This is a genomic window from Xanthomonas indica (assembly GCF_040529045.1).
Classification (GTDB): Bacteria; Pseudomonadota; Gammaproteobacteria; order Xanthomonadales; family Xanthomonadaceae; genus Xanthomonas_A; species Xanthomonas_A indica.
Genome location: NZ_CP131914.1, coordinates 3,962,088 through 4,019,758, shown reverse-complemented (window position 1 = coordinate 4,019,758; position 57,671 = coordinate 3,962,088). Strand labels below are relative to the sequence as shown.

The following is a 57,671-nucleotide window of genomic DNA, read 5'->3' as shown; positions in this document are numbered from 1 at the left end:
CGCGGCGAGATCGAAGCCTTCGTCGAGGAACCGGCCGACACCGGGCGCATGCGTTTCTGCGCCGGCTACCTGCACCAAGTGCAGGGCACCTTGCGCATGGTCGAGCTGTACGCGCCGGCGATGGTCGCCGAGGAGCTGGAACTGCTGGCCACGGCAGTGCAGAACGGCCAGGCGGCCGACCGCGACGAGGCCTGCGCCACGCTGATGCGCGGCACCGTGCTGCTGCCGGACTACCTGGAGCGCCTGCAGGACGGCCATCGCGACATTCCGATCGTGCTGCTGCCCTTGCTCAACGAGATCCGCGCCGCGCGCGGCGAAGCCGGGCTCAGCGAGGGCGCGCTGTTCGCGCTGGCGCCCGACGCTGCCGCCGCCACCGAGGCCGAGCTGGACCATGCGCGCGGTAGCCTTGCCGGGCGCAATCGCGAACTGCTCGACACCGTCGGCACCGCGATCAAGGAAGAACTGCTGCGGGTCAAGGACGCGCTGGACCTGCACCTGCGCACCGGCGGCGACGTCGCCGCGCTGCAGACCCAGGTCGACGAACTGGGCAGCGTCGCCGATACCCTGGGCGTGATGGGCCTGGGCGTGGCGCGCAGCGTGGTGGTGCAGCAGCGCGATGCGCTGCGCAGCATCGTCGACGGCGCGCGCGAGGCCGACGAAGGCCTGTTGCTGGATATCGCCGGCGCGCTGCTGTACGTGGATGCCTCGCTCGACGACCAGGTCGCCTACCTGGGCGCCGGCGGCGATGTGCACGACGACGCCAGCGCCGCCGAGGCGCGACGGACGGTGGAAGTGCTGGCGCACGAGGCAATCGCCAACTTCGGCAGCGCCCGCGAGCATTTCGTCGCCTTCATCGAGACCAACTGGGACCACGCGCGCCTGGACGAGGTGCCGCGCCTGCTCGGCGAGGTCGCCGGCGCCCTGCGCATGCTGGAACTGCCGCAGCCGGCCGACTACCTGGAAGGCGTGCGCCGCTACGTCGCCACCGAACTGATCGGCAAGCGCCGCGTGCCCAGCGGCCGCCAGCTCGACACCCTGGCCGACGCGATGGCCAGCCTCGAGTACTACCTGGAAGCGCTGCGCGAGCGCCGTCCGGGGCGCGAGGAGATCCTCGACATCACCCGCAGCAGCCTGGAAGCGCTGCGCTACTGGCCGTTGCCCGAGACCGCGCCGGCCGCGCCGGGCGTGTTGCCGAGCGGGAGCGAGGCGGCCGAATCGGTTGCGCCGCCACCGGTGGCCGCCGATCGCATCGTCGAGTCCGCGTCCCCGTCCATCGCCCCGCCGGCCGTGCCGGCCTGGGATCTGGCGCCGGCCGAGGACGCGCCGGAGACCACGCCGCGCACGCAGGACGCCGCGCCGTCCGCACCGCAGGCGCCGCAATGGAGCCTGGCCACGGACGAACCCGACGCTGCGGCCGAACCCGCCTCCGTGGCGGCCGACGATGCTGCCGTGCGCGACGAAGCCGCGCAGGAGTCCACGGCGCCGTCGCAGGGGCTCAGTTTCGATCCGGTCGCGGCCGAACAGGACAGCTGGACCGGCACCGCCGAGCCGCTGCACATCAGCCTCGATTCCCTGGTGCTGGAGCAGGACGCGCTGCGGCCGGAGACGCCGCCCGCGTTCGCGCAGGAAGACGAGGCGGCAGCCGCTTCCGCGGCGTCCGCCTCCGAGGTCGCCGGCTTCGATCCGGTGGCCGCCGAGTACAGCGACGCGGCGCCGGCCGAGACGCCGGCCGCGTTCGCGGGCCTGGGCGAGCACGACGATCCCAACCTGATCATCGTCGACGCGCCGGCCGCTGCAGAAGACACCGACGCTTCCACGCCGCCGCTGGTCATCGAACTGGAGGACGCGCCGGCGTTCGCCGATGTGCCGAGCATGGCGGCCGACGAAGAACCTGCACTCGATTGGCATGCCACTCCGGCCTCGCAGGACGAGGAGCCGGCGTCCATGCTGGCTGACGTCGGCGCCGACATCGCGCACGGCGAGCGTCTCGACGCGGCAGGGGAGGCGGAGCCTTTCGACGCCGCTGTCGAAGACGAAGGTGCCGCGCACGCGAGCCCCACCTGGACGCAGGAAGTCGCCGTCCCCGACGGCGTACACGAGACCGATTCTCCCGCTGCCCTCGATGGCGCGGCGCATGCCGATGCCGACCTCGCCAGCATCGGCGAGGACGCGCACAGCGATGTCGTGGCCGACGCACCATCGGTGCCGGCACAGGCCGAGCCGGAACCCGGGCACCATGCGACGCCGGAGCCGGCGTCGGAACACGCTGCGACTGCGGAGACCGCTGTGCCGGTGTCGGACGCCGAAGCGGCGTTCCTCGCCGACCTGGAAGCGGCCGCGGCGCAATTCGATGTCACCGCTGCCGCGACCGGCGGCGAGCATGCCGCACCCGCCGCCGCGGAGGCGAGCGCCGCGCCCGGCGCCGCGCCTGCTATCGCGACGCCTACCCTCGAGACCGGTTTCATCGACGGCGATGGCGAGATCGACGAGGAAATCCGCGCGGTGTTCCTCGAGGAGTTCGACGAGGAACTGGTCAATCTCGGCACGTTGCTGCCGGCCTGGCGCGCCGCACCCGGCCACATGGAAAGCCTGCGCCCGATCCGCCGCGTGTTCCACACCTTGAAGGGCAGTGGCCGCCTGGTCGGTGCGCGCGTGCTCGGCGAGTTCAGCTGGAAGATCGAGAGCATGCTCAACCGCGTGCTCGACGGCTCGCGCCCCGCCAGCCCGGCGGTCGTGGCCATGGTCGAGCAGGCCTACGCAGTGCTCCCGCAGCTCAATGCCGCGCTGCGCGGCGACGGCGCGGTGCAGGCCGACCTGGATGCGATCCAGGCCGTGGCCGAGCGCATCGCCGCCGGCGAGGACGCCTTCTATTTCGCGACCCCGCAGGCCGCGGCCGTGCCGCGCGCGGGCACGCCGGCGTCGGTGGACAGCGTGCTGCGCGAGATCCTCGAAGCCGAGGTCGGCACCCACCTGGAGACCGTGCACGACTGGCTGCAGCACGCGCCGCAACCGGCGACCGAAGCGCTGCTGCGTGCGATGCACACCATGAGCGGTGCGTTCGCGATGACCGACGTGCCGGAGATCACCGCCGTCACCGGCCCGGCCGAGAGCTACGTCAAGCGCGCGCTGGCGTCGGGCAGCGTGCCGAGCGCCGACGGCGTGCGCGCGCTCGAGGAGTCGGCGCGTGCCATCGCCGCCACCATCGCGGAATTGCAGGCGCCATCCCCGGTGATTCCGCCGTTCACCGAACTGTCGCAGCGCCTGCGTGCGCTGGTGGACACGCTGCCGGAAGTGCAGTGGCCGCCGATCGCGTACGACGAGGACGAGGAAGACCTGTCCGCGTCGGCACCGGCCGACGCCGGCCTGGATGCACAGGCTGTGCAGGCGGTGGAACTCACCGCGGCCGACGACCTGTCGGCGTTCGTGGGCGATGCCGCGCATCTGCACGAGACGCTGCCGGCGGACGACGCGGCCGGGCAGGCCGACGAACGCGCCTCCGACCAGCGTGCTGTCGACGTCTCCGCGGACGCGATAACGGAGTCCACGCAGGCTGAAGCCGGGGCCACGCTCGATGCTGATGCTGATGCTGAGGCGGCCGTGCCGGCATCGGCGAGCGAGCACGCGTCGCCTGCGGCAGAGGCGTCCGCGCAGGACCAGCCACCGAGCCACGACACGGCATCGGTCGACGCGACGACGCACGACGACCGCGAGGCCGACGAACAGGCGGCATTGGCGCAGGAGGGCCAGCTCGACGAGCTGACGGTCGAGGCGCCATTGAGCGCCGAGCAGGTGCCGGCCGAGTCGGCGCCGGAGGCGCTGGACCCGGGCGCGGAGCCGGACGCGACCGCGGATGCGATCGCCGCCGATGCTGCCACCGGCACCCAAGTCGATGCGCAGGAACTGCAAGCGCCGGAACACGATGGCGAGGCGCAGGGTTCCGAGGATCGCGCGACCGATGCGCAAACCGAGGAGACCCAGGACGCAGCCGCGCACGCGCAGGATGCGCAGGTACTCGATCACGCGGCGGCGGACGGTGATGCCCAGGCTCACGCGATCGACGCACAGGCGGAGGACACCCAGGGCGCAGCCGTCCACGCGCAGGATGCGCAGGCGTTCGACCACACGGCAGCAGACCGCGATGGCGAGGACCAGGCAACCGACGCGCAGGCGAACGACAGCCAGGATGCGTCCGCACACGCGGAAGCGACGCAGGGACCGGATCACGACGCCGCGCACCGCGACGCCGATGCGCCCACCGACGACGCCGCCGAAGCGCACGAGCAGCAACTCAATGAGGAGGCTCCCGCAATCGGTCTGCGGCAGCAGCCGTCGGCATCGTCGAGCGGCTGGCGCCACGACGGCACAGCCTCGGCCAACGACGATACCGAGGCCGCCGCCGAGCATGGCGATGCCACGCCGGATGGCGCATCGCATCCGGACGAGGTGACGGACGCGGACGGTGCAGCTTCCCTCGCCGCGGACGCGGCGGGCGCGCACACCGACGCCGAAGCGCAGGCAGAGCACGTCGAGCCGATCGACGGCGCACGCGATGGCGCGCCGCAGGACGCAGCCCTTGCAGCGGACCATGCCACGCACGTACCGCCGTCCGATACTGCAGAGGCGGCGGACACGCATCACGCGGCGTCCGACGAAGCGCACCATGCGCCTCAGGCCGACACCGCTCAGGACGACACGACCACGGCGGCCGATGCCGGCGCGGCAGCGTCTGCCGACGACCTCCACGAAGACACCCATCAGCACGGGTCGGAGGCGGCCGCATCCGCGCCGTCCGAGGTCGACGCCGCGCATGCCGCGGCCGATGGCGCGAGGATCGATCTGTCGGCCGCCGATCTCGGCCCGCTGGACTTCGCCGACCTCGATCGCGAACTGGTCGATATCTTCGTCGACGAAGGCAAGGATCTGCTCGACCACTGCGATCGCCTGATCGCCGAGCTGCGCGCCGCGCCGCAGGACCGCGACGTGCTCGGCGGCCTGCAGCGCGACCTGCACACGCTCAAGGGCGGCGCGCGCATGGCCGGCATCAACGCCATCGGCGACCTCGGCCATGGCATCGAGTCCTTGCTGGAGGCAGTCGCCGCCCATCGCACCGAGCTCGACCGCCAGGACGTGCAACTGCTGGAACGCGGCTTCGATCGCCTGCACCAGTTGTTGACCCTGACCGGCAACCACCGCGCGGTGGCGATGCCGCAGGACCTGATCGGCGCGTTCGATGCACGCACGCACGGGCAGGTGCCTGCCGTCGCTGGCGATGCCGAGGCCGATGCCGCCCCGCCGGTCGCGATGGCCGACGCCGCGCTGACCACGGCGGCACTGGCCGCCGTGGCGGCGCCGCTGTCGGCCCCGCTGCCGGTGGAGGGCGCGCTCGACGACGAGTCGACGATCGCGCGGCCGATGCAGGAACAGGTGCGCGTGCGCGCCGACCTGCTCGACCGCCTGGTCAACCACGCCGGCGAAGTGGCGATCTACCGCTCGCGGCTGGAGCAGCAGTTGGGCGCATTCCGTGGCGCGATGGCCGAACTGGACCGCACCAACGCGCGTCTGCGCGACCAGCTGCGGCGTCTGGACCTGGAAACCGAGGCGCAGATCGTCGCCCGCTACCAGCGCGAGCAGGACCAGGCCGAGCAGAGCTTCGACCCGCTGGAGCTGGACCGCTTCTCCACGCTGCAGCAGCTCAGCCGCGCGCTCAACGAGTCCGCGGCCGACCTGGGCGGCCTGCAGGGCGTGCTCGACGACCTGGCGCGGCAGTACGACGGCCTGCTGCAACAACAGTCGCGCGTCAGTTCGGAGCTGCAGGACGGGCTGATGCGCGCGCGCATGGTGCCGTTCGACGGCCTGGTGCCGCGGCTGCGGCGCGTGGTGCGCCAGGCCGCCAGCGAAACCGGCAAGCAGGTGCACCTGAGCCTGGAAGGCACCCATGGCGAACTCGACCGCAACGTGCTCGATCGCATGGTCGCGCCGCTGGAGCACATGCTGCGCAACTCGGTCGCGCACGGCCTGGAAGCGCCGGAACAGCGCCGCGCCGCGGGCAAGGCGGAGGAGGGCAACATCGCCATCCGCCTGCGCCGCGAGGGTTCGGAAATCGTGCTGGAAGTGGCCGACGACGGCGCCGGGCTCGACCGCGAGGCGATCCGTCGCCGCGCCGAGCAGCGCGGGCTGGTCGCCGCCGACGCGGCGCTGTCCGACGACGAACTGGATGCGCTGATCTTCGCGCCCGGGTTCAGCACCTACGACCAGGTCAGCCAGCTGGCCGGCCGCGGCGTGGGCATGGACGTGGTGCGCAACGAAGTGCGCCAGCTCGGCGGCTCGGTGGACATCCACTCGGTACGCGGCCAGGGCGTGACCTTCACCCTGCGCCTGCCGCAGACCCTGGCGGTGACCCAGGCGGTGTTCGTGCAGATCGGCGACACCACCTTCGCGGTGCCGGTGGCGTCGGTCAGCGGTATCGGCCGCATCGGCCGCGAACGCTTCGAGGCCGGCACCGGCGGCTACCGCTACAGCGGCGAGGAGTACGCGCTATACGACCTCGGCTCGCTGGTCGGGCAGGCGCCGGCGCGCGCTGAAGGCCAGGCGCAGGTGCCGCTGCTGCTGGTGCGCGCGGGCGATCTGCGTGCGGCGGTGGCGATCGACCAGGTGCTCGGCAACCGCGAAATCGTGGTCAAGCCGGTCGGCCTGCAGATCGCCTCGGTGCCCGGCATCTACGGCGCCACCATCACCGGCGACGGCCGCGTGGTGGTGATCCTCGACATCGCCCCGCTGGTGCGCCGCTACCTGGCGCAGCCGCAGCGGCCGGTGGTGGAGGCGGTGCCGACCGAACAGCGCCGCGTGCCGCTGGTGATGGTGGTCGACGACTCGCTGACCATGCGCAAGGTCACCGGCCGCGTGCTGGAACGGCACAACTTCGACGTAGTGTCCGCGCGCGACGGCGTCGAGGCGCTGGAACGCCTGGAAGAGCGCGTGCCCGACCTGATGCTGCTGGACATCGAGATGCCGCGCATGGACGGCTACGAACTGGCGACCGCGATGCGCGCCGACCAGCGCTACACCGCCGTGCCGATCGTGATGATCACCTCGCGCAGCGGCGAAAAGCACCGCCAGCGCGCCTTCGAACTGGGCGTGCAGCGCTACCTCGGCAAGCCTTATCAAGAGTTGGATCTGATGCGCAACGTTTACGACCTGCTGGGGATCGCCCGTGTTCGCGAATGACGGCGACGCCACTGCCACGCCGGTTGCGTTGCTGGCCCGTCCCGGCAAGGCGCGCGAGCGCCTGCGCGAAGCGCTGCATCTGGTCGGCGCCGCGATCGTGCTGGAGGACGACCCCGGTGCGATCGACGCGCAGACCCTGGCCGATGCCGGCCCCAGTGCGGTGCTGATCGCGCTGGAGCCGGCGATCGAGGACGCGCTGGAGCGGCTGGATGCGGCGCTGGCGCTGCCCGGCGTCACCGTGATCTTCGACGAGGCCGAGCTGGCCGCGCGCCGCGAAGGCTGGGAAGCGCAGCGCTGGGCGCGGCACCTGGCGGCCAAGCTGCAAGGCCACCAGGACGTGCTGCCGCCCGGCCGCGAGACCGAAACCGGCCTGCAGCCGGAGCCGGGCCTGCCGGCGACGCCGGCGCAATTGCACGACGACGCGCCGATCGGCCTGCACGTCGACGAAGCCACCAGCTTCGCCGAGGCCGCGCCGCAAGACGGCATGTACACCTGGCAGCCGCCGGCCGACGTCGCCCCCGGTTTCGAGGAACTGCAGTTCGCGCGCGCCGAGGCCGCTGCCAGCGAAGCATCTGCGGTGCCGGCTGCACCGCATGCCGATGCCCCACCGGCTGCACCCGCATCCGCACCCGCGGCTTTGCCGGCCAGTGCCTGGTCGCTGGTCGACGACGACGCCCCCTTGCTTGCCGCCGCGCCGCGTGCGCCGCAACCGGTCCCGCAGTTCTCCACCGAAGGCCTGTCGCTGGTTGCGCTGGAGTCGGAAGAGCCCACGGCCACCAGCGGCGCCGGCACCCGCGCCGACGTCGCGCGTGGGGCGGTGCTGGTGATGGCCGGCATCGGCGGCCCCGACGCGATCCGCCGCCTGCTTGCCGCACTGCCGGAACGCTTCCCGCTGCCGCTGCTGGTGCAGTTGCGCCTGGATGGCGGCCGCTACGGCAACCTGGTCAAGCAGATCGCGCGCGTGTCCGCGCTGCCGGTGCTGCTGGCCGAGGCCGGCGAGCCGGTCGCCCCCGGCAACGTCTACATCCTGCCCGACGACGTCGGCGTACAGGGCACCGCCGGCCTGCGCTTCGTCGCCCAGGACGCCGGCGCCTCCGTGGTCGCCGGCCTGCCGGCCGCACATAGCGCGGTGCTGTTGCTCAGCGGCAGCGACCCGCAGCAGGTGGAGGCCGTGCTGGCGCTGGCCGCGCAGGGCGCCTGGGTAGCCGGGCAATCCGGCGACGGCTGCTACGACCCCGCCGCCGGCGCGCAACTGATCCTGCAGGGCCATCCCGGCGGCGATCCGGCGCAGTTGGCCCAGGCCTTGACCGCGCGGTGGAGCGGCTGAGCGAGGCGGCACACGCCATTCACCGCTGCGCCCGCATCGCGCGTTTTTTCCGCTTTCAGGACGAAGTCACTCCATGAGCAGCTACGCCAGCAACGACGAAATCCGCGGTGTCCTCATCCTGGCCGGCAGCGAGCGCGTGCTGCTGCCCAACGCCACCATCGCCGAAGTGATGTCGCGCGTGCCGGTCGAGCCGCTGCCCGACGCCCCGCACTGGCTGCTCGGCCAGATCGCCTGGTACGGCTGGAAAGTCCCCCTGGTCTCTTTTGCCCGCCTAACCGGGCTGGGCGCCGAGATCGTCGCCGCCAACAACAAGATCGTCGTGCTCAAGGCCCTGGGCGGCAACCCCGACCTGCCGTACGTCGCCCTGCTGACCCAATCCTTCCCGCAGCTGATCTCCGTCCCCCGCGACGGCCTGCTCGCCGACGCCTCCGAAGAAACCCTCCCGCCCGGCGTGCACATGCGCGTGCTGCTGGGCGAGCAGAGCGCGTTGCTGCCGGATCTGGAGGCGATCGAGGGGATGGTGGTGGAGCGGTTTGCGGTGGCAGAGTAGGGTCGATCAGTCTTGCGGCCGTCTTGCTTCTGACTGCACGCTGCAACTTCCATCGCCGATGGTCTGCCTGCTTGAGCAGAGCGCGTTTCAGCCCGTTGCCAGGGTAATTGGCTTCGTCTAGCATCATCGATCGTCATGACAAGGATTGTCGTATGCGCAACGTGTGGTTTCCGTTCGCTGTGCTGCTTCGCTCAGGGATGAGGCGATCTGTCCTATGCCGGGCACCCACCCGTATGACTTCCCCGATGTTCTTCGCCGCCTCTCTGGTTGCCGCCGGCTGCGCTCTGTTGCGTGCCGATCGGCATCTGGCTGGACGCGCAGCCGCCCAATCCTGACTCGGCTGAGTCAATGGACTTACGCAAGGACGCACAATGATCACGCTGCACCGCACTCGCAACTCTTCTGGCGCGCTACGCTTTGCGATGGTTCTGACGCTGCTCGCTTTGTTCGCGAGTTCGGCGTTCGCCGCGACCGAAGGGAAGAAGCAGCAATTCCTGGTGCGCGATGCAACGGGGAATTCATATGGACCCTACGACACGCAATCTCAGGCGGAAGCGGCTATTCGGACCATCCCAGGACCATCTGATGCACCCGATGCGTATCAATACGTGACAGAAATAAAATCGACATTCCTTTCTGAAAAGGGCGAAACTTCTGTAACGTATTGGATGGGTAAAAAAGATCGGAAGCTCCAATACTGGGGGGTTAACGGAATTACTTCGGACAATGAAGATGACTTTATTGTAAAGACAATTAATTTATTGAATGATGGTAATAGCCCTCCGTGCGTCTCCTCAACATTTGTAAGGGCCAGTGATTGGCATGTGTATTCTCAGGAATACAAGTACTTGGAGGTCGCTGATTTTCAATACACATCTTCAAGATTCGATAGTCGTGACGGCACGTGCGAGCCTGATGCTGATTTGCTTGAAATGCAACGAATATCGATCTGTCCAAACCCCTATTTGAACTGGGAGCCAGAGCAAAATGCGTGTGTGAATGAAGTCATTACGGCTACGATTACGACGATTCAGCCGCAGTGTGATGGGGATCAGAGTGGTAGTCCAGGTAGCGGTAACTCTGGCATGGTCGGCAACCCCTGCGACGTCAAGACCGGCGAGAAATTCCAGGCCGAGCGCGACCTCGATCTGGGCTGGATCACCCTGACGCGTTACTACCACTCGGGTATCGCACTGAACACGGGTGGATTCGGCCCTGGCTGGACCTTTTCGCACAGCCTGCGCCTGACGATCCAGGGCGACGCGCTTGGCCTAGTGGAGGGTAGCGGCTATGCCGTGCCGTTCCGCAAGATGGGTTCTGAATATCGCGCAGCCAATGCCTCGGGCGAACGCATCGTCGCCAACGGCGACCAGTGGGTCCTGTATCGCCAGGATGCGATCTACACCTTCGATGCCAAGGGCAAGCTGGTCTCGCGCATGGCCGAGGATGGCAGTGGGTGGGTGTACGGCTACAACGCGCGTGGACGCTTGCAAAGCATTGCGTCGCTGCAGGGGCGCTCCATCGAACTGGTGTATGCCGACGACAACGACGACGCGCTGATCACCGGCATCGTCTCAGGTGGGGTGCAATTGGCCAGCTACGTCTACGACCAGCAGCGCCTGACGAGCGTCACCTATGCCGACGGCAACAGCCGGATCTATCACTACGAGGACACGCGCTTCCCGCGCCATCTGACCGGCGTGACCACGGAAGATGGCCAGCGCTTCAGCACCTTCGCCTACGACGAGATCGGGCGTGCAATCTCCAGCCAGCACGCCGGTGGCATCGACGGCGTCACCCTGGCGTACTCCGACGCCGGCACCCGCGTCACCGATGCGTTGGGCGACATCAGCGACTACACGCTGACCAACGCCGGCGGCGCGTCGCCGAAGGTCGGCGCCGTGGCCCGGAACGACGGCACCTTGCAGTACAGCTACAACGATCAGTCCAGCGACTTCCGCCGCCGGCTCAGCAGCGTCACCGATCGCCGTGGCGTCCAGACCCAGCACACCTACGCCGAAGCGACCGAGAACGGTGTTGCGGTGAATATCCACACCGTGCGCGAGGCGGTCGGGCAACCGCAGGAGCGCACGACGACGACGCGTACCGCGGCTGGCAGCAATCGCCTACTGTCGGTGCAGACGGGCGGGCGCACCGTGTCCTACAGCTACAACGATCGTCTGCAGCCAGTGCAGATGACGAGCAGCGACACGGCTTCAGGCAAGCAGCGCACTATCACCTACAGCTACTGCGAAGCGTCCGACGTAGCCGCGACCGACAGTACCTGTCCGATCCTGGGCCTACCCAAGACGGTCGATGGCGCGCGCACCGACGTCAGCGACACCACTAGCTTCACTTACTACGCAACCGACGACAGCGCCTGCGCCATCTCCCCGACCACCTGCCCGCACCGCAAGGGCGACCTGTGGAAGGTGACCAATGCGCTGGGCCAGGTCACCGAGTACCTGGCCTATGACGGCGCCGGCCGCGTGCTGTCGGCGAAGAACGCCAATGGCGTGGTCACCGACTATTCGTATCACCCACGCGGTTGGCTGACCGCCAGCAAGGTGCGCGGAGCCGACGACAGCAGCGAGAGCGACGACCGCATCACCGCGATCGACTATTGGCCGACCGGGCTGGTCAAACAGGTGACGCAACCCGATGGCGCGTTCACCCGCTTCACCTACGACGCGGCGCATCGGTTGACCGATATCGCCGACAACGCCGGCAACACCATCCACTACACCCTGGACAATGCCGGCAACCGGCTCAAGGAAGACACCAAGGACGCATCGGGCGCGCTCAAGCGCACGCTTTCGCGCGTGTACAACCAGCTCGGCCAACTGGCGACGCAGGCCACCGCCCAAGGCGATCCGACCGACTTCGGTTACGACGGCAACGGCAACACCAAGACCATCACCGACGCGCTCGGGCATGCCACCCAGAACGACTACGACCCGCTCAACCGCCTGGCGCGCACCCTGCAGGACGTGGGTGGCATCGCCGCCGAGACCAAGTTCGGCTACGACGCCCTGGACAACCTGACCAAGGTCACCGACCCCAAGGGCCTGGACACCACCTACGCCTACAACGGCCTGGGCGACCTGACCAAGCTCACCAGCCCGGACACCGGTAGCACCACATACACCTACGACAGTGCCGGCAACCGCGCGACGCAGACCGATGCGCGCAACATCAAGACCAGCTACGGCTACGACGCGCTGAACCGGCTGACCCAGGTCACCTATCCGACCACCAGCCTCAACGTCAGCTATACCTACGACGTCAGCCAGAGCAGCTGCGCCAGCGGCGAGACCTATGGCGTCGGCCGGCTGACCCGGATGCAGGACGGCAGCGGCAGCACCGACTACTGTTACGACCGCTTCGGCGAGTTGGTGCGCAAGGTGCAGACCACCAACGGCAAGGTGTTCGTGGTCCGCTATGCCTACACCAAGGCCGGGCAGCTGAGCCGCCTGACCTACCCGGATGGGGCGGTGGTGGACTACGTGCGCAACGCCCAGGGCCAGACCACCGAGGTCGGCGTGACTCCGCCCGGCGGCACGCGACAGGTGCTGCTGAACCAGGCGACCTACTACCCGTTCGGCCCGGTCGCCGGGTGGACCTACGGCAACGGCCGTCCGATGCAGCGCGTGCTGGACCAGGACTATCGCCCGCTGGCGGTCAACGACACCCGCAGCGATGGCCTGGCGGTGGGCTTCGCCTTCGACCCGGTCGGTAATCTCAGCGCGCTGACCGCGCCCGGCAATACCGCGCCGGTCATCAAGCTGGACTACGACCCGCTGGGCCGGCTGACCGCGTTCAAGGACGGCCCGACCGATACGGTGATCGACGGCTATACCTACGACGCCACCGGCAACCGCCTCAGCGCCAAGGTCAATACCAGTACGCAGACCTACAGCTATCCGAGCACCAGTCACCGCCTGAGCAGCGTGGCCGGCACCGCACGTAGCTACGACGCGGCCGGCAACACCACCGCGATCGGCGGCACGGCCGTGCAGTACGTGTATGGCGCCAATGGCCGGCTGACACAGGTCAAGCGCAGCAGCACCACCGTGGCGAACTATGCCTACAACGGCCGTGGCGAGCAGGTGCGGCGGGTGGGCAAGACCAATGTCTACACGCTGTACGACGAGAGCGGTCACTGGCTGGGCGACTACGACAACAACGGCGCCGTCGTGCAGCAGGCGATCTGGCTGGACGATCTGCCGGTCGGCGTGCTGGCCAAGACCACGCTGCGCTATGTGCAGCCGGATCACCTGGGCACGCCGCGCGCGGTGATCGACCCGACCCGCGACGTGGCGATCTGGCGCTGGGACATGAAGGGCGAAGCCTTCGGTGCCACCGCGCCGGACCAGGATCCGGACAAGGATGGCACCGCCTTCGTGTTCGATATGCGGTTCCCGGGGCAGCGTTATGATGCGCTAAGTGGGCTCAACCAGAACTACTTCCGCGACTACGAGCCGGGCACTGGGCGGTATGTGCAGAGTGATCCGATTGGGTTGAAAGGAGGGATATCGTCTTATCAGTATTCTCTATCCAGCCCGCTCTTGAGGGCAGATGCATCAGGGCTATCGACATACATCATTATTACTTATGATTGGGGTATAGGCTCTCACGCTGCGCTTTTCATAGATACAAAAAACGGCGCAGATCCCTTTCTATATGATCCCTCCGGCAGCTACATGAACATGCAGCGAGGTAGTGGCGGCCTCTTTGAGGGCAAGGAAAACGGAGCAGACCTGAAATCTTATATCAGCTACCAGCAAGGTACAGGTAGCCAAGTGAGAGTTATAAAGCTAGATACATCTAAAGAAGTTGAAAGCAAATTCAAGCTCGATGCGGAGGAGATCGGGGACCCTCGCGGCTTGAACTGCGCGAGTTCGGTGTCTTCTGTTTTGGATGGCTATTGCGGTGCCATCAGCCATACTTATTTTCCTGGAAAATTGGCTGATATGGTAGAAGATGCAAGAAAAGCGCAGTCTGCTAATGCCTGTCCGGTTGGAGAATCAAAGTGAATAAAAATATTAAATTGATTTTGGCGGGTGTTTTTCTATCATTTTTTAATTTCCTTATAATAAAGCTTGCATTCCTTGGGCCATTTCGACCATTCATTCGGGATAATTCAATGCAAACAACCTACATGGTGACTTTTGCGTTAATTAGTCTGATTCTACCGATTTGCATCGAAAAATTAAAAGGTAAATTTGCAGCTTTTGCGGGTGGAGCGGCTCTTGGGTATTTGGCCAGTTTTATTTCCCTGATTGTGGCAGTAGTGGAGTCCTCCGGCTACGAGATGTTTTTTGCTACTGCGTCCAGATTTGGATGGATAAATCATGTCTTATTTCACATGTTTATTTCTCTCCTGCTGTGTGGCTGGCTTTTGGGCATAGTTGCGACACTGGTAACCAATAAGTTTAGAACCGAAAGATCAATCAAAATATAGATCGTTGTGTCGGACTTCACTGCAAGACTAGCCAGCTAAGAACACTGCAAGCGCCAGCAGCGAGACCTTGGCATACAGCAGCCGCAAGGAGCTGACATATCGAACCTGTGCAGACGTGCGAATCCCTCATGCGACCGTCTACGCACCGCAAGCTGGCGGTTATGCGCTGTTTGTTGGCAGTTATCACGATTTGCGTTCAAATCGATACGACGGCCATCTGCTTCCTATCGTTGGCACTGCTGCATCTTCCCTCTGCGCGCAAACTCATGCGGGCGAAAGAACCGAACGCTCAAACCGCGTTCCAGGATTCGGCATGCGCGACATGCATGCACTTGATCCCCGTCACTGCTGGCCAAGACCAAGCTGCGTTATGTGCAGCCTGATCACCTGGGCTCGCCACGCGCGGTGATCGACCCGGTCCGCGACGTGGCGATCTGGCGCTGGAACCTGAAGGGCGAGGCCTTCGGCGCCACCGCTCCGGATCAGGATCCGGACAAGGACGGCACTGCCTTCGTGTTCGATATGCGGTTCCCGGGGCAGCGTTATGATGCGCTGAGCGGGCTCAACCAGAACTACTTCCGCGACTACGAGCCGGGCACTGGGCGGTATGTGCAGAGTGATCCGATTGGGTTACAAGGAGGAGTGGCAGCATATTCTTACGGTGGAAGTAGCATTCTTGCGTCAATTGATCCTCTTGGGTTGATTAATGACAATCAATTGCCTAGTCAGCAGCAAATTCAAGCTGAGATCGAATATCCACGTCAGCGGCAGAAGTCGATGTCTCAATTGACGCAGACGTATCAAGAAATGCTCAGAAAAAATGTTAGAGGAACCGATCAGTTTTCCCATTGCTTGGCTGCGTGTCGCGCGGCAAAAGCATCTGGTAATCCTCAACTGGTTATTGATCAAATGCAAAATAAGGAGATTCGGGATTTTGTTTTAAAATTGGCTGGTAGGTATGGCGATAAAAAGTTGCCGATACCAGAGATGTTGAAGAATAATGCTGTAGACATGGCGGTCAATAGGGTGGGTGCGTCCTGTCCATCAAATGTGGAATGCGGGGCTAGATGCTCTCATCTTTTAGATAATTTGCCGGCTAGTCGCCGACCGTTCATGCTTGAGTATAGGCCTGACTGGAGTAGTCCATGAAAATATTTATTGTATTTCTTGTGGTAATTTTTTTTGTCTCAGGGTGTGCGGGCAACTCTTCAAAGTTCTATGGGACCTATGGTGATGCGGTGGCGGATGACGCTATTGCAAAAGGGTGGGTGCCAGATTTTTTGCCGCAGAATGCTACAGACATCTATGAGCGGCATAGCGTTGATGCTGGTGGGGTTGCGGTTATCTTTTCTGCGCCCAGCGACAACTTCCTCAAGGACTTTTCTACACTTGATCATTCGTATTTTACATCTGCTGAAGAAGCCTTTTCTTTGGTGCGCTCGCCTGCAAACTATCCTCAGGGAGCGAATCGTTATTATTATAGGTGTGGTGGAGAGGGCTCGGTCTGCTGAAAGCGCGCGATGAAAAAAATTCTATTATATTGAGCCGGTTTCTAGTGGCGGGCTTGAAGTTTTATGCAAAGTGCGAACTAGGTTGTAGTGGCTGGATGATTGACCTCTAGCGTTGACACTCTTCTAAGTGCGCGATGAGCTTGATAAACGTTCAGACATGCTTCGATGCAATCCTGGCGGAGCAAGCTGCCAAGCCAACTCTGTAACGCCGAGCAGACCGTTTAATCCGATCCCACTCTGCCGCATGATGTAAGGCCACGCGCACGCCCTCCCGCGCGCCCTCCCAACGCCGGAGCCTTCCCATGCCGCAACGCCGCTACTTCCTGAAAACCGCCGCCTTCAGCGCCCTGGCCGCCGGGTTAGGCGGTGTGCTTCCTGGCGCACACGCCGCCGTGGCCAAGGCGCAAGCCAAGGCCGGCGTCGGCCCCTTGCCGCGCGGCGCAGCACGGGTGATCTCCACCTGGGACTTCGGCGTTGCCGCCAACCAGGCGGCATGGCAGGTGCTGTCGCGCGGTGGCGCGGCGCTGGATGCGGTGGAGGCCGGGGTGCGGGTGCCGGAGGCGGATCCGGACAATCACACGGTGGGGCTGGGCGGATATCCGGACCGGGATGGGCGGGTCACGTTGGATGCCTGCATCATGGATCACACCGGTGGCTGCGGGTCGGTCGCGGCGCTGGAGGACATCGTGCATGCGATCTCGGTGGCGCGGCGGGTGATGGAGAAGACGCCGCATGTGATGCTGGTCGGCGATGGTGCGCTGCAGTTCGCGCTGGCGCAGGGCTTCGAGCGCACCAAGCTGCTCACGCCTGAGTCGGAACAGGCATGGAAGGAGTGGTTGAAGACGTCGCACTACGCGCCGGAAGCCAATATCGAGAACCGCGCCTATCGCCGCGGCACGCTGCCCGGCGGCAAGGACAACCACGACACCATCGGCATGCTGGCGCTGGATGCGCACGGCAATCTGTCCGGCGCCTGCACCACCAGCGGCATGGCCTGGAAGATGCACGGGCGGGTCGGCGACAGCCCGATCATCGGCGCGGGGTTGTACGTGGATAACGAGGTGGGCGGGGCGACCTCCACCGGTGTCGGCGAGGAGGTGATCCGCAACGTCGGCAGTTTCGCGGTGGTGGAGATGATGCGGCAGGGCAAGAGTCCGGCCGAGGCCTGCCGCGAGGTGGTGATGCGCATCGTGCTGCGCAAGCCGCAGCTCACCCGCGACCTGCAGGTCGGATTCCTGGCGATGAACAAGCTCGGCGAGGTCGGTGCGTTCGCGATCCAGCCCGGTTTCAGTTATGCGGTCTGCGATGCGCAGCGGCAGGATCTGTTGCTGCCCGGACAGAGCCATTTCGCGGCGCCGGCGGCATGAGCGGGAGCGTACCGATGGGCCTGGAAGTGGCGGCCGATGCGATCGGCTCGGCGCTGGCCGCGCAGGAGGGCGGTGCAATGCGGGTGGAGTTGTGCGGCGGCCTGGATGGCGGTGGGCTGACGCCGTCGTTCGGCACGCTGGCGGCGGTGCGCGATCGGTTGCGCATTCCGCTGTATGTGCTGATCCGTCCGCGTGTCGGTGATTTCGTGTTCGACGCTGCGGAAGTGGAGGCGATGCGCCGCGACGTGGAGCAATGCGTGCGCCTGGGCTGCGACGGGGTGGTACTCGGTGCGCTGACCGCGGCTGGCGAGGTGGACATGGCGACGATGCGCGAGCTGATCGCTGCGGCCGGTTCGCTCGGCGTCACCTTCCATCGCGCCTTCGATGTCAGTGCCGATCCGCGGCGTGCGTTGGAGGACGTGATCGCGCTGGGCTGCGAGCGGGTGCTGACCTCCGGTGCGCGCGAGACTGCCGAAGAGGGCGCCGACATGATCGCCGCGTTGGTGCAGCAGGCCGGCGCGCGTTTGAGCGTGATGCCGGGATCCGGCGTCACCGAGGCCAACCTGGCGCAGTTGCGTGCGCGCACCGGGGCGCGGGAGTTCCATGGCTCGGCGCGTGGACCGCTGGCGTCGCGGGCGTTGGCGCCGCATCCACATGTGCGCAGCCTCGGCGGCGATCGCATGCAGACCGATGTGGCGCGCGTGCGGCGGATGGTGGCGTTGTTGGCGGAGTAGGGCGTCGCCGATGCGTGGTGAGCATCGGATCGCAGCGGCGCGGCGGATGGTGACGAGATTCGCGCATCGCGGCTGACGCCGCTCCCACACGAGGCTGCGGTGGCGGCTGGCGGGCCGCGTGTTTCAACGGTTGCGTTGTTGGGTGCTGGTGGGTACTTCGGTCGCGGCTGAAGCCGCTCCTACGAGGGGCGGCGATTTGGACGGAGACTGCACCGCGCAGACCACCGCTGATGGGTGACGCGCGGCGCGCTACCGCACCGCGGTCAGCGCGACTCGCCCGCTGCGGGCGTGCCGCTCAACCGCTTCGGATCCAGCACCACATGCTTGATGCGCGTGCGCTTCCAGGTGTAGCTGATGTGCACCTTGCCGTCGCGGGTCTGGATCGCCGCGGGGTAGGAGAACTCGTCCTTGGGGCTGTCTTCCAGGGTCAGCACGCGGGTCCAGTGCAGGCCGTCGTCGGACAGGGCGACGGCGAGGATGCCGCGGCCGTCCCACCAGTCCTTGCCGGCCTCGGTGGGGTTGTAGACCAGCAGGGAACGGCCGTCGGCCAGGACCACCGCGTCGGTGCCGGAATTGGGATTGGCCAGGTCGAGCAGGGTCATCGGTTCCCAGGTGCGGCCCTGGTCGCGCGACCAGGTGCTGAACACGTGGTTCTGCTGGCTGCGGCCCACCGCCTGCAGGCGGCCGTCCTTGTGCAGCAGCACGCTGGGCTGGATCGCGCCGATCCTGGCCGGGTCGTTCATCGCCGGGCCGCGGGTCCAGTGCGCGCCGTTGTCGTCGGACCATTCCATGTGCGCGACCCAGCCGGCGTCCTCGCTGCTGCTGGGGCTGAGGATGCGCCCGCTGGGCAACTGCACCGGCTTGTTCTTGATCGGGCCGAGGATGCCGGCGGGCAGGCGCTCGGGCGTGGACCAGTGGTGGCCGCCGTCGCTGGAAGTGGTCTGCATGCCCCACCAGCGTTTCGGGTCGGGGCCCACCTTGTAGAACAGCCGCAGCGGCCCTTGCGCGGGCTGGAACAGCACCGGGTTCCAGGTCGGCAGCGGCGCGCCCTGCGCCTGTGCGCCATCGGCCACGCGCTGTGCCGGTTGCCAGCCGTTGGCGTCGCGGCGCGCCACCCAGATGCCGACATCGTCGGCGCCCTCGTGGCGGCCGCCGAACCACGCCGCGAGCAGGCCATCGCGGGTTTCCACCAGGGTGGAGGCGTGGCATTGCGCGGTCGGCGCCTGCGCGTTGACGAATTCGCTGTAGACGATGGGCGAGGGCGGCACCTGCGGCGGGGCGACGGCGGCCGGACCGGCGATGGCGCGCACGGCGAACAGCGACAGCAGGGGAAACAGCGAAGGCGACATCATGTGGTCCGGTCCTGTCCCGCAAAAGGGGATACCTATTTATCATCAATTAAATACCATATGCTGACACCACCGGCAGCGCCGCCTGCCCCGACCGACGATTGCGAGGATCCGCCATGCCGAACCGCCCGCTCTCTCCGCTCCGCTGGCTGGCCGCGCTCGGCCTGACCGCCCTGGCCGCGCCGCCGCTGCTCGCCGAGAACTTCGCCGAGGTCAAACCGTCGCCGCAGCAGGTGGCCTGGCAGGACCTGGAATTCGGGGTGATCGTGCATTTCGGCACCAACACCTTCCTGGATCGCGAGTGGGGCGACGGCACCGCCAGTCCCAAGGTGTTCGCGCCCGACCAGGTGGACCCGGCGCAGTGGGCGCGCGCCTCCAAGGCGGCCGGCGCCAAGTACCTGATCCTGGTCGCCAAGCACCATGACGGCTTCGCGCTGTGGCCCACCGAGGACAGCGCCTATTCGGTGAAGAACAGCCCGTGGCTCGGCGGCAAGGGCGACCTGGTGAAGATGACCAGCGAGGCCGTGCGCAAGGAAGGCATGGGCTTCGGCATCTACCTGTCGCCGTGGGATCGCCACGAGCCCAAGTACGCTGATCCCAAGGCCTACGACAAGTTCTACGCCGCGCAACTGGTGGACCTGGCCTCGCACTACGGCCCGCTCACCGAGTGGTGGCTGGACGGCGCCGGCAGCGCCGGCCACGTGTACAACTTCGACAAGTACATGGAGGAGCTGCGCACCTACCAGCCCAACGCCATGGTCTTCGCCGACACCGCGCTGTTCGAGTACGGCGACGTGCGCTGGGTCGGCAACGAGGCGGGCGTGATCGAGGGCGAGAACTGGAACACCATCGACCGCCACGGCTACCTGCGCTGGCGCCCGGTCGAGGTGGACACGCCGCTGCACAAGCTGCAGTGGTTCTGGCACCCGAACAGCGACCAGACGCTGAAGAGCGTCGACGAGCTGGTGCAGATCTGGGAAGACAGCGTCGGCCGCGGCGGTCAGCTGGTGCTGGGCATCGCCCCGGACAAGCGCGGCCTGCTGCCCGAGGCCGACGTGAAGCGGCTGGAGGAAATGGGCCAGGCGCTGCAGGCGCGCTACGGCGCCGACCGCAACCTGGTGCGTGGCCGGCTCAAGAACGACGACGGCATTGCCGCGGCGGTGGACGGCGACCGCGATACGTTCTGGAGCGCGCCGGACGGCACGCACCACGCCACGCTGGAACTGCAGTTCAAGCAGCCGGTGACCTTCGACACGGCAATGTCGATGGAATGGCTCAACGACGGCCAACTGGTGCAGAAGTACGCGGTGGAAGTGTTCCGCGACGGCGCCTGGGTCAAGGTGGCGCAGGCGCAGGCGATCGGTCACATGAAGATCGACCACTTCCCCGCGGTCACCGCCTCGCGCGTGCGCCTGAACATCCTGTCCAGCGTCGATGCCGCACATATCCGCGAGTTCCAGTTGTTCAACGTGGGAGCCTCCGCGACGCGTTGAATCTGCCCGCGGCGTACGAACGAAGCCGTGCCCGGCGTGAAGCCGGGTGCGGCTTTTTCGTTGGAGTTGTGGCGCGGCGTTTGTGGTGAGGGTGACTGTCCGCAGGCACAGTGGTTCCAACATCGCTGCGAATAGGATGGCGCGCGCGACAGTGCAAACTCCCCTCTCCCCCGGGAGAGGGGTCGGGGGTGAGGGTACGACGCAAGCGCAGCCCCTCCTCGCGATTCGTGATTGGCAGTCGACGATGCGTGCGTCCGCCCCTGACTCTGCAAGGCAGACCCGTGTTTGGTCGGCGCCGCGATGCAAGCACCAAGCGCGGACCTTGAGTCGGAGCCTTTTGCGACGTCGTCCTCGATGCTTGGAGCGCGTGTTGTCCGAGCCGAACGCCATCACGTGTGCGCCGGAGCGAGCGGTGGCTACCTCCAGAATGTGTGTGTTGCCATTGCCCGCATGCAAGGTGCGAGGAGTGCCTGGAGGATGTCTACGAATATGGACAAAACCTGCAGCCTGCTGCGCGAGCTATGCAGGAACTACGCATTGCAGCCGATCACCAGAGGCGGGCGTTGCAACATCGCGTGGCACAGGCAAAGCATCTGAGGGATAGCTGCCGTCGCTATGTCATGCGCCGCAGCGACGTCTTGGTCGCCGCCGTTTCGGGGCGTTGCCTCCTCGATGGTGCCGGCCCGCTCGGCTTCTACGGTCGTCGTCGCACGTAGCGATACCGACCTTGGCCGTCTGATCCGATGCGCAGGGCTCACGGCATTGGCCATTCCTCTCTCAGGAGCGAACCATGGCAGTTCCCAACGGCGCCAATGCACAGATCATCGAAGCGGCGACGGTGTCCGCGCCACCGGCGGCGTCCACCGGAGCCTCTGCCACGACACCGGTTGCAACGGCGACCGATCGCGGCGAGGTCGGCGAGCGGGCCGACGCGGCAGCCGCCGCATCGGCGCCCGTGTCGCCAACGCCGCCATCCATGCTGAAGACGCTCGATGCACACCTGCTCGCGCAGCCCGAGGCGGCAGGGCTGGCCTGCGACGCGCTCGACAGCAAGATCGAGCGCAGCAATGCCGAAACCATGGCCTATGCACCGACGCAGGTTGAGGGCGGCTCGAACACGCTGATCAGACAGGCGCCAGGCCTGGTCGCGCAATCGGCGGCGGTCTATTTCGACGGCGTCAGCAAGACGGCGCTGGCCAGCCAGAGCGTGCTGCTCAAAAACCTGGCCGAGAACAGGATGGAGCAGGCCGCCGAGGATGCGCTGGGCGTGCTGGCCACCGACGTGCTGGTCGGCGCCGCCGCGGCGGTCGCGGCCGCTGCCGGCGCGCTGGAGACCGAGTCCGCGACTTCGCCATCGACAAGATCGACCAGCGCATCGCCAAGCACACGGACCTGATGCGCGGCCGCAAGTCCGCGTCCACCTAGGCCGTTCGCACCACCGGTTTCACCACACGCAGGGGAGCACCATGCAAGACAACCAAGCATCCGATTTCGCCACGCTGCGCCAGCTCACCGAGAGCTGGTTGCGTCGTCCGCTACTTCCTCTCGAGGAGGAGCAACTGCGGCGCTTCGCATCAGAATCGTCCGCACCGCCGGTAGCGCCTGCCGCCGAAACGGCCAGCGCGTCGTCGTCGCTGATCGATGCGGAGCGCGAGCGCGTGAAAGGGTTGATCCAGCAGATGCAGCAGACGATGCAGAACAGCAGGAGCGCGCTTGACGGCGCCACCGCGGCCAGCGAAGCGGCGGTGCTCAAGGCGGTCCAGTCGGCCAATTCGCTAGACCAGTTACGACCGGGCCAGTTGCGTCCACCGCAGAGCGGCGAGGGTGGTAGCAACCACATTGTGATGTCGCAGATCGCCGATCGCTTGGCCAATCTCGTGCAGGCCGAAGTGCGCGCGTGCTTCGAGCGCGAGTTCGCGACCTTGGCCCAGCAGATGCAGGCGGTGGTCGAGGCGGCGCGTGCGCAGGGGCTCATCGCGGACGCGCCGGCGGTGGATCCGGGGGCGCCATCGCCGCCTCCCGCTGCCTGAGCCGTGCGTGTGTTTTTTCACAGGCATGGTGTGCTTTGCGGCGTGCGCCAAGGCCTTGCGCCACGGCGCGCGATGCACATGGCTGCGTGCCAGCAGCGATCCAGCCTGGCGCCACGTCGCGGACAGTAGCTCGTTCGTCTGCCGTTTTGGTGGATCGCATTGCGTGGCAGCGGATGCCGCCAGGGGATACACCCCGCAGCGGTAGCAATACGCACCGGCTGCTGTGGCGGCGCATCGTGGCCGATGTTCCTTCGTCGCGCCCATATCGCGACGTGGTTGGTGAGTCAAACGCCGCACATGGTTCCGCAGTTTTTGCACTGTCCCGTTTTCAGAGATCGTACGGCGTGGGCCGTACCCCAACCCAGGAGCGACTACATGGCATTTCCCACCGCGGTCAACGACCAGATCACCGATGCGGTCACCCAGTCGAATGTGAAGGTCATCGGCGAGGCACCGGCCTTCGCGATGGCGTCGATTTACCAGAGCATGGCGCACTCGACGGGTATCCTGTTCGGGAACGCGGTCTCCGCGCAGCAGCAACGGAACACCTTGGCGCAGGCCGTGGCCAACCAGGGCGTCATGCAGATCTACAGTCTCGACTCGACCGCCGCCGCCGGCGCCACCGAGAAGGTCGCGCAGACCGGCGTGTCCGACAACCTCACCAGCCTGCTGACCGTGCTCAACGCGTTCAAGCAGCCGTAAACCATGCACGCTAACGCCGTCGCAAGACGGCGGTAGCGATGCAGTTTCCTGACTGACTAGGACCGTTCTAGGGCCTATCCACTGCAGTCAATAACCAGGTCGCCGACGCCGTCACCCTGCCCAACGCCAAGGGCATTGGCGAAGCGCCGGTACAGGCGATGACGTCCCTCGACAAGAGCTTGGCGCATTCGGTCGGCACGCTATTCGAGGATGCTGTGTCAGCCCCACCGCTGCCGGCCACGCTGGCGCAGGCGACTTGCGGTGTGTTTGCTATGCCCCTTGTGGGAGGGACTTCAGTCCCGACGCCTTCCAAGCTCGGTAGTCGGGAGACCTCGTTGATCGCAGCGCATGATCGTTGACGTCTGCCAATAGGCAGCCCTTCGCGATTGAAGGCTCACTAGCGTCGCTTGATCTTGCATCTGCAGCGGTGTCGCTCTCCACAAGCGGCGATTCGCTACGTCACGGCGTGCTTCCTGCCCACGCCGACGTCGCCTCGTGAAGCGTGCGCCCGTTTTCTGGAAGCTTCTGCCCGAATCAAGTAGCCGTCGCTACGCCGCGCACGCATTCCGGCGCGTCGGCCGGCGCGCGCGACATCTCGCTGCTGCGGTACGACTCGCCCCATTCGCGCAGGCTGATCAGCACCGGCGCGAGGGATGCGCCGAGCGGTGTCAGCGCATATTCGACCTTGGGCGGCACCTGCGGATAGACGTGCCGCACGATGACGCCGTCCTCCTCGAGCTCGCGCAACTGCAGGGTCAGCATGCGCTGCGTGGCATTGGGAATCAGGCGCGTCAGTTCCATGAAGCGCTTCTTGCCGGAGAGCAGGTGGAACAGGATCACCGGCTTCCACACCCCGCCGATCACCGAAAGCGTGACTTCGACCGCGCAGCCGCTCTTGCCATCCAGACGTTTCAGACGCATGGTCTTTATACCTACAGAATTGATAGTACCTGCGAAAATTGTACGTTCTTGCGATGCAGGAAGTGCATCCCGACAATGCCTGCAACGCGGCTTCGCTGCAACCGATGCGGCGCCGCCCCTCGCCACTTTTTCGAAGGATGTCGTGCCCATGAAAGCCATTACCTTGCGCCAGCCCGCTGGCCTCGAGAACCTCCGCCTCGTCGATCTGCCCGATCCCGGCCAGCCGAGCGCCGGCGAACTCCGCGTGCGCGTGCATGCCAGCTCGCTCAACTTCCACGACCTGGGCGTGGTGACCGGCCGCATGCCCAGCGCCGACGGCCGCATCCCGATGTCCGACGGTGCCGGCGTGGTGGAGGCGGTGGGCGAAGGCGTGGACGAGTTTGCCGTGGGCGACGCGGTCGTCTCGACGTTCTTCCCGACCTGGCTGGATGGCGGGCCGACCATCGCCGATTTCGCCACCGTGCCCGGCGATGGCGTCGACGGCTATGCACGCGAATACGTCGTTCGTCCCGCGCACTGGTTCACGCACGCACCGCGCGGCTACAGCCACGCCGAAGCGGCGACGCTGACCACCGCGGGGCTCACCGCCTGGCGCGCACTGGTGGTGGACGCGCACCTGAAGGCCGGCGACACCGTGCTGGTGCTCGGCACCGGCGGCGTGTCGATCTTCGCCCTGCAGTTCGCCAAGCACATGGGCGCCACGGTGATCGCCACCTCGTCCTCCGACGAGAAGCTGGCGCGTGCGCAGGCGCTGGGCGCCGATTTCACCATCAATTACCGGCGCGACACCGACTGGGCGGCCAAGGTGCTCGACTACACCAACGGCCGCGGCGTCGACGTGGTGATCGAAGTGGGCGGCCCCGACACCCTGGGGCAATCCATCCAGGCCTGCCGCATCGGCGGCCACATCGCCCTGATCGGCGTGCTGACCGGCATTGCCGGCCAGGTGCCGACGGTGGCGCTGATGCAACGCCACCAGACCCTGCAGGGCCTGATCGTCGGCAGCCGCAGCCACCAGCGCGACATGGTCCGCGCCCTCGACGCGACCGGCATCAAGCCGGTGGTCGATCAGACCTTTTCACTGGAAGACATCGCCGATGCGTTCGCGCATCAGGCGGCGGGGAAGCATTTTGGGAAGCTGTGCTTGTCGATCTGACGGAGATGCCCGAGCGATCGGTGCTGTTCTACCGACCGCGGCAGCTGTTGGAGCAATTCGAACGGCGACCGGCCGCTTCGTTGGTAGGCAGCCTGGGAGGTAGTGCCGGTGATCTGGACCGACAGGTTGCCTGTCAGGCTAAGATTTCAGCAAAGAAAACGGGCCCTTAGGCCCGTTTTTCTTGTTCGCAGATACTTGCCGCAGATGTCGACCTACGCTTAGCTCAAGCCCCTTCGGAGCCGCAGGCTTTCCTAGCGTACTTGTAGTCGACCAACACCCAAGTGCCTCCGTTCGAGCCAGAAACGAACTTGTAGCTCCACGACTGGGAGACGCCACCACTGCAGTTCGAGACCGAATACGTGTCTCCGGGCTGTCCGGGCGGTAGCGGGCCCGGCGGGCCATCCCCAGGCGACTGCGGGCGTACACGACCGTCCGTTGTACGGGTATATGTGACGGTAACGTCCTGCAGCTTATCGAACTCCCCGATCAGATGCCCGTTTACATACTGAGCATGCTGCCGAAGCCAAGCCACAACCGCCTGCTGCTCAGGAGACTTGTCGGCATAGGTTGCCGTGGTCGTGATGATGAATGGCGACGAGGGGGCAGCGCCGGCGAAAAACGGGGCAAAGAGAAGCTGAGCCGCGAATACAACTTTCAGCAGGTTCTTTGCGAGGTTCATGGTGATCTTCCATGGCGGATAGGCGCTTACACCAACACGCTATTCCCATCCCTAACCAGCCACAACACCTGGTGACATTTGTCTACAAGATAAGCCGTTCAGCTAGACCAGAGCGAGATCTCAGCCCTGGACTAACGGGGTCAGGTTCCGTTGAGTTGGATGTTTTGCGGGGCTGTATGTGGGCCTAATACTTACTAAGTACCTTGTCTTCGCTTGGATCTTGTAACCGGTCAGCTCTACGCGGGAAGTCAATCTGACCCCGTTTCTCTGGCCACGCTCACCACCAGTTCGCCGTCGCGCACCTGCACGCGCAGCGTACTGCCGATGGTGAAGCCCAGTTCTTCCATCCAGCGGCCACCCAGGCGCAGCGCGGGCGTGCGCTTGCCGTTGGCGGAGTGGCCGCAGCCGACGGTGCACTGCTGTGGCGGGCGTGGGCGGCGGGGCGGTCGCGAGGCGCGGGCAAGATCGGCGGCGTTGGCGGCGGCGACCTGTTCGGGTGTCAGCATGGGGATGAGCGACGACTCGACGATCGTCCACTGCGGGCAGTGGCGATGCTTGTGCGACATGCGCTTGCAGGGAGCGGCGGGGCGGGGTGACGGTTGACGCATGGCACAGCCTCCTTGGCAGACAGAAACCCGCGCCGAAGGGCGACGGGATGTCGGGAGGTTAGAAACCCCTCATAGACGGCGGGCTTATTTCCCCGAAGGGTGTTGTATTCGCCGCCCTCCCGACGCAGACAGCGCATCGGAGTGTGCCTGCGAACAGGCACAAAAAACCCACCGGTTTGACGGAGGTGGGGGCCGCTATGAGAGGAGTTTCTACGCTCCTTAGAGGGGATGGTGCTACTGGTTTTTGGGGGTGTCAACTGCTTTTGGCTGTAACAAGCTTAAGTGAGCTTGGCCCCTTCACCGGTCCCCGAATCTGGATATTCTTGATCATCGACTTCGATCTCCTTGGGGGAAATAGATTCTATTGCCAATTTAGCCGTATTGGCGACTTCAGCTTCTGCAATAAAATTTTGTATGCGCTCGTAAAGGACGGAATTTTGCTCTCTGAAGTTGGCGTAGTACATAATTGCGCTAATGGCGATCCTCTGTTTGAGTGGATCCCAGATTCTAACGCGCTCAATAAGGTCATCGCGAGAAAGCGGCTCGAGTCCCATCTCGGCAATTTTCTTGGAAGCGTCGTCTTTAAAGCCAAGTGCAACCACCAACCCTAGCGCTTGGTGCTGGGCAATGAGCTGGGAAAATTCACCGAATTCACCGAGGTCCTTGTCGCCTACCACATATTGTTTGACCTCAGCTGAGAGAACTAGCTTCTCGCCATCCCTTGCGTCGATGTCTCCGACTCTCTTCTCACGCTTCGAGCCCGTCCGAACTTTACCAACCTCTACTTGGAGGTGAGGCGCGTCGGCACGTATATAGCCAAAAACAGTTCCCTGATAAGCGGCCCCTGTCGGTTCTCCCGCCTTGCTGGTCAAATCAAAGTTTTGAAGGTAGAGCAAGAAGAGTGGCGGCTCGCGTTTAACAGTCGATGGATCAATCGCTTGGGAGGGAAGAGAGTCTAGGACATAATCAATGACATCCTTTTCCAAAGCGTCTAGAGATGGGTCATCAAAAGAGAGAATTGCCTCGATCCAGGAAATGTAGTCTCTCCACGCTTGGGTGGCATGGGGAGCCGAACTGGGGAAATCGTAGCGATGCTTTTCGTTTCGGAAGAAGTCGGCAATCTTGTCATACTCTTTCCGGATTGCCGAACTCTTGCCATTCACTAGCACGGTAAAAGTGTTAACGCCCCCGCCCTTGCTTGTGACGGTCACCAGCGGAAAATCTTTATGGAATTCTTCCAGCGAAGCGTATTTGCCGCCAGTTGCTTTCAGGTTGCGAAGAAAGCGAATAAGAGCAATTAGTAGGCCTGGAAGAAACTTTCGCCTCTGTCCGCCAAAGAAGTTTGCCTTGACATCTTCAAGAATTTTTTTCGGTGTAATTGACTGCGAGCTATTCACGCGATTTTTGCCAGCCTAGGAATGGCTTGCGATGCCATTGTGTAATAAATGGGGTCGCGCTCCGTCCCGATTGCTTTCAGCCCAAGATGGCTAGCAGCAGCAAGGGTCGAGCCGCTGCCCGAAAATGGGTCATAAATGATGCCTTCGCCCACAGGCAGCACGCCACGAACGATGTAGCGCATCAGGCGTTGCGGCTTGATGGATGGGTGGGGCGCTAAGGCTCGCTCAGGGTCTCGAGCAGGTGCCACCTCTATGAGATCTCGGAAAGGCTCATCGTCGGAAACCCTGCGGAAACCGCCAGTACCCCATTTGCGCAGATTAGCCGCGACGGTGTTTTGGTCAATGGGCTTGCGGAAAATCCCCCAAGGTTCCCAGCATGATCGAGGCATGACGGATACGTTAGGATATTCTTCTTCAGAACCCTTCGGCCTGTCTCCTCCGCGTAGAGTCTTAACGACGCGAATCAGTTCTCCACGCTTTTCAAAGCCTGCCGTCTCAATGGATGCAAATGTAGTTGTCGATACAAGTGGATTGGATGCCATGACAATGTGGCCGCCAGGCACAAGAATGCGCCCGGCCTGATAGGCAAACGCTTTGAAGAAGGTAGTGAGCCTCTCGCGGTCCTTCGCTGTGAGAGTGGTAAAGCGTGGGAGCGGTGCCCTCTTGGCTCCGTCAAACGAGGGCGGAATGCGCCACACCCCACCCGAGCCCCCTCGCATCTTGTCCACATGTTTCTCGTCGAACTCGACCAAGCCGTAAGGAGGGTCGGTGACAATGGCATGGATGGAGCACTCCTCGCGCTCGGACATCCATTGGATCGCATCGGCCAAGTAGAGTTCTGTGTGCTTGGTCGGAGAGTTGCTAGGGAACTGCATGCGCAGTGGCTCGGTTGCCTTGCTTGGGGCAACTCCTCTGGAACGAGTAGCGGTAGCCATTTGTTTCTTCATAAGGCGGGGGGCGGCATTGTTCAGCTTCCTTGTCTCATCCCTAGAGAACGCTGGCGTATGCCATTTGCCTTATTAGGCCACTGGATGGTCAGGTAGGGAAGGGTGGGCTCTATGCCTTTCAAAAAAGTCTTTGAGGAACAAGTGCTTAGCAAGCGGTCGGCTCGGCTGTTGTTGATTCTGCCTTGGTGCCCGCCACGCCATTCGGGCGGTGCCGATGACGGGACTAACGGGGCTAGGTTCACTTATCGAATGAGTTGGATCCTTTGCGTGGGTGGCGTGCGGGCCTATGCCTGCGAAGCAACGGGTCTTGGCTGGACCGCGTGTTTCACTTAGGAAGTCAACCTGACCCCGTTCCTGCCCGATGCATTAATGCAGGGCTACTTGTTGCGCCGGCGGACGTTGATGCCCGTCACCCACGTCTCCAATGTCTCGATGTCCTTTTTCAACTCGCCCGGTGCAGGCACGGGTGACCGCGCCGCAGCCGCGTGGTCGTGTCCCGTGAGCCATGCCGAGGACTTGGTCATCCCTTCCTTGACGGTCTTGCAGTCGTCGTCGGTGATGTCGGAGAGAGGAGCGAGCCGTTGGGTTTCGACGCTGGGTCTGAATCGTTCGACGATGCCGCCCAACAGAACCTCCTCTACCGCGCGCTCCCACGCCTCGCGCAGGAGACCGTAGAGTTCCTTGGCCTCCCGCTCGTAGGCGTCCTGCTCCCCGTTGCGGTGCTTCTTATTTACGGCTTGCCACGCGTTCTTGAGGAACCCAATCTTGTCCCTCACGCGCATCGCGAGCCAAGGCAGTTCCTCGCGGCACACGCCTGCGCCGTTGACCTGTCTGCGGATGTGTTGGTCAAGAGGTTGAACGTCCATCTGCTCGGCAAATTGCTTGAGTGCCAGCAGAAAGACGACATCGTGCGTAAAGACGATGACCTGTCTTCGTTTTGATTCTTCCACCAGCCGCCGCGCGACGGCGCTCCGCCACTGGAAGTCGAGCGACGACACGGGGTCGTCGAACACCATGCCGGAGCGGTCGTCGGCTGTGCTAAGTTCGGCGAAGAAAGCCGCTATGGAAATGCATCGCTGCTCCCCCTCGCTCACTACCTTGGGAACGTTGACGGTCGGGTTTCTGGTGAGGACGAGCTTGTGATAGAAGACGCCTTCCGCGCCGCCTTGCTCTTTTAGCTCGACTTCGACGTGGTTAAATTCCAATGCCTCCAACTCGTCCTTGAATCTCTTCTTGAGGCTTTCTGATACGACCGCCTTCGTAACGGCGGAGCTTTTCTGCGTGATGGCGTTCGGCTTGGTCTCATCGAGGCACTGTGCGTAGGCGGCGATTTTTTTCTTGTTCTCAATTTCATCAAGAATCGCCTTCTCATGCTTGCCGAGCACGAGCCGCGCACGCAATTCCTGCGCCTCGTCGCTCATCTTTTTCTTGGCGTCGGCGGCTCCGGCCTCGCGCAGCGACTTGAGGCGGGCATCGATTTCATCGCCGATAGATTTGGCTTGGGTCGAAGATGCTACGAGTGCTTGAAAGTCTTCGCCGAGGTCCTTGTTCTCGGCGAGCGCCGCAATGATAGCGACGCGGCGCCTTTCGCTGTGGGATATGGCGGCGCTGATGGCTTCGGCCTTGGTATCATGCTCCAGGCGCAGTTCCTTTAGGGTTTCTTCTGTCGCATCCGTGGACGTCTTGAGATTGGCAAAGGCGTTGCGCCTGCGCGCGAATTCGTCGCGCATCAGCCGAAGCTCCTTCTCCGTCGTCGAGACCACGAACTCCTCGAAGTGCTTGAGCCGGTGGGTAGCGGTATGGCCGAGGTCTTGCTGGCAAAGGACGCATCTCGCGCCACCGTCCGTGACGGGAAAGCCTTGGCCCTGATACGCCTGTTGTTCCGAGAACAGCCGCGCCGCCTCCCACATGGCCTTCCACTGTTCTTCGCCGGTTCCGGTAAGCAAACCTTGCGGAAAGGTCGCTTCGCGCAACCGCTTCGCTTCTTCGCTTTTGCGGCGTCCTTCCTTCCGCGTGTCGAACACGGCGATCACTTCCTCGTCCGCCAGAGCCGTTTCCAACCCTCGCAGATGGTCGGCAAGCGCGCGGACGCGGCTTGCACGCAGGGTCAGTTGAGCCATAAGCTTCTGCGGGTCGTTGGCTTGCAGGTCTTGGAGGGCCTTTTCCAGAAAGGTAAGCCGCTCCTGTTCCTCAGGCTTGAGGCGTGCAATGGCCTGCACGTCCTCCGGCTTGGTAAACAGGGTGATGCCGTTCACCAGCTTCGCCGCCGCCGTTCCCTGCGGAATCTGCGCGATGACGCTCGTCAGGGCATTGGTGTCCAACGCGCGTTGTTCGGTTTCCAGTCTTGCGCGAACGGCTTTGCATGCGCGCGGACGAGCTTGTCAAAAAGGTCGAGGCCGAAGGGTAGAAACGCTACGTCCGTTCGCTCATTCAAATAAACGGCGGCGCAGTGCGTGTCGAAGATGCTGACGCGGGAGACGAACTCATCCGCGTCGCCGCCCGTCCACTCGCGGGCGGCGGCATCGGTTCCGACCTTGTATTTGATGGCGACAGTCGGCTTGGGCGGAGCCACGCCAGTTATCACGACGTTGCTGAGAATCGTCTCCTGCCGGCGCGCGCGGCAGGCTTGTTTGAGGATGCGAGTATATCCGGTCTTTCCCGCACCATTATCGCCGTAGACGATGGTGAGGCCGGAGGCGAACTTGAGGGTCTGGTTCTCGGCCAGGGCATTGACACCCTTGTGGTGGAAGATGGAGTCCAGCGAAACCGCCTGCTCCGCTCCCCCGCGCTTGGGCACGTGTTCCTTGGCAAGCGGTTGCGCCGCAACCTTCTCCGTCAACCCGTGTCCGCCCTTGCAAATCGCCGTCAGGGCCTCGATATCCTCTGCGCCCAGCTCGCCGTTCACGACGAGACGGCGGAGCGCATCACGTTGCCATGTCGGACGGTCTGCCGACCATGTTTGAATCTCTTGAAGGACGTTTGCCATTGTTCTTCTGAATTTCAGGGTCAGGTTCACTTATTTGTTGAGTTGGATGCTTTACGCGGGGCGGCATGCGGGCCTGATGCCTGCGAAGCACTGAGTCTTGGCTGGGACCTTGTAACGGGTTAGGAAGTGAGCCTGGCCCCGCTTCTGGATTGCGATCTACTTTAGGTCCTTCTGGATTGCGCTCGAAACTCTCCCCACGAAGGACTTCATTACAGATAAGGCTTCTGCGAAATATGCGTCGTCCAGCGGCAGAATCTCGCCTTCGCCCGCTCGCGCTTGCTCGCCTGCCTTGCGCACGTAAGTTGAGTTTGAGACGCCAGAGTTGTGCACAACGATGTCTCGCGTAGCCTTAATTTCAATCCACTTCTGAAGTATTTCATCGTCGAGTTTCACGCCTGTCACGGCTTGAAAGTACTCCATCTGGAGAGCCGGTGAAGCATAGAAAAGTGACACTAAGTCCTTCTTGATGATTTTGTCGATTAGCTCGTCGCGCGAACTGCACTCTAGGACTTCAGACACATCTACTTTCATGGTGTGATCGATTCCTTTAACCTTTGTCTGAATTCTCCTGTTGTCAAACTTCAGTAGTTCATATAGGAGGTCGCCGACAAAAGCCTCAACTTGCGCTACAGCGTAGACAAATACTGAGAAATATATTTCTTGAGTTACTGCCCCCTCGGCTATCGACCGAAGCTCGTCCTCAGTGCGCTCAATTTCCTTATCCCTAGTTTTCGAAGGGACCCTAAAGCGTTTTTGAGATAAAAATTTGTCGTCGCTCTTGGCCGCGTTCAACGCGCTTATGGAAAACTGCGTCCATATGTAAGTGTTGTTGAGTCCACGCTGCAGGATAGATCTAAGAGATCCGACCTTCTTATGGAGAGCGCTGGCTTTCACGTCATTGTCTCCTAGCAGACTAACACCTGAGTTAAGCCGCGCCACGAAGTGGCGTCGGCTCGCACGAATTGTTAGGCCGCGCTCAGGTGGCGAGTACGACGACTAGGGCGATGATCGCGAGAACTGAAGATCCTACAGCGATCTTTAGAGCCACAGCTTGCCTTGCAGCGGTCTCCTTTAAGCCCGCAGCAATTCCCTCAAGTTGCTCAGCAATGCGCATCACTACTTCCGACTCATTCTTCTGGTGGGTTTCTAATGTCTGAATGCGCTCAGCGATGGCTTTGACCTGGGCTGAAGCAGATCCATGCGGATCAATAGGGACGGGCTTCGGCTTCGAATCGAAAGTTTTCCAAATACCTTTAGCTGCTTTAGCCACGTCCGGCAGATAGAAAAGAATTTGCTTCCACGGAATCTTTGTCGCGGCAGTGACAACTAATGATGTCGGCATATGTCCCCCTTCGGGTTTTGAAAGAGCGATGACGCTGGTGTGCTGCCTAACACCTGAGTTAAGCCGACCCGCGAAGCGGGTTCGGCTTGAACGAATTGTTAGGGCGCGCGCCACGAATCCTTGCGATGCCAACCTCGAATAGCGCGTGATTCAGAACGAAAGTCTCACGCATGAGATCTGCTGTCATTGAGGTAGTGAGCATTTCGCGTTGCATGAGTGATTCAACGGCTGGAGCGCTTAGCTCCAAATCGTTGACCTGCGACCATGTCAAAACGGCCCCGCCAACCTTAGCGAATGCATCTACGACCTTCTGCTCCTCGTCGCTGAGCCGGGCATACAGCTCAGATGCATCCCGTGCCCGAAAGCGATGGGCTTGGGCACGTTTGCGCAGATCGTGTAAGGCGCGAGAAGCCAGTCGAAGAATCGGGAAGGCGATGATTGCGGAAAAGGCAGCAATGGCCCAGTCGCGTTGCCACAAGTAGAGGCCGAGACCGACGCCGCCGGCCAGGGACGTTGCAATGCTGCGTGCAAAGTCTGTCTCTGAATAGAGCTTTCTACAAGGTTATCGATACTCTTCATCGCGGCCCCTGACGCCTGAATTAAGCCGCACCGCGAAGCGACGTCGGCTTGAATAAATTTTTAGGCCTTAGCCAGGCCATGCCATGACCGAGTTAATGCCTCAGTGACAAGAACTGCATACGAGTGCACAACCTTTGCTGCGCACGCTTTGGCAGAAGCTAGCACTTGATCCCGTGTGGCATCGCCTTCGTAGTTGTATTCGGCAGGCGGCATCTTGTAGCGAGTGCCGTCGTCCGATGTGATGATGTCGGTGATGCCTTGTGCAGCTAGGTAATTGTACATCTCCACGTAGTCATCCCACGTCGCACCATGCAGTTCGATTCTGATTGTGTAGCGCGCCATGATTTCCTCCCCTAAGGCTCAACTACTATTTGGCGAAAAAATGGTGTGTAAAAACAGGTCTGTAGCGCGCCGATACTGCTCCCATTTTGGGCAGTACGCATCCCATATTCGATCTCTCGCCAGTCGCGCTATCGCATAATCCTTGCGTCTAACCCACGGCATTCCCAAGTGCATCCCCGCACAAGGCCGACGCTATCACTTGTTGACGGTCGTCACAAGTTGAAGGCCGCTCGGCGAAACCGCCGGCGGCCTTAATTTGTAGACAAGTTGTTTCTTCCCGCGCCATCCGGATTTACCGGACGGCACGCTCCGTGGATAGGTCAATTACTGGGCGTACTCCAAACCTGCCCCGTAACTCCCCGCACGCTCGCATCAGGCGCACTATCCAAATCAAACACAATCACACTGTTGTCCCCCTTCCGCTGCCAAGGCGCCGGAAAATACAACGCCCGCTGCGGCCCGATGTTCCAATGCCGGCCCAGGTTATGGCCATTGGCCCAGGCGAAGCCTTTGCCGAAGGCGCGCATGTCCAGGAACGTATCGGCAGGCGTGGCGATCTTCACCGTGCCGCGGTGGAAGGCGGGGCCGTCGATCTTGGCGGTGGTCCAGCCGGTGAGTTTGCTGGGATCGTCCATCGGCAGGGGGAAGGTCTGCCAGCCGGTGAGGGGTTTGCCGTCGAGCAGCACGGGGTCGACCAAGCCGGCGTGGCCGTCGGGGAGGTGGGCGCCATAGTTGATGCGGCCGGTGTTCTCCACCAGCACGTCGAGGGTGTGGGGGCCGGCGGGGATGTCCACGTCCACCGCGACTTGCTGCAGGCGGCGCTCGGCGCTGCCGGCCAGTGTGCGGTCGACGTAGACGCGGGCGTAGTCGCGTACCTCGCCCAGGTACAGGCTGCCCTTGCGCGGGCCGGTGACGGTGATGCGGTAGAGGATGTAGCCGTAGGCCTGGCCGTAGCGCTCCATCGGCTGCGGGGTGTCGGTGGTGGCGGCCGGGGCGGGCAGGTTGTCCCACAGCGACGCGGATTCGCGCAGCGGCGTGGCCGGCAGTTCGGCGAAGGGGATCGGCTTGGGCAGGGCCGGCGGCGTTGTGCCGGTGACGCGCTGGATGGCGTCGCGGAACAGGGTGAACTTGGGGGTGGGGCGGCCGGCTTCGTCGAGCACGGCGTCGTAGTCGTAGCTGGTGGTCTGCGGCGCGTAGTGGTCGCTGGGGTTCTTCTGGAAGTTGGCGCCATTCATGAAGCCGAAACTGGTGCCGCCGACGAACATGTAGAGGTTCGCGGAATGGCCCTGACGCAGGATCCATTCGAATTCGCTGGCCTGCTTGGTGGCATCGGTGGCCGCGTGCTTCTCGCCCCATTGGTCGAACCAGCCGGCCCAGTATTCGCCGACCATCTGCGGTTGCCCGGGGCGGAACTTGGCCAGGGTCTCGAAGGCGTTCTTGGCGTCGCCGGGGGCGAAGTTCACCACTGCCAGGGTGTCGGGCAGGGTGCCGTTGGCGAGTACGTCAGGGCCGTCGGCGGTGAACAGCAGCGCCTTGTCGAAGCCGGCTTTGACGAACATGTCGCGGTTGCGGCGCATGTAGGCATGGTCGTCGCCGTAGGAGCCGTATTCGTTCTCCACCTGCACGGCGACGATCGGGCCGCCGTTGCCGTTGAGTTGCGGTTTGACCTGGGCGGCCAGTGCGTCCAGGTAGGCCTGGCTGGCGGCGAGGAAGCGCGGGTCCTGGCTGCGTACGCGCATGCCGGGTTCGGCGAACAGCCACGCCGGATAGCCGCCGGCTTCCCACTCGGCGCACACGTAGGGGCCGGGGCGCAGGATCACGTTGAGGCCTTGTGCGGCGGCTTCGTCGACGAAGGCGGCGATGTCGTTGTTGCCGCTGAAGTCGAACTGGCCCTGGTGCGGTTCCACCAGGTTCCAGAACACGTAGGTCTCCACCGTGTTCAGGCCCATCGCGCGCGCTTTCTGCAGGCGGTCTTTCCAGTAGGCGCGGGGAATGCGCTGAAAGTGGATGGCGCCGGAAATGACCAGGTACGGCTTGCCGTCGCGGATGAAGTGATCGCCCTGGGTGGCGAAGGCGGGCCAGGCGGTGCCGCCTTCGGCCGCGCGCACGTGGGTGGCGGGCAGGGCGAACGCCAGGGCGAGGGCAAGGGCGGCGAGGGTCGTACGAGGCATGAGGGATCTCGGAAGAGGCGATGCGGGTGCAACGCAACAGACAACAGGAAGCGCGCGCCGCAATGCAACCGGTCGCACGCAGAAGGGCGGCGGTGGGGAATCACCCAATCCCGATTCCCCAATCCCTAATCCCGGCTCTCAAACGAACGACGGCGGCAGATCGTCCTTGCCCGCACCGAACGCGATGTTGGGCTTGGGCCCCATCTCCAGTTCCAGCGTGCCGCCGGCGGCGAGGTCTGCGTGGCGCAGCCAGCTGCGGGTGTACGGCTTGCCGTTCCAGCGGGCGCGTTGGATGTAGACGTTGGTCGCGCTGTTGCCGTGGGCGACGATGCGCAGGGTGCGGCCATTGCCCACGTCGAGTTCGGCGCGCTTGAACAGCGGGCTGCCCAGCACGTAGTTGGCGCTGACCGGGTCCACCGCATACAGGCCCAGTGCGCTGAGCACGAACCAGGCGCTCATCTGCCCGCAGTCCTCGTTGCCGGACAGGCCGTTGCGCGCGTCGTGGTACTGCTCGCGCAGCAGCCGCCGCACCATCGCCTGGGTCTTGTACGGCTGCCCGGCGTAGGCGTAGAGGTAGGCGACGTGGTGGCTGGGTTCGTTGCCGTGCGCGTACTGGCCGACCATGCCGTCGATGTCCGGCGGTGCGTCCGCCGGCAGTTCGGAGCTGGTGGTGAACAGTTCGTCGAGCTTGGCGACGAAGTGGTCGCGGCCGCCGAACAGGTCCATGTAGCCGTACAGGTCGTGCTGGTTGAGGAAGGTGGCCTGCCAGGCGTTGGACTCGGTGAAGTCGCGCCACTGCGCGCTGTGGCCCATCGCGCGCGGATCGAACGGGGTGGCCCACTGGCCGTCGCTCAGGCGCGGCTGCACGAAGGTGCTTTCGCGGTTGAACACGTTGCGGTACTGGCGCGAACGTTCGCGCAGGTGCTTGGCATCGTCCTCGGCGCCGACCGCCTGCGCCAGGTGCGCCACCGCCCAGTCGTCGTAGGCGAATTCCAGGGTGCGGCTGACCGATTCGTCGACCTTGTCGCAGGGGATGTAGCCCATCTTGCGGTACAGCCCCAGGCCGTGCACGTCGTCGTCCATCGCGCGCTTGCGCCACGCCGGATACGCGGCCTTCCAGTCGATGCCGGTGAAGCCCTTGGCGTGCGCTTCGGCCAGCACCACGGCAGAGTGGTAGCCGATCATGCAGTCGGTCTCCACGCCCTGCAGCGGCCAGATGGCGACGCCTTGCGGGGATTCGTGGGCGCCGCGCACCAGGCACTGCACCAGGTCGGGCACGCGCTCGGGCTGCACCAGGGTCAGCAAGGGATGCAGGGCGCGGTAGGTGTCCCACAGCGAGTAGGTGCTGTAGTTGTGGTAGCCGGCCGGCGCCTGGTGCACCTGCAGGTCCATGCCGCGGTAGCGGCCGTCGGTGTCGCTGAACAGGGTCGGCGCGATCAGGCTGTGGTACAGCGCGGTGTAGAAGATGCGGCGCTGCGCCTCGTCGTCGCTGTCGATGCGCACGCGCCCCAGTTCCTTTTCCCATTCGGCCACGGCGGCGGCATGCACGCGGGCGAAGTCGAAGTCGGGCAGTTCCGCGTCGAGGTTGGCCAGGGCGTTCTCGGCGCTGACCGCGGAAATGCCGACCTTGACCAACAGCGGCGCTTGCGCGGCATCGGGGTAGTGCAGGGCCAGTTTCAGGCGGTTGCCGTCGGCGCTGCGCGCGCTCGCGGCCAGCGGCTGGTCGTCGGCATACAACTGCGCGCTGGCGAACGGCCGCGACAGGCGCATGGCGAAGTAGAGGTAGCGGCCCTTGGCCCATTGGTAGACGCGGCGGCCGCCGGTGACGGTCTGCGCGTCGACCAGGCGCAGGCTGGCGTCCTCGACGCGGGTGGGGATGTCGGGCTTGTCCTGCATGCCGTGGCACAGGTCCAGCAGCAGGTGCGCCGGCTTGCCCTTGGGGAAGTGGTAGCGGTGCAGGCCGGCGCGCGCGGTGGCGGTGAGCTCGGCATGCACGCCGCTGTCCTTCAGGCGCACGCGGTAGTAGCCGGGCGAGGCCGCTTCGTCGGCGTGGTCGAAGCGCGAGCGGTAGCCGGCGTCGGGGTCGTCGAGCGGGCCCGGCTGCAGTTTCACCTCGCCCACGGCCGGCACCACCAGGAAATCGAGCATGTCGCCGACGCCGGTGCCGGACAGGTGGGTGTGCGAGAAGCCCATGATCGAGCCGTTGTCGGCGTGGTAGCCCGAGCAGGCGTCCCAGTCGGCGTTGGAGGTATCCGGGCTCAGTTGCACCATGCCGAACGGCAGCGTGGCGCCGGGGAAGGTGTGGCCGTGGCCGCCGGTGCCGATGAACACGTCGACGTTGCGGGTGAGCTCGGCCTTGGCGCGCGCGTCGGCCGGCAGCGCGTAGCTGCCGGCGCGTGCCTGCGCCAGGCGCGCGATGCCGCTGCTGCCGAACAGGGCCAGGGCGATGGCGCCCTGCAGGAAACCGCGTCGTGTGGCCATGGTGCTGTCCTCGGGGGTGTGCGGCGGTGCGGTGGGGGTTCGGTTTTTTGTAGGAGCGGCTTCAGCCGTGATGGGGCATGACCGAAAACGCCCGGTCGCGGCTGAAGCCGCTCCTACGACAACAGGTGCGGCTTGCGCTGATGCAAATCGATGATCAGTTCGCCGAACAAGGTGTTGGCCCAGGCGAACCAGGGGCGGGTGAAGGTGCTCGGGTTGTCCTTGTCGAAGGCTTCGTGCATGAAGCCGCTGTCGGCGTCGGTGGTCTTGAGCCACTGCAGGCACTGGCGGATCTGCGCGTCGTCGTCGCTGGCCAGCGCGTACTGCATCAGCGACATCGGCCAGATCGTGCCCAGGCCGCTGTGCGGGCTGCCCACGCCCTCGGCGGCGCGGCCGCGATAGAAGTACGGGTTGCGCTCGCTCCAGGCCAGTTGCCGCGTGCGCAGGAACACCGGATCGCGGCGATCGCAGCAGCCCAGGTAGGCCAGGCTCAGCAGGCCGGGCGCGTTGGCGTCGTCGATAAACAACTGGTTGCCGTAGCCGTCCACCTCATAGGCCCAGAACGGCTGGCCGTCGGCGTCGCGCATCTGCCCGAACTGACGGGTGGCGGTCTCGACCTGATCGGCCAGGGCGCGGCACTCGCCGGCGAAGGCGGCGTCGTGGTGCAGCGCCTCGCTCATCGTCGCCAGTTGCCGCAGCGAGGTCACCGCGAACAGGTTGGCGGGGACGAACAGCGGGTACAGGCAGGCATCGTCGGACGGGCGGAACATCGAATGGATCATGCCGTTGGGCCGGGTCGGCTGCCCGTAGCCGTCCAGCACCAGGGTTTCGGTGGCCAGCGGCGAGGGTCGCTGGAAACTGTACGGGCCGCGGCCGTGCAGGCGCTGCTGTTCGCGGAAGGTGCGCACCACCACGTGCATGGCGGCGCGCCAGTCGTCGTCGAACGGTGCGGCATCGCCGCTGGCGCGCCAGTACTCGTGCGCCAGGCGGATCGGATAGCACAGCGAATCCACTTCCCACTTGCGCTCGCCGACGCCGGGCTTCATCTCGGTGATGTCGGCCACCGACCACTTCAGGCGCTGGCTGGTGCCGTCGGGCAGGAACGCGTTGGCGTAGGGATCCAGGCGGATGCAGGCGGCCTGGCGCTGGATCAGCCCGTGGTACATGCGCCGCAGCGCCGGGTCGCGCTTGGCCAGCGGCACGTAGGGATGCACCTGCGCGGAGGAATCGCGCAGCCACATCGCCTCGATGTCGCCGGTGATGACGAAGGTGTCCGGCTTGCCGTTGCGGGTGCCGGTCTCGACGGTGGTGTCGAGGGTGTTGGGGTAGCAGTTCTCGAACAGCCAGGCCAGGCGCGGATCGCCGATGCCGGCCTTGACCGTGCGCAACTGGCGCTCGACCGCGGCGCTGACGAAGCGGCGCTTGCCCGGCGGCGGCCGCTTGCTGGGCAGGGCGGCGGAGGCCGATGCCGCGGCGGCGGCCGGCAGCGCTCCGCTCAGCAGTGCGGCGCCGGCGCTGGCGCCGAGGAAGTGGAGGATGTCGCGGCGGGTGGGCATGGCCTGGAACGCTCCGTGGAATCGACGAACGCTCCCCGCGCGCGGCCGGCACCGGGAGGCGCCGGCCGCGGCCGGGAGGGCAGGTTGATGGTACCTATAACGGACCAATTTGCGACGACCTTACAACGTGTGGCCGTCCGATGCATCCTGCGACCGCACACGCTGCCGGCTCAGTGGTGGTGGTGCGCGCCATGCCAGTGCATCGGTCCCGAGCACACGCACTCGCCGTCGTCGTCGCCGTTGCCGGCATGGCCGAACAGGGCCTCCAGCAGCCGCCGCGACGGGCTCCACTCGCCGATGGCCGGGTGGATCAGCATCGCCTTGCAGGCCTCCAGGTGGCTGCCGCTGAGCGCGGCGTCGATGGCGGCGTGCTCGTAGGCCTTGACCGTGCGCACCAGGCCCTGGATCGCCTCGGGCATGGGCCGCGCCGGCAGCGGGGTGATGCGGTCGCGCTCGATGGTCGAGGAGATCTCGACGATGTCGTCGTCGGCCAGCTCCGGCATGCGGCCCTGGTTGCGCACGTTGACCACGTGCCGCCCCGGCAGCGCGCCGGTCAGCGCGCTCATCACGTCCACGGCGATGCGGTGGTAGCCGGTGCTGGCGCGGAACGGGTCCGGCTGCGGCGCGAGGTCGTCGGCGAAGGCCGAGCCGGCCTCGGCCTCCAGCCGCATGTACGAGCCGGAGCGCTGCTGCAGGTAGGCGGCGTAGGTCTGCACCGCGCCGCTGCCGTCGCCGGCGTTGAGGCGGCTGCGCAGGTCGGCGATCAGGGTGTGGTTGAGCCGTTCGATCTCGCTGCCGCGGCTGGCGCCGCTGGCGCGCTGGTTCTCCAGGGCGCGACTACGCTCGTAGTAGAAGTACAGGTATTCGGTGGGGATCAGCCGCAGCGTGCGCAGCATGTCGAAGTCGAACAGCGGCGCCAGGTACAGCTGGCGCAGGATCGCATCGTCGGCCAGGATGCGGTCGAGCACGTCCTCGCCGCGCACGCGCACCGCGCGGATCCAGCCCAGGTGGTTGAGGCCGACGTATTCGCAGTCCACGTCCGCGGGCGGCTCGCCGAGCGCGCGGGCGATGTTGTGGAACAGCTCCACCGGCGTGTCGCAGATGCCGACCACGCGCGCGCGGGTGTGGCGGCTGATGGCCTGGGTGATCAGCCCGGCCGGGTTGGTGAAGCTGACCAGCCAGGCCTCGGGGCTGAGCCGCTCCACCATCCGCGCCTGCTCGATCGCCACCGGCACCGTGCGCAGCGCCTTGGCGACGCCGCCGGGGCCGGTGGTCTCCTGCCCGGCGTAGCCGTGGCGGATGATGGTGTGCTCGTCGGTGGCGCGCTGATGGATGCCGCCGATGCGGATGCTGTTGAGCACGAAGTGCGCGCCGTCGATCGCCGCTTCCGCCGAACTGGCCGCGTTGACCTGCAGCTCGCCGCCGAACTCGGCGACCACCGCGCGGCCCAGCGCGACCATCAACGCCAGCCGATCCTGGTCCGGATCGTAGAGCACGATCTCGCGCGCGCCGAGCGCTTCGGCGGCATCGTTGACGCCGTACACCACCAGCGGCGCGCGCACGCCGCCACCGCCGATCAGGGCGAGTTTACGGTTGGGAGAGGAACTGCTCATGGAGACTCCTGAGACGTGGGGGATCGGGAAGGCCGTCGAGCGCGCCGAGCGCGGTGCAGCAGGCGGCGCCGCACAGGCAGCCGCGCTGCGCGCAGGCATCGAGGGAGGCGTGGTCCAGCAGCGCGTCGATGAAGCCGGCATCGAAGGCGTCGCCGGCGCCGGTGGTGTCCTGCACGGCGACCGTGGGCGCGGCGACCCGCCGCGCGCCGGTGGCATCCACCACGCAGGCGCCGGCGCCACCGAGCTTGATCGTCACCTGCGCCAGGCCCAGCGCCTGCGCCCAGGCGGCGCAGGACGCGGCGTCGTCGCCGGCGCAGCCGGCCAGGGCCGCTTCCTTCTGGTTGGGCAGGAAATGATCGACCGCGCGGCAGGTGGCGTGGTTGTCCGGATCGGCCAGCCAGGCCGGGTTGAAGCCCACGTCCAGCGAGGTGCTGCAACCGGCAACGCGCAACGCCGGCAGCAGCGTGCGCGCCAGCGTCGCCGGCAGCGGCAGGGCGAAGTGCACATGGCGCGCGGCGCACATGGCCTCCAGCGCGGCCGCGCTGCGCAGCAGCGGCTCCAGCGCGGCATTGGCGCCGGGGTAGGTGAAGAACGAGCGGTCGTCGTGCAGCGACACGCTGGCGGTGACGCCGGTACCGGCGGGATGATCGACCAGGCCCTCGGTGCCGACGCCGAACACGCCCAGGCGCTGCGCGAACCAGGCGCGGTCGCCGGCGCCGATCGCGCCGATCAGCGTGACCTTGCGCCCGAGCCGGGCCAGCCCGCAGGCGGTGTTGACGGTGCCGCCGCCGAGGTCGCGGTGGTAGTGCCGCGCCATCGCTTCCTCGCCCGGCCCGGGCCAGGCGGTGAAGCCGCTGAAGATGTGGTCGAGGTAGACCTCGCCGACCACCGCGACGTCATGGGTTTTCATTGCTGGAAGGGCCATGCTGCCTCGCGTTTGGCCTGGATGAGATAGAGCGCGGTGCCTGCGCACAGCGCCAGCACCGCCGCCAGCAGCCGCGGCAGCGGGCTGGTGGCCAGCAGCGCCAGCCAGCCGCCGACGCTGATCAGCAGCGGCCACGGATACAGCGGCATGGCGAAGCGGGCGCGGCGCCGCGGCTGCCGCCGCAGCAGCACCACCGCCAGGCATTGCGCCAGGAACTGGAACAGGATCTGGATGATCATCAGCGTGGCGATCAGGTCGTCCAGCGACAGCGGGCAGGCCAGCGCCGAGGTGATGCCGACGAACAGCAGCGACACGGTAGGGAAGCGGCCGCGCGGGTGCAGCCGTGCGAACACGCCGAAGAACTGGCCGGACGCCGCGGCCGCATACGGCACCCGCGAATAGCCCAGCAGCACCACCAGCGCCGAGCCCCAACTGGCGAGCACGATCAGCGCCACCGCGACGGTGCTGCCCACCGGGCCATAGATGGCCTGCATGAAGTCGGCGATCACCGCCTTTGACTGCGCGGCCTGCTGCCACGGCAGCACGCCGAGCAGGGTCACGTTCAAGCCCAGGTACAGCACCGCCACGATCGGGATCGACCACAGCACCGCACGCGGAATCGTGCGGCGCGGCTTGCGGATCTCGCCGCCGAGCATGCACACGTTGTTGTAGCCGCCGTAGTCGTACACCGCGATCAGCGCCACCGCACCGAAGCCCAGCCAGAAGCCGTGCGGCGAGGCCGGCCGCGCCTGCAGGAACTCGCGCGCCAGCGCCATGTCGAAATGCAGCGCGCCGCTGAGCACGATCCACACGCAGGCGGCGATCACCACCGCGCTGACCAGCAACGACAGCAGCTGCACCGAGCGCACCTGCCGGTACAGCAGCGCGGTGTTGAACAGGCACAGCGCCATGGCGATGCCGGTGAGCGCGGTGTGGCTCAGCCCCGGCATCAGGTAGGCCAGGTACTGCGCGCAGCCGACCGCCGCCGCCGCCACCGACAGCGGTGCGGTCAGCAGCGTCTGCCACAGGTACAGGAAGCCGAACAGGCGCCCGGCGCGGTCGCGGCCGTAGGCCTCGCGCAGGTAGTGGTAGGGCCCGCCTGAGCGCGGGATCGCCGAGCCCAGTTCGGCCCACACCAGGCCATCGCACAGGCACAGCAGCGCGCCGACCACCCAACCCAGCAACACCGCCGGCCCGGCCAGCGCCGACAGCGCCAGCGGGATCGTGATGAACGGGCCGATCCCGATCATGTTGAGCAGGTTGGCCGACAGCGCGCTCCAGAACCCGAGCGTGCGTGGTGGCGCGCCCTGGTCCTCGGCGGAGGACGCGACGGGGGCGGCGAGCGACGTCATGTGCATGCGCGATCCTGCGGGGAGGGAAGGGGAGCGAAGGCTTGCGTGGCAGGCGCGGGTACCAGGCCGTCGGCGCAGCGCACCAGGCCCGGCTGCAGGCGATGCAGATCGAGGATCAGCACCTGGTTGGCGCCGGCGCGCAGCCAGACGCCGGGGCAATAGAGGCACTGCTGCGGGCCGATGTCCCAATAGCGCCCGAGCAGGCGCCCGTTGACCCACAGATAGCCCTTGCGCCAGTCGCGCATGTCCAGGTGCACGTCGCCGGGCTGGTCCAGGGTGAACGCGGTGGCGAAGAACAGGCCCGGGCGTTGCGGGGGCGCCTGCAGCGGGCGCAGCGACGGCGTCGGGTCCGCGTCTAGCGCCATCCCGCGCACCTCCCAACCGTGCATGTCCTGCCCATCGAGCCGCACCGGACCGAGCAGCCCCTTGCGATCGCCCAACGCCGGGCCGAAGTTGATGTGGCCGAAGCTGTCGACCAGCACCTCCAGATCGCGCGTGTCCCGCTCGGCATCCGGCAAGCGCAGTTGCAGCGCGCTGTGCAGGCGCGGATGCCGCATCCGCGACACGTGGTCCAGTTCGCGGCCGTCCAGATGCACCACCGCGTAGTCGTGGACCTGCCCCAGATGCAGCGCCTGGCCCGCGCCGATCCGCCGCCGATACAGCACCAGGCCCTGGTCCTGGCCGAGCAGGCGTTGGTTGTCGATGGGGGTGTCGGTCTGCAGCGCGGGGCCGAGGTTGTCCCACAGCGCGGCCACGGGATTGGCCTGCACCGCATCGAAGTGTGCGCGGCGCGGTGCGGCGGGCACCGGTAGCGCGGGCGTGTCCGCCTGCGCGGCGATGATCTTGCGCAGCGCGAAGTACGCCGGCGTCGCACGGCCGGCCTCGTCGATCGGCGCGCCGTAGTCGTAGCTGGTCAGCGCCGGCTGGAACTGCGAGCCGTCGTCCTCGGCATTGGCGCCGGCGCTGAGGCCGAAGTTGGTGCCGCCGTGCACCACGTACAGATTGAACGAATAGCCGGCGGCGGCGATGCGGCGCAGCAGCGGCGCGTAGTCGCGGCGCGCGAACCGCGGCTCGCCCCAGTGCGTGAGCCAGCCCGGGTAGCCCTCGGACACCCACACCGGCGCCTGCCCGGCGAAGGCCGTGGCCGCCTGCAGATCGCGCAGATCGGGACCATCGAGCCCCAGCGCGGCGCCGGGCAGCATCGCCTGGCGCCGACGCAGATCCTTGAGTCCTTCGGCCAGCGAGAACGGCCCGTCGACCCCATGCGCCCGCCACAGCGCGGCCAGCGCCTGCAGATAGCCGACGTCGCTGCCGTGCATCGAGTACTCGTTCTCGATCTGCACCATCAGCACCGGCCCGCCGGCACTGGCCATCAACGGCGCGATGCGCGGCGCGATCGCCCCGATGTAGCGTTTCACCGCCGCCATGTAGCGCGCATCGTGGCGATCGCGCAGGCGGATGTTCGCCTCGCGCAGCAGATACGGCGGCAACCCGCCCAGCGTCCATTCCGCGCACACGTACGGCCCTGGGCGCAGATATACCCACAGCCCCTCCTGCTGGCACAGCCGGATGAACCCGACGAAATCGCGCTCGCCGCTGTCCAGGTCGAACTGCCCGGGCGCCGTTTCCAGCGCGTTCCACATCAGGTACAGCGCGATGGTATTCAGCCCCATCGCCTTGGCCATGCGGATGCGATGCAGCCAATCCGCCTTCGCGATCCGCAGCGGATGCAGCTCCCCGCTGCGGATCTGCCACGGCTGCCCGTCCAGCGTGAAGCGACCCTGTGCGAAACCGAACGCGTGCGGCCGTCCATCCGGCAACGGCGCTGATGCCGGCACCGCCGCGCGCAGCATCGGCATCGCCGCCAATCCTAACGGCGCGAGCAACCCGAACCGGCAGAAGGCGCGGCGTTTCATTGCGCGCTCCAGCAGGACCGTTGCAGTTGTAGTTGCAGTTGCCGTGGTTGTTTCTGTTGCTTTTCAGCTTTTGCCTTTCCCGGGTCCCCTCCGCAGCGGCGGAGCTGGCGGGTAAAACCCCCCGCAGGGGGGCGGCGCACAAGGATGTGCGCCGTTTTCGGCCGGGGCAGGGCTCGCCGGGAAAAGGCGAAGCACTGCTTCGCCCCGGCGGGCGGGCTGGCGCCGTGAGGCGACTGCCCCGGACTTGGCTGCGAAGCAGACAAGCCCCGTCCGAAAATCCCGTCAGCGGAGCGGACCCGCGTAGCGGGCGCTGCGGCGGGGTGTGCTTGATCAGCCATTCGGCTGCTGTAAAGCGGCTTCTTTTGGTTACTTTTCTTTGCACAAGCAAAGAAAAGTAACTCGCCGCCAGGCGAAAGCTGTTGCTTTTGATGGCTAACCCAGGCGACACCGGTAAAGCCCGTCGGGACTGAAGTCCCTCCTACAAAAAGCGTGGTGCAGTCGAAGTCGGTAAGGCCTGTCGCGGCTGAAGCCGCTCCTACAACAGCCGGAGTGCGCCTCACCCGAGCGGACCACCGATGCAGCATGCTGTAAGTAGCGTCGGGAAAACCCGTCGGGACTGAAGTCCCTCCCACAAGAGCCATAGTCCAGGCTGTGTCGGTAGAGTCTGTCGCGGCTGAAGCCGCTCCTACGACAAGCGGGGCGCGCGCTGCTTGAGTGGGCTCCCGATGCAGCCTGAGCCAGGCCGCACCGGTAACGCCCGTCGGGACTGAAGTCCCTCCCACAAAAGGCCTGATCCAGGCGGAGTCGGTAAGGCCTGTCGGGACTGAAGAAGCTCCCACAGAGATCCTGGCACCTCTCCGCGATGGCATTCCATTGCGCACGCCGCCGCGGCCTAGAACGCGTACTTGACGGTCAACAGCGTCATCATGCCGGCATCGACGATGTCCGACACCGCCAGATTGTGCCGGCCCACGTGTCCCCAGTAACTGTATTCCTTGGTGAGATTGGAGATCGACAGATCCACATTCACCCCATTGTCGAACCGATAGCCCGCATGCAGATCCACCCGCCGCGTCGGCCGCGCCCACAGGTCGTCCCACGGCGCGTTCTGGTGCAGGAAGTCGTAGTTCAGCAGATACGAACTGCTGAAGTGATAGCTCAGGTTCACCGAGAACTTCGAGCGCTCGTAGAACAGCTCCAGATTGGCCATCGCATTCGGCGCCGATTGCATCTGCTCGTCTTCGAAGCCGACCATGCCCAGATCCGCGTGCGCATGCTGGCGCGTGGCATTGGCGCTGACGCCCAGCCCGTCGAACGGCGCCGGCAGATCCTGGAAGCGCTGCCGCGCGCTGACTTCCACGCCATAGACGCGGCCGTCGCCGCCGTTGGTCGGCATCTGGTAGAACACCGTGCCGCTGCCGCTGGTGCCCGAATTGGCCTGGCCGGAACCGGCATCGTAGATGTAGTGGTGCAGGCGCTTGTAGAAGCCGGCCACCGAGAAGAATCCGCCATGGTCGGTCGCCCACTCGCCGGACAGATCCAGGTTGGTCGAGGTGATCGCCTTCAGGTCCGGATTGCCCTGGGTGATGGTGGTGATGCCGTTGGAGATGTTGATCTGGGTACCGCCGCCCAGCTGCACGAATGCCGGCCGCGTATAGCTGGTCCACAGCGCGGCGCGGTAGGTGGTGGCGCTGTCAGGGCGCCAGGTCAGGAACACGCTCGGCAGCGGCTGGTCGTAGTGCGTGCTGTTGGCGGCGAAGTAGCCGACCTGCTGGTTGCCGTCGCTGTCGGTGGGCGTGGTCCAGAAGGTGTTGTGGATGCTGGTGTGCTCGAAGCGCACGCCCGGCACCACTTCCAGGCTGCCGAAGGAGAAGGTCGCCATCGCGTAGGCGGCGCTGACCGCTTCGGTGCCGCGCATCGTGTTGCAGTTGTAGTTGTTGACGTAGAACGCGCTGCCGCAGGTGTCCAGGTCGTCGTCGGTGAGGTGGTCGGCGATGACCTGCGCCACCGCGCCTTCGCTGACCCGCGGCGTGGCCCAGTGGTACTTGCCGGGGAAGATCGCCGCGTAGCCGCCGTTGAAGATGCCCAGCTCGCCCAGGGTGCTGGTGTCGGGCACCGGGCCGGTCCACCAGTCGCGGTTGCTGTAGTGGCGGCTGCTCTTGCTGTACTTCACGCCGAACTGCAGCGTGGTCAGCGCGCCGTCGGCAAAGTCGTAGCGCGCATCGAACTTGGCGCCGCCTTTCTTCTGCCCGGAGTAGATCTTGGTCGATTCGCCGTAGCTGCTGGCGTACAGCGACGGAATGTTGTTGACCTGGGCCAGCAGCGCCGGGGTCAGCTGCGGGTAGGGGAAGGCGCCGCTGCCGTATTGCATCAGGCTGCTGCCGGAGTAGGCGAAGTTGGCCTGGCTGAACTTGTCCTCGCGCCCGTCGATCTCGATATGGTCGGGGCGGTCGTTGTCGCCGAAGCTGTAGAACAGGTTCGGCGACAGCGTCCAGTTGCCGGCGGTCTTGCGCGCGCCCACCTGGAAGGTGGCCAGATCGGCGATTTCCGGGTTGGTCTCGTACCAGAAGCGCGCGGCGATGCGGTTGATGTTGGGCGAATACACGCCGGGCGTGGCGCTCGGCACGAAGCTGACGTCCTGCGGCAGCAACTGCACGAAGGTGGTGCCCTGGTCGGTCTTGGCGTAGGCGTAGGTGGCGCGCGCGTACACCGACAGGGTGTCGTCCACGTTCCAGTCGAAGGCGGCATTGCCGCCGTAGCGGCGCTCCCAGCCAGCGACCACGCCGACGTTCATGCCGGTGCTGGTCAGGTTGTCCTGCGGCGCGTAGCCGGCCGCATTGCTGCCGTCGGCATTGGCGTGCAGGAATTCCCAGGAGCCGTCGTTGAGCGCGCTGGTGGCCGCGGCCACCTCGCTGTTGGTCGAGGTGCGGTAGTCGTAGTAGGCGCTGGCGTAGAAGCCGAACTGCTGCTCGTCGCCGAACTTGTGCTGGAACTCGCCGGCCAGGCCGCCGCCGAGGCCGTCGCCGCCGTAGTCGCGCGCGCGGCTCTCGACGCGGCCGCTGACGGTGACGCTGCCGCTGGTGGCGTCCTTGTAGTCGTAGGCGGTGGGCGTGCGGAAATCCAGGGTGCCGCCGATCGCGTCGCCGTCCATGTCGGCGGTGGAGGTCTTGTTGGCGACGATGGTCTGCAGGCCCGAGGGCGGCAGCAGGCTCAGCTGCACGCTGCGGCTGTACGGCATGCCCTGGGCGACGGTGACGCCGTCGATCAGGTTGACGTTGTACTCGGAGGGCAGGCCGCGCACCGAGGCGAACATGCCTTCGCCGCGCGCGGCGCCGTCGACGCCGCCGAAGTAGCCCGAGCCGCTGTAGGTGATGTTGATGCCGGCGATCAAACCCAGCGCCTCGGCGACGTTGTGCACGGCGGTGTGCTCGAGGTCGTTGGCCGACAGTACGTCCACCGTGTTCGAGGAATTCATCTTCAGCGTGCTGGCGTCGTAGCGGTTGGCCGCCACGCTGATGGTCTGCAACTGCTTGGCCTCGTCCAGCGCGATCGACACCGTGGCGGCGCCGCTGTCGGCGACCTGCACGGTGGTTTCCGGGGCGCTGAAGCCGGGATAGTCAAGTTGCAGCGCGTACTGCCCGGCCGGCACGTCGGCGATGACGAAGCGGCCCTGCGCGTCGGTGACGGCGCTGAGCGCGGTGCCGGCGATGGCGACCTTGGCGTGCGCGGCGGGCTTGCCGCTGCTGCGCTCCTTGAGTTCGCCCTGCACGGTGCCGGCCAGCGCCGGGGCGGTGGCGGCAAGGCCGGTGATGGCCAGAATGGCGGCGCACAGCGCCTTGCGCTTGCAATACGGATGGGTTGCCACGTGACACCTCGCTGATCGTGATCGGTGCGGGCACGCGCCGAAGGCGACGCGCCGCTGCGTTCCTGGAAGGCAGACACGGTGGACGGAAGGCGCGCGCGCTCGAACCGCACGCCGGGCGGCGTGCAAGCAGGACAAAGCGGACGGCGACCGACGCGTGGCGTCTGCCGGCTGGGCGGACCGTTAGACGGCGATCAGTGGCGTGGCGGCGAGTAGCCGGCGATGCACTTGGAGCGCGAACGCAGCGCGCTCAGCTTGTAGCGACGGGTCATGCGCAGCGGCCCCCGTGCGTGCCCGCGTGGTGCGCGGACGACAGGCAGGGCGCCGGAACTCCGGCGAGGCATCGATCCTGGCTGCGACGACTGCATGACATGGCACATCACCCCTGGAACTGCCCTGGAAAACGCCGCAGTTGCTGCGGCGTTCGGCGCGTCTGGCATCGTCGGCGCGTGGCACCGACGTGTTATCGATACCGCTGTCCCGGAAGACTGTCAATAGGTTGTGAAAAATAAATTCATCCGGCGCCGCGAACGACGGTCGGCAGGCTCGGCGGCGCGAACGGGGCCGGGCAGTTACGCTGCACCGCCGCATGCGCCGGCGCATTTCGTAGACATGGGGCCAGGCGGCCCCATGGTTCACTTCGGCAGGGCCATGCGTCCGCTGATCGAGAAGGCGGCGTCCTCGCCGGGCGCACCGGTACCGGGCTGGCCGCCGCCAACGAACAGGCGGTAGTCGCCGGCCTCGACCGCGCGCTGGCCGCTGCGGTCGACGTCGCTGAGCTGGCGCGCATCCAGCGCGACGGTCAGCGTGCGCGCCTCGCCCGGCTGCAGGTGCACCCGCTGGAAGCCGACCAGGCTGCGCAGCGGCGACTGCGCGCGCGGTGGGTACTGCAGGTACACCTGCACCACCTCGTCGCCGGCGCGCGCGCCGGTGTTGCGCACGGTGGTGCTCACCTGCAGCGGCTGGCCGGCCTGCAGCGTCGCGGTCGACAGCCGTGGCGCGTCGTAGGCGAACTGGGTGTAGCTGAGGCCGTAGCCGAACGGGAACAGCGGCTCGCCCTTGAAGTAGCGGTAGGTGCGGCCCTTCATGTCGTAGCTGACGTAGGGCGGCAGGTCCTTGGTCGAGCGGTAGAAGGTCACCGGCAGGCGGCCGCCGGGATTGATGTCGCCGGCCAGCGCCTGGGCGATGGCGGTGCCGCCGGACTGGCCCGGATACCACGCGGCGATGATCGCGTCGGCGTGCTGCTTGGCCCAGTTCAACGCCACCGCGCTGCCGCTCATCAGCACCACGACCAGCGGCTTGCCGCTGGCCTTGGCCCGTTCCAGCAAGGCCTGCTGCGCGGCCGGCAGGGCCAGGTCGTTGCGGTCGCCGCCGTCGAAGCCGGGCACGTCGATGCGCAGTTCCTCGCCTTCCACGTCCGGCGACAGGCCGACGAAGGCCACCACCGCGTCGGCCTGCGCCACCGCGCGTTCGGCCTCGGCCAGTTGCAGCGCCGGCGGCGCCAGCCACTCCAGGCGCAGGCCCTGGTCCTGGCCGCGGTGTTCCAGCTCCAGGCGGATGCGGCGCGGCCGCGCGTCGTCGAAATGCAGCACGGTCTCGACGTTGCGGCCGTCGGCGTTGTGCATGCCGGCCGGCAGGTGCTTGTCCTCGGCGTTGCCGGCGATCACCAACTGGTCGTCGATGTACAGGCGCACCGGGTCATGGCCGGCGCAATCAAAGCAGCGCGCCACCCGCACCGCGAGGGTGTAGTCGCCCGGGCCGGGCGGCAGCAGTTCGCCGCTCCAGCGCACCGAATAACGGTCCTTGTCCACGCCCTTGGCCGGGGCCACGTGGTCCCAGTTGAAGCCGACCACGCGGTCCTGGCGCTGCACGCGCGGCGTCCCGGCCAGGTCCAGGTTGTCGAAGTATTCGCCGCGCAGCCCGGGCTGGCCGTCGCTGCGCAGCGCGGTCTCGGGAATCATGCCGGGCACGCCCGCGGCCAGCGGCGCGCCCTGCGCATAGGCGACCTGGGCGGCGCCGAAGCGCGTGCGCAGCCCTTGCAGCGGCGTCACCGGTTGCACCGAGGTGCCCTGGTAGTTGGCTTCCAGCGCGGCCAGCGCATCGGCGTTGGGGCCGAGCACGGCCAGGCGCAGGCCCGGGCGCAGCGGCAGGGTGGCGTTGGCGTTCTTCAGCAGCACCAGCGATTGCTGCGCGGCCTGCAGCGCCAGCGCGCGGTGCGCGGCGCTGTCGATGTCCCTGGCGCCCAGCCGCGCATACGGATCGTTGCGCTGCGGCTGCAATTCGCCGAGCCGGTAGCGGGCGGCGAACAGGCGCACCAGCGAGCGGTCGAGCAGGGCTTCGTCGGCTTCGCCGCGGTCGAAGGCGATGCCGAGGTCGCGGTAGGCGTAGCCGCAGTTCAGATCGTGCCCGGCCTTGAGCGCCGCGGCGGACGAGCCCGCGTTGTCGGCGCGGTAGTAGTGGAACTGGGTCATGTCGTCGATCGCATCGCAATCGGACACGACGAAGCCCTTGAAGCCCCAGTCGCCGCGCACGCGGCCGTTGAGCAGCCAGTCGGCGGCGCAGGCCGGCGTGCCGTGCAGGGAGTTGTACGCGCACATCACCGAGCCGGCCTGGCCGTCGACGATGGCGGCGCGGAACGCGGGCGAGTAGGTGGCCTCGAAATCGTGCGGCGACACGTCCACGTCGAAACCGTGGCGGCCCGGTTCCGGCCCGCTGTGCACGGCCAGGTGCTTGGGCGTGGCGATGGTGCGCGGGTGCGCCGGATCGTCGCCCTGCAGGCCGCGGATGAAGCCGACCGCCAGCCGTCCGGTGAGGTAGGGGTCCTCGCCGTAGGTCTCCATGCCGCGGCCCCAACGCGGGTCGCGGAAGATGTTGATGTTGGGCGACCAGATGGTCAGCCCGGCGTAGCGCGGATGGTCCTTGCCGGGCCCGCCGGCGAGGTTGAACTTGGCCCGCGCCTCGGTGGAGGTGACGGTGCCGACGTCGTGCAGCAACTCGGGGTTCCAGGTCGCGGCCAGGCCGATCGCCTGCGGGAACACCGTGGCCTCGCCGTTGCGGGCGATGCCGTGCAGGCCCTCGCTCCACCACTCGTAGGCGGGCACGCCCAGGCGCGGAATCGCCGGTGCATCGTTCATCGCCTGCGCGATCTTCTCGGCGCGGGTCATCTTCGCCACCAGCGCGGCGGCGCGATCCTCGGCCTCGTCGGCGTGGGCGAGCGGGGCGGCGAGCAGGCCGATGGCGCACAGCGCTTGCACCATCGGCTGTAGGAGCGGCTTCAGCCGCGACCGCACGCCGGCCGATCCACGGAGCATCTCCCCGCCCATCACTTCACCTCCGCCGGCTCGGCCGGCGCACCGGCCAGGGTCCCACCCAGGTCGCGCACCTGCAGCGCCGCGCGCACCTGCTCCAGCGTCGCGCCGCTGTGCACGCGCACAGTCAACGGTTCGCCCGGCAGCAGGTCGAAGGCGTTGTCGGACAGGATCACGTCGAGGTCGCCGACGCTCAGCCACACCTGCGCCGCGAGCGTGGCGCTGCTCAGGGTCAGCGCGTAGCCGTCGCCATCGGCGCGCAGGTCGCTGCGGATATCGGCCTGAGGCCACTGCAGACGCTTGGCCGCGTCGAAGTACACCAGGGTGCGCGACAGCACGCGCTCGCCGTCGAGCAGTTCGAACACCGCCACGCTGCGGCGCGGATCGGCGCGGCGCAGCAACTGCGCATCGCTGAAGTTGCCCACGCGCACGCTGGACAGCGGCGCCAGGGTCACCGGCTTCTCGGTCTTGCTCAGCACCTTGCCGGACAGGTCCATCACCCGCATGCGCCAGCGCGCGGCCAGCGGCGTGGTGCGGTCGGAAACCAGCGACACCTGGGTCTGGCCCTGGTCGTCGCGCAGCGCGGCGATCAGTTCCGGCGCGTAGAAGCGGCGCGCGTGGTACTGCAGCGCCTTCCAGCGGCCGAAGTAGTCCAGGCTCGACCACGAGGCGCCGGGCCACACGTCGTTGAGCTGCCAGTACAGCGAGCCCATCGCCTGCGGCCGCGACGCGCGCAGGTGCTCGGCGGCCAGGGTGATGCCTTCGGCCTGCATGATCTGGCTCAGGTAGACGAAGCTGGCGAAGTCCTTGGGCTCGCCGAACGCACGACGGATGTACAGCAGCAGGCGCTGGTTGCCGTTGCCCTTGTCGAACTTCTGGTGCGCGCGCATCACCGGCGATTCGGGCTGCAGGTCGCCGGGTTCGGCGAAGGCGCGGATGGTGCGCAGTTCCGGGAACGACTGCAGGCCGTACTCGGACATGAAGCGCGGGGTCACGTTGAGGTATTCGGTGACCGGCAATGCCGGGCCGCCCCAGACCTTCCAGTAATGCATGTCGCCGTCGTCGGGCTGGTCCGCGGCACCGTCGAAATCGGTACCCGGCGAGGTCGCCCAGTACGGGGTGTCGCTGTCGTACTTCTGTACCGCCTCGCGCAGCACCGTGCCGAACAGCGTGGTCATGCCGCGGACGATGCGCTCGCGCTCTTCCGGGTCGATCGACTGCTTGAACTTGATGCGGTCGCCCCAGTTCTCCCAGCCGGTCTGTACTTCGTTGTTGCCGCACCAGATCACGATGCTGGGATGATCGCCGAGGCGCCGGACCTGCTCCTCGGCCTCGGCGCGGGTGTTCTCGCGGAAGGCGACGTCGTAGGGCGGGATCGCGCCGCCGAACATGAAGTCCTGCCAGATCATGATGCCCAGGCGGTCGGCGTCCTCGTAGAAGCTGTCCGGCTGGTAGTGGCCGCCGCCCCACATGCGCAGCATGTTCATGTTGGCGTCGCGTGCGGACTGCAGGAAGCCGCGCATGCGCGCGGCGTCGACGCGGGTGGGGAAGCTGTCGAACGGAATCAGGTTGGCGCCCTTGGCGAACACCGGGATGCCGTTGACCACCAGGGCGAAGCTCTTGCCCCACTGGTCCTTCTCGCGGCGCAGTTCGACGCTGCGCAGGCCGGTGATGCGCTGCGCCTCGAAGCGCTCGCCCGCAGCATCGCGCAGGTGCGCCTTGAACGTGTACAGGTCCTGGCGGCCGTAGCCGGCCGGGAACCAGCGCTGCGGCTTGGCGATGCGCACCGGCACGGTCAGGGTGTTGGCGCCCGGGTCGAGCACCGCGCGCTGGCTGAACTGGCCGACGCGCTGGCCGTCGGGGCCGAGCACGTCCAGGTCCAGTTGCACCTCGCCGCTGCGGCCGGCCTGCACCTGCAGTTGCGCCAGCAACTGCGCCGCGTCGGCGTCCACGCGCTGCTGGGCGATGCGCAGGCCATCCACGCGCAGGTCGTCCCAGGCCTCCAGGCGCACGCCCTGCCAGATGCCGGCGGTGACGATGCGCGGGCCCCAGTCCCAGCCGAAGTTGTACGGGGCCTTGCGCACGTAGGTGGAGCTGTGCCGCGCCACCGGCTCGTCGCCGAATGCCGAGTCGTAGGCGCCGGGCAGCGCATACGGCTGCTTGGACAGCCACGGCTGGATCTTCTTGATCGGCGAGGCGATGCGCACTTCCAGCACGTTGTCGCCGCGCTTGAGCAACGGTTTGGCGTCGACCCGCCACTGCCGGAACATGTTGTCGGCGGCCAGCAGCTTCTTGCCGTTGAGGTAGACCTCGGCGAAGGTGTCCAGGCCGTCGAACACCAGCTCCAGGTGCGGGCGCGCCAGCAGGGCCGCGTCGACCTGGAACCGGGTCTGGTACTGCCAGTCGCTCAGCCCGGCCCACTGGATCTGCGCTTCGTTGTCGCGATAGAACGGATCGGGCACGACCCCGGCGGCGATCAGGTCGGTCTGCACCGTGCCCGGCACCTGCGCCGGCAGCCACTGCGCCGCCTTCGGATGTGCCTTGGCGTTGGCATCGCCCGGCGCCAGCCGCACCTGCCAGCCTTGCTGCAGCGACAGCGTCGTCGGCGCCGCCGCCTGCCCCAGCGCCGGCAAGGCCAGCGCCAGCAGCAGCCCGAGGCGGGCAGGAAGGCGCGTGTGCGACGCGGAACGGGGGCGGCGGGGCGGCTGGGTCATGCGAGGGTCTCCGTGGTCAGTGCGCGGCGGCGGGGGGCGCCTGCGCCGCGGTGTCGATCAGATGGACGGCGCCGATGGCGTAGTACGGCCCGGCGATGGGCGCGGTGGAGCGCAGGCACAGGTCGTGCACGCCGGTCTGCTTGGGCAGCCGCGCTTCCAGCGCGAACTGGTCGCCCAGGGTCTTGCCGGCCGGCATTGGCAGCCGGGCCAGCAGCTTGCCCTTGCAGTCGCCCAGCCGCACCTCGAACTCGCCGCGCGCGCTGTGCGCCGGGTAGCGCTTGACCTTGGCCTGGTCGTGCGCCAGCCCGTAGTTGCGCGCCAGGCGGGCGGCGTCGATGCGGATGCGGTCGATGCCGTCCAGGCGCGCGTCGGCGTAGCGCCAGCAACTGGTGAACAGGTCGATGTTGAACACCGGCGTGTCCTGGTCAGCCAGGTCCGGCAGCAGCGGCACGCGCAGGCCCAGCTCGCCGCCTTCGCACGAGGCCAGGCCCTGGGTGTCGCGGCTGAGCAGGTTGGCGCGGTCGAGGATGCGGCTGCGCGGCGCGGCCAGCAGGCGGCCGTCGTCGGCGAAGGTGGCCGCACGCACGGTGACCGGCAGGGTCACCGCGAACGGCGCGGTGTAGCGCGGCGAGTCGGCCTTCGGCTCGCTGCCGTCAGTCGTGTAACGGAAGCTGCCGAACTTGGCCTGGTTGCCCAGCACCACGGTGGCCTGGCCGCTGTCCAGCGCCGCGTTGTCGCCGCCCTGCACCGCGATGTCCGGGGCGAAGGCGCCGTCGCCGTAGGCGATGCCCTGCAGGCGGTAGCGGTCCAGCTGCGCCGGCATGCGCTGCAGGAAGCTATTCCAGTCGCGCGCGGCCATCGGCGACCAGCCGGCCTCGGCCACCGCGCTCAGCCGCGGGAACAGCGCATGGTCGATATGCCAGGCGGAGGGGATGTACTCGCTCCATAGCGCCGCCTGCACGCCGAGCACGTGCTTGCTCTCTTCGGGGCTGAGCGCCGCCGGCACCGGGTCGAAGCCGTAGACCTTCTGCAGCGGCAGCGTCGCCAGGCGGCCGTTGGGCTCGTCGT

Annotated in this window: 36 protein-coding genes and 1 pseudogene (2 of these 37 cut by a window edge); 15 read left to right on the top strand and 22 right to left on the bottom strand. The window is 66.1% G+C overall.

All coding sequences use genetic code 11. The features are described from left to right. The 9 genes and pseudogenes from Q7W82_RS17365 to Q7W82_RS17325 all read left to right on the top strand — a co-directional run. A protein-coding gene (locus Q7W82_RS17365) for an Hpt domain-containing protein (RefSeq protein ID WP_242161104.1) crosses the window boundary here: on the top strand, window positions 1–7,224 show its 3' portion. It extends 81 nt beyond the left edge of the window; 7,224 of the gene's 7,305 nt are visible here — the last part of the coding sequence; the start codon falls outside the window, past its left edge; the stop codon is at window positions 7,222–7,224. Beyond that, window positions 7,211–8,551, top strand: a complete 1,341-nt coding sequence (locus Q7W82_RS17360; RefSeq protein ID WP_242161103.1) for a chemotaxis protein CheB — start codon at window positions 7,211–7,213, stop codon at window positions 8,549–8,551. Before Q7W82_RS17365 ends, Q7W82_RS17360 begins: the two co-directional genes overlap by 14 nt. A gap of 73 nt (window positions 8,552–8,624) precedes the next feature. After that, window positions 8,625–9,101: a chemotaxis protein CheW gene (locus tag Q7W82_RS17355; RefSeq protein WP_242161102.1), complete on the top strand. Its 477-nt coding sequence runs from the start codon at window positions 8,625–8,627 to the stop codon at window positions 9,099–9,101. 371 nt (window positions 9,102–9,472) lie between these two features. Beyond that, entirely contained in the window at window positions 9,473–14,137 is a 4,665-nt protein-coding gene (locus Q7W82_RS17350; protein WP_242161101.1) for an RHS repeat-associated core domain-containing protein, read from the top strand. Continuing rightward, complete coding sequence (locus Q7W82_RS17345) at window positions 14,134–14,565, top strand: hypothetical protein (RefSeq protein ID WP_242161100.1); 432 nt, start codon at window positions 14,134–14,136, stop codon at window positions 14,563–14,565. Before Q7W82_RS17350 ends, Q7W82_RS17345 begins: the two co-directional genes overlap by 4 nt. A 345-nt stretch (window positions 14,566–14,910) precedes the next feature. After that, window positions 14,911–15,237: pseudogene (locus Q7W82_RS17340) on the top strand (RHS repeat-associated core domain-containing protein); the annotation flags it as partial. 473 nt (window positions 15,238–15,710) lie between these two features. Beyond that, window positions 15,711–16,076: a hypothetical protein gene (locus tag Q7W82_RS17335; RefSeq protein ID WP_242161099.1), complete on the top strand. Its 366-nt coding sequence runs from the start codon at window positions 15,711–15,713 to the stop codon at window positions 16,074–16,076. A 302-nt stretch (window positions 16,077–16,378) separates the two neighbouring features. Continuing rightward, window positions 16,379–17,443, top strand: a complete 1,065-nt coding sequence (locus Q7W82_RS17330; protein WP_242161098.1) for a N(4)-(beta-N-acetylglucosaminyl)-L-asparaginase — start codon at window positions 16,379–16,381, stop codon at window positions 17,441–17,443. A gap of 14 nt (window positions 17,444–17,457) precedes the next feature. Further along, window positions 17,458–18,177: a copper homeostasis protein CutC gene (locus Q7W82_RS17325; protein ID WP_242161156.1), complete on the top strand. Its 720-nt coding sequence runs from the start codon at window positions 17,458–17,460 to the stop codon at window positions 18,175–18,177. A gap of 263 nt (window positions 18,178–18,440) precedes the next feature. Here the strand turns inward: Q7W82_RS17325 and Q7W82_RS17320 are convergent, their stop codons facing one another. Beyond that, window positions 18,441–19,529 (bottom strand): sialidase family protein, encoded by a 1,089-nt coding sequence (locus tag Q7W82_RS17320; RefSeq protein ID WP_242161097.1) that lies wholly within the window; start codon window positions 19,527–19,529, stop codon window positions 18,441–18,443. A 113-nt stretch (window positions 19,530–19,642) separates the two neighbouring features. Here Q7W82_RS17320 and Q7W82_RS17315 point away from each other — a divergent pair, with 113 nt between their 5' ends. The 5 genes from Q7W82_RS17315 (at window position 19,643) to Q7W82_RS17295 (ending at window position 24,110) form a co-directional block, all read left to right on the top strand. Continuing rightward, window positions 19,643–21,019, top strand: a complete 1,377-nt coding sequence (locus Q7W82_RS17315; RefSeq protein WP_160946483.1) for an alpha-L-fucosidase — start codon at window positions 19,643–19,645, stop codon at window positions 21,017–21,019. A gap of 790 nt (window positions 21,020–21,809) precedes the next feature. Further along, window positions 21,810–22,415: a hypothetical protein gene (locus tag Q7W82_RS17310; RefSeq protein ID WP_242161096.1), complete on the top strand. Its 606-nt coding sequence runs from the start codon at window positions 21,810–21,812 to the stop codon at window positions 22,413–22,415. A gap of 70 nt (window positions 22,416–22,485) precedes the next feature. Next, window positions 22,486–23,049: a hypothetical protein gene (locus tag Q7W82_RS17305; protein WP_242161095.1), complete on the top strand. Its 564-nt coding sequence runs from the start codon at window positions 22,486–22,488 to the stop codon at window positions 23,047–23,049. 375 nt (window positions 23,050–23,424) lie between these two features. After that, window positions 23,425–23,751, top strand: coding sequence for a RebB family R body protein (locus Q7W82_RS17300; protein ID WP_242161094.1), 327 nt, complete (start codon window positions 23,425–23,427; stop codon window positions 23,749–23,751). Between the two features lie 158 nt (window positions 23,752–23,909). Next, a complete protein-coding gene (locus Q7W82_RS17295; protein ID WP_353949495.1) occupies window positions 23,910–24,110 on the top strand; it encodes a hypothetical protein in 201 nt (66 codons plus the stop codon). Window positions 24,111–24,285: 175 nt separating this feature from the next. Here Q7W82_RS17295 and Q7W82_RS17290 read toward each other — a convergent pair whose 3' ends face one another. Continuing rightward, window positions 24,286–24,672 carry a helix-turn-helix domain-containing protein gene (locus Q7W82_RS17290; RefSeq protein WP_242161155.1) on the bottom strand — a complete coding sequence of 129 codons (387 nt, stop codon included), beginning with the start codon at window positions 24,670–24,672 and terminating at the stop codon, window positions 24,286–24,288. A 148-nt stretch (window positions 24,673–24,820) separates the two neighbouring features. Between Q7W82_RS17290 and Q7W82_RS17285 the strand changes: the two genes are divergently transcribed. Next, entirely contained in the window at window positions 24,821–25,828 is a 1,008-nt protein-coding gene (locus tag Q7W82_RS17285) for an NAD(P)-dependent alcohol dehydrogenase (RefSeq protein WP_242161093.1), read from the top strand. A 223-nt stretch (window positions 25,829–26,051) separates the two neighbouring features. On the opposite strand, the gene Q7W82_RS17280 is transcribed toward Q7W82_RS17285, so the two are convergent. The 20 genes from Q7W82_RS17280 to Q7W82_RS17185 all read right to left on the bottom strand — a co-directional run. Beyond that, window positions 26,052–26,507, bottom strand: coding sequence for a hypothetical protein (locus Q7W82_RS17280; protein WP_242161092.1), 456 nt, complete (start codon window positions 26,505–26,507; stop codon window positions 26,052–26,054). A gap of 248 nt (window positions 26,508–26,755) precedes the next feature. Continuing rightward, window positions 26,756–27,073 carry a SymE family type I addiction module toxin gene (locus tag Q7W82_RS17275; protein WP_242161091.1) on the bottom strand — a complete coding sequence of 106 codons (318 nt, stop codon included), beginning with the start codon at window positions 27,071–27,073 and terminating at the stop codon, window positions 26,756–26,758. Between the two features lie 320 nt (window positions 27,074–27,393). After that, window positions 27,394–28,512 carry a hypothetical protein gene (locus Q7W82_RS17270; RefSeq protein ID WP_242161090.1) on the bottom strand — a complete coding sequence of 373 codons (1,119 nt, stop codon included), beginning with the start codon at window positions 28,510–28,512 and terminating at the stop codon, window positions 27,394–27,396. Further along, window positions 28,509–29,342 (bottom strand): DNA methyltransferase, encoded by an 834-nt coding sequence (locus Q7W82_RS17265; RefSeq protein WP_242161089.1) that lies wholly within the window; start codon window positions 29,340–29,342, stop codon window positions 28,509–28,511. Before Q7W82_RS17265 ends, Q7W82_RS17270 begins: the two co-directional genes overlap by 4 nt. 494 nt (window positions 29,343–29,836) lie before the next feature. After that, window positions 29,837–31,780 (bottom strand): AAA family ATPase, encoded by a 1,944-nt coding sequence (locus tag Q7W82_RS17260; RefSeq protein ID WP_242161088.1) that lies wholly within the window; start codon window positions 31,778–31,780, stop codon window positions 29,837–29,839. Then, complete coding sequence (locus Q7W82_RS17255; protein ID WP_242161087.1) at window positions 31,762–32,475, bottom strand: ATP-binding protein; 714 nt, start codon at window positions 32,473–32,475, stop codon at window positions 31,762–31,764. The genes Q7W82_RS17260 and Q7W82_RS17255 overlap by 19 nt, the downstream gene beginning before the upstream one ends. 126 nt (window positions 32,476–32,601) lie before the next feature. Next, the gene (locus Q7W82_RS17250) at window positions 32,602–33,339 is read right to left on the bottom strand and encodes a hypothetical protein (RefSeq protein WP_242161086.1); all 738 of its coding nucleotides are present in this window, start codon (window positions 33,337–33,339) and stop codon (window positions 32,602–32,604) included. 82 nt (window positions 33,340–33,421) lie between these two features. After that, window positions 33,422–33,901, bottom strand: coding sequence for a hypothetical protein (locus Q7W82_RS17245; protein ID WP_242161085.1), 480 nt, complete (start codon window positions 33,899–33,901; stop codon window positions 33,422–33,424). A 525-nt stretch (window positions 33,902–34,426) separates the two neighbouring features. Beyond that, complete coding sequence (locus Q7W82_RS17240) at window positions 34,427–34,708, bottom strand: hypothetical protein (protein WP_242161084.1); 282 nt, start codon at window positions 34,706–34,708, stop codon at window positions 34,427–34,429. 320 nt (window positions 34,709–35,028) lie between these two features. Beyond that, the gene (locus Q7W82_RS17235) at window positions 35,029–36,879 is read right to left on the bottom strand and encodes a beta-galactosidase family protein (protein ID WP_242161083.1); all 1,851 of its coding nucleotides are present in this window, start codon (window positions 36,877–36,879) and stop codon (window positions 35,029–35,031) included. Window positions 36,880–37,017: 138 nt separating this feature from the next. Further along, window positions 37,018–39,360 (bottom strand): GH92 family glycosyl hydrolase, encoded by a 2,343-nt coding sequence (locus Q7W82_RS17230; protein WP_242161082.1) that lies wholly within the window; start codon window positions 39,358–39,360, stop codon window positions 37,018–37,020. Window positions 39,361–39,473: 113 nt separating this feature from the next. Then, window positions 39,474–40,913: a glycoside hydrolase family 125 protein gene (locus Q7W82_RS17225; protein ID WP_242161081.1), complete on the bottom strand. Its 1,440-nt coding sequence runs from the start codon at window positions 40,911–40,913 to the stop codon at window positions 39,474–39,476. Window positions 40,914–41,083: 170 nt separating this feature from the next. Continuing rightward, complete coding sequence (locus Q7W82_RS17220) at window positions 41,084–42,526, bottom strand: 6-phospho-beta-glucosidase (RefSeq protein ID WP_242161080.1); 1,443 nt, start codon at window positions 42,524–42,526, stop codon at window positions 41,084–41,086. Then, on the bottom strand, window positions 42,501–43,436 hold the full coding sequence (locus tag Q7W82_RS17215) for a carbohydrate kinase family protein (RefSeq protein ID WP_242161079.1): 936 nt from the start codon (window positions 43,434–43,436) through the stop codon (window positions 42,501–42,503). The genes Q7W82_RS17220 and Q7W82_RS17215 overlap by 26 nt, the downstream gene beginning before the upstream one ends. Beyond that, window positions 43,433–44,803, bottom strand: coding sequence for an APC family permease (locus tag Q7W82_RS17210; RefSeq protein WP_242161078.1), 1,371 nt, complete (start codon window positions 44,801–44,803; stop codon window positions 43,433–43,435). Before Q7W82_RS17210 ends, Q7W82_RS17215 begins: the two co-directional genes overlap by 4 nt. Beyond that, window positions 44,800–46,719 (bottom strand): beta-galactosidase, encoded by a 1,920-nt coding sequence (locus tag Q7W82_RS17205; protein WP_242161077.1) that lies wholly within the window; start codon window positions 46,717–46,719, stop codon window positions 44,800–44,802. Before Q7W82_RS17205 ends, Q7W82_RS17210 begins: the two co-directional genes overlap by 4 nt. 892 nt (window positions 46,720–47,611) lie before the next feature. Beyond that, window positions 47,612–50,584, bottom strand: a complete 2,973-nt coding sequence (locus tag Q7W82_RS17200; protein WP_242161076.1) for a TonB-dependent receptor — start codon at window positions 50,582–50,584, stop codon at window positions 47,612–47,614. 632 nt (window positions 50,585–51,216) lie between these two features. Further along, window positions 51,217–53,892 carry a glycoside hydrolase family 3 C-terminal domain-containing protein gene (locus tag Q7W82_RS17195; RefSeq protein ID WP_242161075.1) on the bottom strand — a complete coding sequence of 892 codons (2,676 nt, stop codon included), beginning with the start codon at window positions 53,890–53,892 and terminating at the stop codon, window positions 51,217–51,219. Between the two features lie 11 nt (window positions 53,893–53,903). Next, window positions 53,904–56,603 (bottom strand): glycoside hydrolase family 2 protein, encoded by a 2,700-nt coding sequence (locus tag Q7W82_RS17190; RefSeq protein WP_242161074.1) that lies wholly within the window; start codon window positions 56,601–56,603, stop codon window positions 53,904–53,906. A 16-nt stretch (window positions 56,604–56,619) separates the two neighbouring features. After that, window positions 56,620–57,671, bottom strand: partial view of a family 20 glycosylhydrolase gene (locus Q7W82_RS17185; protein ID WP_242161073.1) — the 3' portion only. It continues 1,441 nt past the right edge of the window; the window shows 1,052 of its 2,493 coding nt (coding positions 1,442–2,493); its start codon lies beyond the right edge, outside the window; the stop codon is at window positions 56,620–56,622.

Coding starts and splice junctions, on each gene's coding strand:
- Q7W82_RS17355 (WP_242161102.1), top strand. CDS start 8,625: ATGAGCAGCTACGCCAGCAACGACGAAATCCGCGGTGTCCTCATCCTG.
- Q7W82_RS17350 (WP_242161101.1), top strand. CDS start 9,473: ATGATCACGCTGCACCGCACTCGCAACTCTTCTGGCGCGCTACGCTTT.
- Q7W82_RS17335 (WP_242161099.1), top strand. CDS start 15,711: ATGAAAATATTTATTGTATTTCTTGTGGTAATTTTTTTTGTCTCAGGG.
- Q7W82_RS17330 (WP_242161098.1), top strand. CDS start 16,379: ATGCCGCAACGCCGCTACTTCCTGAAAACCGCCGCCTTCAGCGCCCTG.
- Q7W82_RS17325 (WP_242161156.1), top strand. CDS start 17,458: ATGGGCCTGGAAGTGGCGGCCGATGCGATCGGCTCGGCGCTGGCCGCG.
- Q7W82_RS17320 (WP_242161097.1), bottom strand. CDS start 19,529: ATGATGTCGCCTTCGCTGTTTCCCCTGCTGTCGCTGTTCGCCGTGCGC.
- Q7W82_RS17315 (WP_160946483.1), top strand. CDS start 19,643: ATGCCGAACCGCCCGCTCTCTCCGCTCCGCTGGCTGGCCGCGCTCGGC.
- Q7W82_RS17310 (WP_242161096.1), top strand. CDS start 21,810: ATGGCAGTTCCCAACGGCGCCAATGCACAGATCATCGAAGCGGCGACG.
- Q7W82_RS17305 (WP_242161095.1), top strand. CDS start 22,486: ATGCAAGACAACCAAGCATCCGATTTCGCCACGCTGCGCCAGCTCACC.
- Q7W82_RS17300 (WP_242161094.1), top strand. CDS start 23,425: ATGGCATTTCCCACCGCGGTCAACGACCAGATCACCGATGCGGTCACC.
- Q7W82_RS17295 (WP_353949495.1), top strand. CDS start 23,910: ATGACGTCCCTCGACAAGAGCTTGGCGCATTCGGTCGGCACGCTATTC.
- Q7W82_RS17290 (WP_242161155.1), bottom strand. CDS start 24,672: ATGCGTCTGAAACGTCTGGATGGCAAGAGCGGCTGCGCGGTCGAAGTC.
- Q7W82_RS17285 (WP_242161093.1), top strand. CDS start 24,821: ATGAAAGCCATTACCTTGCGCCAGCCCGCTGGCCTCGAGAACCTCCGC.
- Q7W82_RS17280 (WP_242161092.1), bottom strand. CDS start 26,507: ATGAACCTCGCAAAGAACCTGCTGAAAGTTGTATTCGCGGCTCAGCTT.
- Q7W82_RS17275 (WP_242161091.1), bottom strand. CDS start 27,073: ATGTCGCACAAGCATCGCCACTGCCCGCAGTGGACGATCGTCGAGTCG.
- Q7W82_RS17240 (WP_242161084.1), bottom strand. CDS start 34,708: ATGGCGCGCTACACAATCAGAATCGAACTGCATGGTGCGACGTGGGAT.
- Q7W82_RS17235 (WP_242161083.1), bottom strand. CDS start 36,879: ATGCCTCGTACGACCCTCGCCGCCCTTGCCCTCGCCCTGGCGTTCGCC.
- Q7W82_RS17230 (WP_242161082.1), bottom strand. CDS start 39,360: ATGGCCACACGACGCGGTTTCCTGCAGGGCGCCATCGCCCTGGCCCTG.
- Q7W82_RS17225 (WP_242161081.1), bottom strand. CDS start 40,913: ATGCCCACCCGCCGCGACATCCTCCACTTCCTCGGCGCCAGCGCCGGC.
- Q7W82_RS17220 (WP_242161080.1), bottom strand. CDS start 42,526: ATGAGCAGTTCCTCTCCCAACCGTAAACTCGCCCTGATCGGCGGTGGC.
- Q7W82_RS17215 (WP_242161079.1), bottom strand. CDS start 43,436: ATGAAAACCCATGACGTCGCGGTGGTCGGCGAGGTCTACCTCGACCAC.
- Q7W82_RS17210 (WP_242161078.1), bottom strand. CDS start 44,803: ATGACGTCGCTCGCCGCCCCCGTCGCGTCCTCCGCCGAGGACCAGGGC.
- Q7W82_RS17205 (WP_242161077.1), bottom strand. CDS start 46,719: ATGAAACGCCGCGCCTTCTGCCGGTTCGGGTTGCTCGCGCCGTTAGGA.
- Q7W82_RS17195 (WP_242161075.1), bottom strand. CDS start 53,892: ATGCTCCGTGGATCGGCCGGCGTGCGGTCGCGGCTGAAGCCGCTCCTA.
- Q7W82_RS17190 (WP_242161074.1), bottom strand. CDS start 56,603: ATGACCCAGCCGCCCCGCCGCCCCCGTTCCGCGTCGCACACGCGCCTT.